This is a genomic window from Pectobacterium quasiaquaticum, from assembly GCF_014946775.2.
GTDB lineage: Bacteria > Pseudomonadota > Gammaproteobacteria > Enterobacterales > Enterobacteriaceae > Pectobacterium > Pectobacterium aquaticum.
Window position 1 is genome coordinate 288,358 of record NZ_CP065177.1, and the last position, 56,313, is coordinate 344,670.

Annotated in this window: 56 protein-coding genes (2 of these 56 cut by a window edge); 26 read left to right on the forward strand and 30 right to left on the reverse strand. The window is 56.0% G+C overall.

From position 1 onward, the window contains the following. The 3 genes in view from rng to tldD are tightly spaced (at most 56 nt apart) and all read left to right on the forward strand, a layout consistent with a single transcriptional unit that may run on beyond the window. Positions 1-570, forward strand: partial view of a ribonuclease G gene (gene rng, locus IG609_RS01340; RefSeq protein ID WP_102119538.1) — the 3' portion only. Its footprint begins 900 nt before the window's first position; the window shows 570 of its 1,470 coding nt (coding positions 901-1,470); the start codon falls outside the window, past its left edge; the stop codon is at positions 568-570. Positions 571-611: 41 nt separating this feature from the next. After that, positions 612-4,442, forward strand: coding sequence for an AsmA2 domain-containing protein YhdP (yhdP, locus tag IG609_RS01345; protein ID WP_193397203.1), 3,831 nt, complete (start codon positions 612-614; stop codon positions 4,440-4,442). A gap of 56 nt (positions 4,443-4,498) precedes the next feature. After that, positions 4,499-5,944: a metalloprotease TldD gene (tldD, locus tag IG609_RS01350; protein WP_193397202.1), complete on the forward strand. Its 1,446-nt coding sequence runs from the start codon at positions 4,499-4,501 to the stop codon at positions 5,942-5,944. Between the two features lie 73 nt (positions 5,945-6,017). Here tldD and IG609_RS01355 read toward each other — a convergent pair whose 3' ends face one another. From IG609_RS01355 to aaeR, 3 genes are all read right to left on the reverse strand, one after another. Continuing rightward, a complete protein-coding gene (locus tag IG609_RS01355; protein WP_193397201.1) occupies positions 6,018-6,611 on the reverse strand; it encodes a hypothetical protein in 594 nt (197 codons plus the stop codon). Between the two features lie 9 nt (positions 6,612-6,620). Continuing rightward, positions 6,621-6,917 carry a hypothetical protein gene (locus IG609_RS01360; RefSeq protein ID WP_193397200.1) on the reverse strand — a complete coding sequence of 99 codons (297 nt, stop codon included), beginning with the start codon at positions 6,915-6,917 and terminating at the stop codon, positions 6,621-6,623. Between the two features lie 151 nt (positions 6,918-7,068). After that, positions 7,069-8,004, reverse strand: coding sequence for an HTH-type transcriptional activator AaeR (gene aaeR, locus IG609_RS01365; protein WP_039462621.1), 936 nt, complete (start codon positions 8,002-8,004; stop codon positions 7,069-7,071). A gap of 334 nt (positions 8,005-8,338) precedes the next feature. On the opposite strand from aaeR, the gene aaeX reads away from it, so the two are divergent. From aaeX to aaeB, 3 genes are read left to right on the forward strand one after another with little or no spacing between them, the layout of a single operon-like run. Next, the gene (gene aaeX / locus IG609_RS01370) at positions 8,339-8,542 is read left to right on the forward strand and encodes a p-hydroxybenzoic acid efflux pump operon protein AaeX (RefSeq protein ID WP_005975424.1); all 204 of its coding nucleotides are present in this window, start codon (positions 8,339-8,341) and stop codon (positions 8,540-8,542) included. A gap of 7 nt (positions 8,543-8,549) precedes the next feature. Beyond that, entirely contained in the window at positions 8,550-9,515 is a 966-nt protein-coding gene (aaeA, locus tag IG609_RS01375) for a p-hydroxybenzoic acid efflux pump subunit AaeA (protein ID WP_193397199.1), read from the forward strand. A gap of 11 nt (positions 9,516-9,526) precedes the next feature. Further along, a complete protein-coding gene (gene aaeB, locus IG609_RS01380) occupies positions 9,527-11,515 on the forward strand; it encodes a p-hydroxybenzoic acid efflux pump subunit AaeB (protein WP_193397227.1) in 1,989 nt (662 codons plus the stop codon). Between the two features lie 187 nt (positions 11,516-11,702). Here the strand turns inward: aaeB and yjgA are convergent, their stop codons facing one another. Next, positions 11,703-12,254: a ribosome biogenesis factor YjgA gene (gene yjgA / locus IG609_RS01385; RefSeq protein WP_010681569.1), complete on the reverse strand. Its 552-nt coding sequence runs from the start codon at positions 12,252-12,254 to the stop codon at positions 11,703-11,705. A 366-nt stretch (positions 12,255-12,620) separates the two neighbouring features. Here yjgA and pmbA point away from each other — a divergent pair, with 366 nt between their 5' ends. Continuing rightward, the gene (pmbA, locus tag IG609_RS01390) at positions 12,621-13,961 is read left to right on the forward strand and encodes a metalloprotease PmbA (RefSeq protein ID WP_193397198.1); all 1,341 of its coding nucleotides are present in this window, start codon (positions 12,621-12,623) and stop codon (positions 13,959-13,961) included. A 101-nt stretch (positions 13,962-14,062) separates the two neighbouring features. Here pmbA and rnk read toward each other — a convergent pair whose 3' ends face one another. The 12 genes from rnk to IG609_RS01450 form a co-directional block, all read right to left on the reverse strand. Continuing rightward, a complete protein-coding gene (gene rnk / locus IG609_RS01395) occupies positions 14,063-14,473 on the reverse strand; it encodes a nucleoside diphosphate kinase regulator (RefSeq protein ID WP_014913850.1) in 411 nt (136 codons plus the stop codon). A 294-nt stretch (positions 14,474-14,767) separates the two neighbouring features. Then, positions 14,768-15,040: a PTS phosphocarrier protein NPr gene (gene npr, locus IG609_RS01400; RefSeq protein WP_102117079.1), complete on the reverse strand. Its 273-nt coding sequence runs from the start codon at positions 15,038-15,040 to the stop codon at positions 14,768-14,770. Positions 15,041-15,071: 31 nt separating this feature from the next. Continuing rightward, a complete protein-coding gene (gene rapZ / locus IG609_RS01405) occupies positions 15,072-15,929 on the reverse strand; it encodes an RNase adapter RapZ (protein ID WP_010296630.1) in 858 nt (285 codons plus the stop codon). 163 nt (positions 15,930-16,092) lie between these two features. Next, on the reverse strand, positions 16,093-16,566 hold the full coding sequence (ptsN, locus tag IG609_RS01410; protein ID WP_039279069.1) for a PTS IIA-like nitrogen regulatory protein PtsN: 474 nt from the start codon (positions 16,564-16,566) through the stop codon (positions 16,093-16,095). A gap of 95 nt (positions 16,567-16,661) precedes the next feature. After that, a complete protein-coding gene (gene hpf, locus IG609_RS01415; RefSeq protein WP_005975449.1) occupies positions 16,662-16,949 on the reverse strand; it encodes a ribosome hibernation promoting factor in 288 nt (95 codons plus the stop codon). Between the two features lie 23 nt (positions 16,950-16,972). Next, positions 16,973-18,406, reverse strand: a complete 1,434-nt coding sequence (rpoN, locus tag IG609_RS01420; protein WP_193397197.1) for an RNA polymerase factor sigma-54 — start codon at positions 18,404-18,406, stop codon at positions 16,973-16,975. 49 nt (positions 18,407-18,455) lie between these two features. Beyond that, on the reverse strand, positions 18,456-19,181 hold the full coding sequence (lptB, locus tag IG609_RS01425) for an LPS export ABC transporter ATP-binding protein (protein WP_102117081.1): 726 nt from the start codon (positions 19,179-19,181) through the stop codon (positions 18,456-18,458). Between the two features lie 3 nt (positions 19,182-19,184). Then, the gene (gene lptA / locus IG609_RS01430; RefSeq protein ID WP_193397196.1) at positions 19,185-19,757 is read right to left on the reverse strand and encodes a lipopolysaccharide ABC transporter substrate-binding protein LptA; all 573 of its coding nucleotides are present in this window, start codon (positions 19,755-19,757) and stop codon (positions 19,185-19,187) included. Beyond that, complete coding sequence (gene lptC, locus IG609_RS01435) at positions 19,738-20,304, reverse strand: LPS export ABC transporter periplasmic protein LptC (RefSeq protein ID WP_193397195.1); 567 nt, start codon at positions 20,302-20,304, stop codon at positions 19,738-19,740. Before lptC ends, lptA begins: the two co-directional genes overlap by 20 nt. Continuing rightward, positions 20,301-20,867: a 3-deoxy-manno-octulosonate-8-phosphatase KdsC gene (gene kdsC / locus IG609_RS01440; protein ID WP_193397194.1), complete on the reverse strand. Its 567-nt coding sequence runs from the start codon at positions 20,865-20,867 to the stop codon at positions 20,301-20,303. Before kdsC ends, lptC begins: the two co-directional genes overlap by 4 nt. 19 nt (positions 20,868-20,886) lie before the next feature. Further along, positions 20,887-21,957: an arabinose-5-phosphate isomerase KdsD gene (kdsD, locus tag IG609_RS01445; protein ID WP_193397193.1), complete on the reverse strand. Its 1,071-nt coding sequence runs from the start codon at positions 21,955-21,957 to the stop codon at positions 20,887-20,889. 74 nt (positions 21,958-22,031) lie between these two features. After that, entirely contained in the window at positions 22,032-22,988 is a 957-nt protein-coding gene (locus IG609_RS01450; protein WP_193397192.1) for a calcium/sodium antiporter, read from the reverse strand. A gap of 415 nt (positions 22,989-23,403) precedes the next feature. Between IG609_RS01450 and mlaF the strand changes: the two genes are divergently transcribed. The 7 genes from mlaF (at position 23,404) to murA (ending at position 28,258) form a co-directional block, all read left to right on the forward strand. Then, on the forward strand, positions 23,404-24,216 hold the full coding sequence (gene mlaF, locus IG609_RS01455; RefSeq protein ID WP_193397191.1) for a phospholipid ABC transporter ATP-binding protein MlaF: 813 nt from the start codon (positions 23,404-23,406) through the stop codon (positions 24,214-24,216). 7 nt (positions 24,217-24,223) lie between these two features. Further along, positions 24,224-25,006 carry a lipid asymmetry maintenance ABC transporter permease subunit MlaE gene (gene mlaE / locus IG609_RS01460; protein WP_193397190.1) on the forward strand — a complete coding sequence of 261 codons (783 nt, stop codon included), beginning with the start codon at positions 24,224-24,226 and terminating at the stop codon, positions 25,004-25,006. Positions 25,007-25,010: 4 nt separating this feature from the next. Next, complete coding sequence (gene mlaD / locus IG609_RS01465; RefSeq protein WP_193397189.1) at positions 25,011-25,577, forward strand: outer membrane lipid asymmetry maintenance protein MlaD; 567 nt, start codon at positions 25,011-25,013, stop codon at positions 25,575-25,577. Between the two features lie 12 nt (positions 25,578-25,589). Further along, positions 25,590-26,219, forward strand: a complete 630-nt coding sequence (gene mlaC, locus IG609_RS01470) for a phospholipid-binding protein MlaC (protein ID WP_193397188.1) — start codon at positions 25,590-25,592, stop codon at positions 26,217-26,219. Between the two features lie 13 nt (positions 26,220-26,232). Then, positions 26,233-26,523 (forward strand): lipid asymmetry maintenance protein MlaB, encoded by a 291-nt coding sequence (gene mlaB, locus IG609_RS01475; protein WP_193397187.1) that lies wholly within the window; start codon positions 26,233-26,235, stop codon positions 26,521-26,523. Positions 26,524-26,657: 134 nt separating this feature from the next. Next, a complete protein-coding gene (gene ibaG / locus IG609_RS01480; RefSeq protein WP_010280170.1) occupies positions 26,658-26,912 on the forward strand; it encodes a BolA family iron metabolism protein IbaG in 255 nt (84 codons plus the stop codon). Between the two features lie 83 nt (positions 26,913-26,995). Continuing rightward, a complete protein-coding gene (gene murA / locus IG609_RS01485) occupies positions 26,996-28,258 on the forward strand; it encodes a UDP-N-acetylglucosamine 1-carboxyvinyltransferase (RefSeq protein WP_180786425.1) in 1,263 nt (420 codons plus the stop codon). Positions 28,259-28,364: 106 nt separating this feature from the next. Here murA and degS read toward each other — a convergent pair whose 3' ends face one another. The 3 genes from degS to zapG form a co-directional block, all read right to left on the reverse strand. Then, on the reverse strand, positions 28,365-29,462 hold the full coding sequence (degS, locus tag IG609_RS01490; protein WP_180786424.1) for an outer membrane-stress sensor serine endopeptidase DegS: 1,098 nt from the start codon (positions 29,460-29,462) through the stop codon (positions 28,365-28,367). Between the two features lie 213 nt (positions 29,463-29,675). Next, positions 29,676-31,046: a serine endoprotease DegQ gene (degQ, locus tag IG609_RS01495; RefSeq protein WP_137740624.1), complete on the reverse strand. Its 1,371-nt coding sequence runs from the start codon at positions 31,044-31,046 to the stop codon at positions 29,676-29,678. Positions 31,047-31,306: 260 nt separating this feature from the next. Further along, positions 31,307-31,711, reverse strand: a complete 405-nt coding sequence (gene zapG / locus IG609_RS01500; protein ID WP_193397186.1) for a Z-ring associated protein ZapG — start codon at positions 31,709-31,711, stop codon at positions 31,307-31,309. 221 nt (positions 31,712-31,932) lie between these two features. Between zapG and zapE the strand changes: the two genes are divergently transcribed. The 5 genes from zapE (at position 31,933) to IG609_RS01525 (ending at position 36,666) form a co-directional block, all read left to right on the forward strand. Next, positions 31,933-33,084: a cell division protein ZapE gene (zapE, locus tag IG609_RS01505; protein ID WP_193397226.1), complete on the forward strand. Its 1,152-nt coding sequence runs from the start codon at positions 31,933-31,935 to the stop codon at positions 33,082-33,084. Positions 33,085-33,320: 236 nt separating this feature from the next. After that, the gene (rplM, locus tag IG609_RS01510; protein WP_005975488.1) at positions 33,321-33,749 is read left to right on the forward strand and encodes a 50S ribosomal protein L13; all 429 of its coding nucleotides are present in this window, start codon (positions 33,321-33,323) and stop codon (positions 33,747-33,749) included. 15 nt (positions 33,750-33,764) lie between these two features. Then, positions 33,765-34,157 (forward strand): 30S ribosomal protein S9, encoded by a 393-nt coding sequence (gene rpsI, locus IG609_RS01515; protein ID WP_010280182.1) that lies wholly within the window; start codon positions 33,765-33,767, stop codon positions 34,155-34,157. Positions 34,158-34,396: 239 nt separating this feature from the next. Next, a complete protein-coding gene (locus tag IG609_RS01520) occupies positions 34,397-35,599 on the forward strand; it encodes a tyrosine-type recombinase/integrase (RefSeq protein WP_193401086.1) in 1,203 nt (400 codons plus the stop codon). Next, positions 35,596-36,666: a PDDEXK nuclease domain-containing protein gene (locus IG609_RS01525; RefSeq protein WP_193401084.1), complete on the forward strand. Its 1,071-nt coding sequence runs from the start codon at positions 35,596-35,598 to the stop codon at positions 36,664-36,666. Before IG609_RS01520 ends, IG609_RS01525 begins: the two co-directional genes overlap by 4 nt. A gap of 108 nt (positions 36,667-36,774) precedes the next feature. On the opposite strand, the gene IG609_RS01530 is transcribed toward IG609_RS01525, so the two are convergent. Beyond that, complete coding sequence (locus IG609_RS01530; RefSeq protein ID WP_226374259.1) at positions 36,775-38,298, reverse strand: hypothetical protein; 1,524 nt, start codon at positions 38,296-38,298, stop codon at positions 36,775-36,777. Positions 38,299-38,643: 345 nt separating this feature from the next. Between IG609_RS01530 and IG609_RS01535 the strand changes: the two genes are divergently transcribed. From IG609_RS01535 to IG609_RS01545, 3 genes are all read left to right on the forward strand, one after another. Continuing rightward, positions 38,644-39,963 carry a DUF5623 domain-containing protein gene (locus tag IG609_RS01535; RefSeq protein ID WP_193401082.1) on the forward strand — a complete coding sequence of 440 codons (1,320 nt, stop codon included), beginning with the start codon at positions 38,644-38,646 and terminating at the stop codon, positions 39,961-39,963. Between the two features lie 81 nt (positions 39,964-40,044). Next, the gene (locus tag IG609_RS01540) at positions 40,045-42,360 is read left to right on the forward strand and encodes a type I restriction enzyme HsdR N-terminal domain-containing protein (protein ID WP_250127229.1); all 2,316 of its coding nucleotides are present in this window, start codon (positions 40,045-40,047) and stop codon (positions 42,358-42,360) included. A gap of 182 nt (positions 42,361-42,542) precedes the next feature. After that, entirely contained in the window at positions 42,543-43,400 is an 858-nt protein-coding gene (locus IG609_RS01545) for a DUF6685 family protein (protein ID WP_193401077.1), read from the forward strand. Between the two features lie 259 nt (positions 43,401-43,659). Here the strand turns inward: IG609_RS01545 and IG609_RS01550 are convergent, their stop codons facing one another. From IG609_RS01550 to IG609_RS01560, 3 genes are read right to left on the reverse strand one after another with little or no spacing between them, the layout of a single operon-like run. Then, entirely contained in the window at positions 43,660-44,469 is an 810-nt protein-coding gene (locus IG609_RS01550) for a carboxymuconolactone decarboxylase family protein (RefSeq protein ID WP_193401075.1), read from the reverse strand. Continuing rightward, on the reverse strand, positions 44,447-44,662 hold the full coding sequence (locus IG609_RS01555; RefSeq protein ID WP_431041407.1) for a cupin domain-containing protein: 216 nt from the start codon (positions 44,660-44,662) through the stop codon (positions 44,447-44,449). Before IG609_RS01555 ends, IG609_RS01550 begins: the two co-directional genes overlap by 23 nt. 40 nt (positions 44,663-44,702) lie before the next feature. Next, positions 44,703-45,707 (reverse strand): aldo/keto reductase, encoded by a 1,005-nt coding sequence (locus tag IG609_RS01560; protein WP_193401073.1) that lies wholly within the window; start codon positions 45,705-45,707, stop codon positions 44,703-44,705. Between the two features lie 156 nt (positions 45,708-45,863). On the opposite strand from IG609_RS01560, the gene IG609_RS01565 reads away from it, so the two are divergent. After that, positions 45,864-46,763 (forward strand): LysR family transcriptional regulator, encoded by a 900-nt coding sequence (locus IG609_RS01565; protein ID WP_193401071.1) that lies wholly within the window; start codon positions 45,864-45,866, stop codon positions 46,761-46,763. A 22-nt stretch (positions 46,764-46,785) separates the two neighbouring features. On the opposite strand, the gene IG609_RS01570 is transcribed toward IG609_RS01565, so the two are convergent. The 7 genes from IG609_RS01570 to IG609_RS01600 form a co-directional block, all read right to left on the reverse strand. Then, the gene (locus tag IG609_RS01570; protein ID WP_250127230.1) at positions 46,786-47,193 is read right to left on the reverse strand and encodes a putative quinol monooxygenase; all 408 of its coding nucleotides are present in this window, start codon (positions 47,191-47,193) and stop codon (positions 46,786-46,788) included. Positions 47,194-47,222: 29 nt separating this feature from the next. Beyond that, complete coding sequence (locus IG609_RS01575) at positions 47,223-47,624, reverse strand: DUF1330 domain-containing protein (protein ID WP_193401069.1); 402 nt, start codon at positions 47,622-47,624, stop codon at positions 47,223-47,225. 219 nt (positions 47,625-47,843) lie between these two features. Further along, positions 47,844-48,827, reverse strand: coding sequence for an aldo/keto reductase (locus tag IG609_RS01580; RefSeq protein ID WP_193401068.1), 984 nt, complete (start codon positions 48,825-48,827; stop codon positions 47,844-47,846). Between the two features lie 22 nt (positions 48,828-48,849). Further along, positions 48,850-49,395 (reverse strand): NAD(P)H-dependent oxidoreductase, encoded by a 546-nt coding sequence (locus tag IG609_RS01585; protein ID WP_193401066.1) that lies wholly within the window; start codon positions 49,393-49,395, stop codon positions 48,850-48,852. A gap of 29 nt (positions 49,396-49,424) precedes the next feature. Beyond that, positions 49,425-49,721, reverse strand: a complete 297-nt coding sequence (locus IG609_RS01590; protein WP_193401064.1) for a DUF1330 domain-containing protein — start codon at positions 49,719-49,721, stop codon at positions 49,425-49,427. Then, entirely contained in the window at positions 49,718-50,707 is a 990-nt protein-coding gene (locus tag IG609_RS01595; protein WP_193401062.1) for a quinone oxidoreductase family protein, read from the reverse strand. Before IG609_RS01595 ends, IG609_RS01590 begins: the two co-directional genes overlap by 4 nt. A gap of 59 nt (positions 50,708-50,766) precedes the next feature. Beyond that, positions 50,767-51,924, reverse strand: coding sequence for an iron-containing alcohol dehydrogenase (locus IG609_RS01600; protein ID WP_193401060.1), 1,158 nt, complete (start codon positions 51,922-51,924; stop codon positions 50,767-50,769). Between the two features lie 128 nt (positions 51,925-52,052). Here IG609_RS01600 and IG609_RS01605 point away from each other — a divergent pair, with 128 nt between their 5' ends. From IG609_RS01605 to IG609_RS01615, 3 genes are all read left to right on the forward strand, one after another. Beyond that, on the forward strand, positions 52,053-53,006 hold the full coding sequence (locus IG609_RS01605; protein ID WP_193401058.1) for a LysR family transcriptional regulator: 954 nt from the start codon (positions 52,053-52,055) through the stop codon (positions 53,004-53,006). Positions 53,007-53,747: 741 nt separating this feature from the next. Next, positions 53,748-54,575 (forward strand): DUF932 domain-containing protein, encoded by an 828-nt coding sequence (locus IG609_RS01610; protein ID WP_193401056.1) that lies wholly within the window; start codon positions 53,748-53,750, stop codon positions 54,573-54,575. Positions 54,576-54,641: 66 nt separating this feature from the next. Then, positions 54,642-56,313 carry the 5' portion of a ParB/RepB/Spo0J family partition protein gene (locus IG609_RS01615; protein WP_193401054.1) on the forward strand. It continues 359 nt past the right edge of the window, so the window shows 1,672 of its 2,031 coding nt (coding positions 1-1,672); its start codon is at positions 54,642-54,644; the stop codon falls past the right edge of the window.

Sequence of the window (56,313 nt, forward strand, 5' to 3'; positions counted from 1 at the left end):
ACGACTATCGACATCAACACAGGGGCGTTTGTCGGCCATCGCAATCTGGATGAAACCATTTTCAATACCAACACAGAAGCGACACAGGCGATTGCGCGACAGCTGCGTCTACGTAACCTTGGTGGCATCATCATTATCGATTTCATCGATATGAATAACGAAGATCACCGTCGGCGGGTGCTGCATTCACTGGAGCAGGCGCTCAGTAAAGATCGGGTCAAAACCAGTATTAACGGCTTCTCTCAACTAGGGTTAGTGGAGATGACGCGCAAACGCACGCGTGAGAGTATCGAACACGTGCTGTGTCATGAATGCCCGACGTGCCATGGTCGTGGCACGGTGAAGACGGTCGAAAGCGTCTGCTATGAAATCATGCGCGAAATCGTGCGAGTCCACCACGCTTATGACACCGATCGTTTCCTGGTCTATGCCTCACCGGCTGTCGGGGAAGCGCTGAGAAGCGAAGAGTCGCACGCGTTAGCTGAGGTTGAAATTTTCGTCGGCAAACAGGTCAAAGTACAAATCGAACCCCTGTATAGCCAGGAGCAGTTTGACGTTGTCATGATGTAAATTCGTGCGCTCGTCGTCGGCGACGAAAGAAGGAGAAATTAGTGAGGCGACTGCCCGGAATACTCATCATCACGGGTGCCACTCTTGTCGTGATGGTTGCGCTGTTAGTCAGCGGCTTAAGACTGGTGCTGCCACAGCTCGATCACTTCCGGCCACAGCTGGTGGCCTGGGCGCAGTCTGCTGCCGGTGTTCCGTTAGAAATCGGCTCGATGACGGGGCGTTGGGAGTCCTTTGGCCCCACGCTGGAAATTGAAAAGCTTCGCACGTCCCTGCCGGAATCGGACTGGCAGGTTGAACGCATTACGCTAGCGCTGGATGTGTGGCAGTCGCTGTTGCACGGGCGCTGGCAGTTTCGCGATCTCACATTTCACCAGTTAAAACTGGATATTAATAGCCAATTTACCGGGCAGCAGCAGGATAGCAAGCTGATGGCATCAGGGAAGGTCAGCGATCTTTTCCTGCGCCAGTTTGACCACTTTGACCTGCGTGACAGCCGCATTACCTTTCTTACCCCTTCTGGTTCCCGCGCGGAGCTGAGCATTCCTCAACTGACCTGGTTAAATTCCGAGAAGCGTCACCGGGCGGAAGGCTTGATCAGCCTGTCGAGTTTTAATGGTCAGCACGGCGTCGTGCAGATGCGTATGGACTTGCACGACGATCATGGGCTGCTCAGCAATGGCACGTTCTACCTGCAGGCTGACAATATCGATATGAAGCCCTGGCTTAGCCGCTGGATGAAAAACACAACCGGGCTGGAAAGTGCCGATTTTAGTCTCGCAGCGTGGCTCAACCTCCGTGATGGTGACATTCACAGCGGCGATGTGTTCCTCAATCACGGAACGGCAGGCTGGGGTGAAGGCAGCGATGCGCATCGCCTGAATGTGGATGATATGACGCTGCACGTCAGCCGTCAGGAAAATGGCTGGCAGGTAGATGTTCCCACGCTGAATTTGGCAACGGATGGCATCGTCTGGCCCAAAGGTCGGCTTTCTGCCCTGTGGTTGCCAAAAAATGAACACATGCTGGGGCCCGATCGGCAGGAAGAGCTTCGCGTTCGAGCCAGCAATGTGGCATTAGAGCGGATAAGTACGCTGCTTCCGCTGCTGTCCGGCACAACACCGGCCTTGAAGGATCGCTGGGAGGCACTGCAACCGACGGGCACATTGAATAGCGTTGCCGTCGATATCCCTTTGCAACAGCCGGAGAGAAGCCGTTTCCACGCCAACTGGCAGGATGTTAGCTGGAAGCAGTGGAAATTGCTGCCGGGCGTCGATCATTTCTCCGGCTCTGCCCGTGGTAGTGCCGAACGCGGTCAGGTCAGCATCGCGTTAAAGCAGAGCACGCTGCCCTATGCCGATATGTTCCGTGCGCCGCTGGAAATCAAGCAAGCCAGCGGCACGATTGACTGGCGTAATGATGCACAGGGTCTGGCGCTCTGGAGCCATGGGCTGGACGTGCAGGCGAAATCGATATGGGCTAACGGCGATTTCCGCTATGAACAGCCAGTTAAGCAGGAACCGAAACTGGATATTCTGGCGGGCATTCGGCTGACCGATGCGGCGGATGCCTGGCGCTATTATCCTGAACGGTTTATGGGCACCGAACTGGTGGATTATCTGAGCGGCGCACTGAAAGGCGGACATGTCGATAACGCCACCTTGATCTTTGCCGGTAATCCGCAGCATTTCCCCTATACGCATAACGAAGGACAGTTTGAAGTCTGGGTGCCAGTTAAAGAGGCTACCTTTGAATTTCAGCCGGGCTGGCCTGCGCTGACACCGCTGGATATTAATCTGGATTTTGCCAACAACGGCTTGTGGATGTTTGCGCCGCAAGCCTGGCTGGGCAAAGTGGAAGGCAAGAATATTAGCGCGGTCATTCCCGATTATGAAAAAGAGATGCTGCTCGTCGATGGCGAACTGGACGGTCCGGGGCCTGAGGTAGGGAACTATTTTCATCAGACGCCGCTGAAACCCTCGCTGGGTACGGCATTGGATGAGCTGAAAATTGGCGGACCGGTGAAAGGGACGCTGCATCTGGATATTCCGCTTGTTGGTGACGATGTCCGCGCCAGTGGCGACATTACGCTGAACAATAACAGTCTCTACATCAAGCCGCTGGATACCACGATTAAGAATCTCACGGGTAAGTTCCGCTATGAGAACGGCAACTTACGCAGTGAAACCCTTCAGGCGAATTGGCTGAATCAGCCGATGGCGGTCAATTTCACGACGGAAGAGCAAGCGAAGGCTTTTCTGGTGAATGTGGGCTTGCAGGGTGACTGGCAGCCTGCGCGCTTGCCCGGTTTACCTGCATCGGCCAGCAAAGCCCTGTCCGGCACGGCAGGCTGGAAAAGTACGATTGCCGTCAACCTGCCGCATTCTGGTAAGACAACTTATAATGTTGATGTACAAACTGATTTCAATAAAGTAAGTAGTCACTTACCTAACCCGCTAAGTAAACCCGCTGGCGAGAGCCTGCCGCTGGAGGTAAAAGCCAGCGGCGACCTGAATGGTTTTGCGATGAAGGGACGGCTGGGCAAGGATAACCACTTCAATAGCCAATGGCTGCTGAAAGGCGACACGGTGACACTGGCGCGGGCAAGCTGGCAGAAAGGGGCAGCGGTGGCGCCTGGATTGCCAGAAGATTCTTCGCTGGTGCTCGATCTTCCGCCGCTGGATGCTGAAAGCTGGCTGGGGCTTTTGCCTTCTCTGCGTGCTTCGACACCAGTGGAAGGGAAAAAGGCGCACAGTACGCTTCGTTTTCCAGAAGCCGTGACGTTGCGAACGCCTGAGCTACAGCTGCTGGGGCAGCAGTGGCACGATCTGGAAATCACGCGTAAAAATATGCTTGCTGGCAGTGAAGTGCAGGTAAAAGGGCGCGAAATTGACGGAACGGTTGAGATACCCAATCGTGGCATGTGGCGCAGCGACATCCATTATCTCTACTACAATCCTCAGTGGAAAGGGAATGAAGCGACCAACCCGGTGGCATTAGCAGAGAAAAAATCACCGCTAAACGACCCGAGTATCAGCTTTGAAGACTGGCCGTCGCTGGCAGTTAACTGTCGCCAGTGCTGGATTGTCGGGCAGAATATGGGACGTATTCAGGGGACGCTGCTGACAGAAAAGGAAAAATTAACGCTGACGGATGGCATCATTGATACGGGCAAAGCCCGTCTGACGGTAAACGGTTCCTGGCAGGAAAACGCGGAAGGCGTGCGGACGGCGCTAAAAGGCCGCCTGACAGGGGAGAATCTGGAGCAAAACGCTAACTGGTTTGGCGTTGATTCACCGCTGAAAGCCGGTTCTTTCGATGTGGACTACGATCTGTACTGGCGCGGTACGCCTTGGGCACCGGATATTGCCAGCCTGAGCGGAATATTGCACACGCGCATTGGTAAAGGTGAAATTGCCGAAGTGGGCGCGGGTCAGGCGGGTCAATTGCTACGTTTATTGAGCTTTGATGCGCTGATGCGTAAGCTGCGGTTCGATTTTAGCGATACGTTTGGTCGCGGATTTTACTTCGACTCGATTCGCAACACGGCATGGATTAAAGACGGCGTGTTGCATACTGATGATATGTTGGTCGACGGGCTGGAGGCCGATATCGCGATAAAAGGCGATCTCGATCTCGCTAAGCGACAGGTCAATATGGAAGCGGTTATCGCTCCGGAAATTTCCGCGACGGTGGGGGTGGCGACCGCATTTGCCGTTAACCCGGTTGTCGGGGCCGCAGTGTTTGCTGCCAGTAAAGTGCTGGCACCGCTATGGAACAAGATTTCGCTGATACGCTACCAGATTTCCGGTAGCCTCGATCAGCCAAAGATTCAGGAAGTGTTGCGTGAGCCGAACAAGAAGAAAGGCGAATAATGCCGTTAGGGCAGCGCAGCGTACTCAGCCGATTATCTGATAAAGAGTGAAAAACTATGAGCCTTTCGTTTGTCAGTGAGCAGTTACTCACCGCCAATAAATTGAATCTTGACGATCTTGCTGCTGTGCTGGGGTCGCTTAATGAGCGTCGACTGGACTATGCCGATCTCTATTTCCAGTCCAGCTACCATGAGTCCTGGGTACTGGAAGATCGCATCATTAAAGACGGTTCTTACAATATCGATCAGGGCGTGGGTATCCGTGCGATTGACGGTGAAAAGACCGGGTTTGCTTATGCCGATCAGATCACGTTGAACGCATTACATCAGAGCGCGCAGGCTGCGCGCAGCATTGTACGGGAACAGGGTTCAGGCACGGCGCACACGTTGGGTGCAGTATCGCATCATGCGCTTTATCCAACGTTGAACCCGCTGGATAGCCTGACGCGTGAGGACAAAATTGCGCTGTTGCAGCGTGCCGACACGGTCGCGCGTGCCGCCGATGCGCGTGTACAGGAAGTCTCAGCCAGCCTGACCGGCGTGTATGAGCTGGTGCTGGTGGCTGCGACGGACGGTACGCTGGCGGCGGATGTGCGCCCGCTGGTTCGTCTGTCGATCAGCGTGCTGGTTGAATCTGAGGGCAAACGTGAACGCGGTTCCAGCGGCGGCGGCCTGCGTGGCGGCTATGACTATTTCTGGGAAGTGGCTGACGGCGAAGCACGCGTCGACGCCTGGGCGAAGGAAGCCGTGCGAATGGCGCTGGTTAACCTGTCGGCGGTGGCCGCTCCTGCTGGGCCAATGCCCGTGGTGTTGGGTGCCGGCTGGCCGGGTGTACTGCTGCATGAAGCCGTTGGTCATGGTTTGGAAGGTGATTTTAACCGTCGCGGTACGTCAGTATTCAGCGGGCAGATGGGGAAACTCGTTGCGTCAGAGCTGTGCACGGTGGTTGATGACGGCACGCTGACCGGACGTCGCGGTTCAGTTTCGATGGATGATGAAGGGGTTCCGGGGCAATACAATGTCCTGATTGAAAACGGTATTCTGAAAGGCTACATGCAGGACAAGCTGAATGCGCGTCTGATGGGCGTTGCGCCAACGGGCAATGGGCGTCGCGAATCTTATGCGCATCTGCCGATGCCGCGTATGACTAACACCTATATGCTGGCCGGAAAATCCACGCCGGAAGAGATTATCTCCAGCGTCGAATACGGCTTGTATGCGCCAAACTTTGGTGGCGGTCAGGTCGATATTACCTCTGGTAAGTTCGTCTTCTCGACATCCGAAGCCTACCTGATCGAAAAAGGCCGTGTCACTACCCCAGTCAAAGGTGCGACGCTGATTGGCTCCGGCATTGAAGCGATGCAGCAGATCTCGATGGTCGGCAACGATCTGGCGCTGGATAAAGGCGTCGGCGTATGCGGCAAAGAGGGGCAAAGTCTGCCTGTCGGCGTGGGTCAGCCTACGCTGAAGCTGGAAAGCCTAACCGTCGGCGGCACCGCGTAATTTGCTCTGAGTCCTGAGTTCCCTTTAAGACCGCGCGTTATTAGCGCGGTTTTTTATGTAGCGGAACACACAATCAGGACACCGCGGCAATAATCGATTTGAGCTGCTTGATGTGTATTTCATCCCGCTGTACCAAAACGTCTTCCTTAATCTTGAGAACAATGCCTTTTAACAGATCTGTGGTGCTGGAGATATTTGTCGCGGTTTTGAGTACATCAATGTCTGTCGCGACATGCCTGCCTTTAAGCGAAAGACGTTTCTCGGATTTTCCTTTTGCCAAATCACTTTGTAGAAAACGCGGGATATCTTTTGCCGCTGCGTGGTCAGCTGCCAGCGTGTGCAGATAATATTTCATCAGCGTGGGAATAAAATCGGGCTCCCCACCTAATTCGCAACTTGCCAGATTCAGGATGTCTATCATGTGCGCGGGCACTCGACTTTCCAGCGCTTTACGCTGCACATCCAGTGCTTTCTTAATCATGGGGGTCGACTGATGGGGGATGATGGCAACATTTCCGCAGCGTTCGCAAACGCCAACCAAAACCTGCCTCACCACGCCGCTATTATCGCTGAACGGGACGTCTTTAAGTTGAAACGTCGCAGTTTCAAGTGACTGGCATGTGTCACAGAGAGCGACTTGTGTATCGCCGACTTTGAAAATTTTCATGTCATCGCCTCAATGATGGACGCTAATAAAGACACAATCTGGCTCGGTAAAATACCATTTGATATACCACAGTATTCCCCGATGGCGGCAACGGATGATATGAACATCAATATGCGCTGCAAAATGATGTGGTGAAGAGGAGTAAGATGGCTCGGCAGATTGATAAATAATATCAATGAGTTCTGTTATTGATGTTTGTCCGGTTGCCAGAAAATTCTTCGTGCTGATGTTCCCTCTGGCTTCATGCAGCACATTACCTGACTGCAAACAGACAATAAGCTGCTTTTTGGCATCCTTGAATCCCATTCCTCATCTATATTGTACGAATTTATTCGTACGTTATCCATGTGATTTTACTTTCCTGAACGAAGGGAAGAGATATAGCGCAAGAATGTTGGGAGCGGGATGTGTTTTGTATGAAAGAGGGAAACGCCTCGCATTTTCCTCTTTGCAAAACCTACTTTTTTTCCTCGCTATGATTCTGCCGATAGCCCTGATATGTCAGGGCGACGTTTTTGAAGTATTCCGTCATGTAGTTAATGCAGACCTGTACTTTCAGCGGCAGGTTGTCTTTGCGGGTGTAGAGCGCGTAGACCGGACGCGGGTCGGAGTGGTAGCGGTTAAACAGAATCTCGATTTCACCGCGGTTAATTTCATCCACGACCCACATGAGCGGCACGTACGCGATACCCGCGCCGGTCTTAAGCCAACGTACCAGCGTTTGTGGATCGTTAGTGACAAAGCGTCCTTGTGGTGTGACGCGGGTCGAAATGCCTTCTGGGGCGATCAGCTCGAATTCGCTGTCGGGTCGTACGCTGTATTCCAGCCAGGAAAAATTCACCATATCTGCCGGTTTATCCGGCGTGCCGTGCTGTGCCAGATAGCTTTTTGCGGCACAGACCACCATCGGCATCGAGCCTAATCGTTTCGAGAACAGGCTGGAATCCTGTAGCGCGCCGACGCGGATAACGATATCTAGCCCGTCGGCAATCAGGTCGGGAGCGGGAATCCCGGTGACCAAATTGACGGATAGACCGGGATATTCCTTCAGCATGGCGGCAGTCATGGTGGACAACACATTCTGCGCCATCGTGGAGGAACTACCGATGCGCAGCGTGCCGATCGGCGTGTTGTTGAAGGCGTAAAGCTGCTCATGGACCTCATGCGCCTCGTGCAGCATGCGGCGACAGCCGTGGTAGTAAATTTTCCCCGCTTCCGTCAAACCAATGCTGCGCGTACTGCGATTAAGCAGCTTAATCTGTAGCTCATCTTCAAGCTTGGTGACGGTCTGGCTGACGGCGGATACGCTCATCTGTAACTGACGGGCAGCGGCGGTAAAAGAACCAAATTCCACTACGCGGGCAAACACCGACATACTCTTTAGTCTTTCCATTATTCACTCTGGCTTAAAAGTGATTTAGATCACACTATGTAGATAAGGTGATAATAAGCATCCATAATATAGCCTATCCGGTGGTTCTGAGCAGAACAGAGCCATTCAATGATTGTGTTTATTTACCTAATTAGAGTAATACGCTGATTTCCCATCGTTAGTCAGCCCTTGCTGACATCGCTATTCATCAGTTTAACGCTATCCCATCCGTTGGCTACCCGCCTGCGGCATGAGGCTCTGTCGTCGGTGCTGAAAGGCCGCGCCAGACGACATAATTTACCACCCGGTAGCGCACCTGCTCGCTACCGCTCTCTAATAGAAAAAGGAAAAGAGGATGAGTTCACTCCCGGTTATGGTGCTGTTCGGGCTGTCATTTCCCCCCGTATTTTTTGTCTTGCTGGTATCGCTCACCCTGTTTTTTGTCGTGAATCGCTTGCTGCAACCGACGGGTATCTATGACTTCGTCTGGCATCCGGCGCTGTTTAACAGCGCGCTGTTCTGCTGTCTGTTTTATTTACTGTTCCGTTACGGTCTATGAGGTGTCTGTGAAAGCGTTCTTTTTACCCTTGTTTAGACAGCAGGCTGTGCTGATCAAAAAACTAAGCCGCGTAGTTATTACGCTGGTGATTGTGTTGTGTGCCATTGTGGCAATCTTCCGGGTGTGGGCGTTTTATACCGAATCGCCCTGGACGCGTGATGCCAAATTTACCGCAGATGTGGTGGCGATCGCACCAGATGTCAGCGGGTTATTGACCGATGTTCGCGTCACGGACAATCAGCTGGTAAACAAAGGTGATGTGCTGTTTGTCATCGACCAGCCTCGCTACCACCATGCCGTGGCGCAGGCGGAAGCCGATGTTGCCTACTATCAGGCGCTGGTGACGGAAAAACGCCGGGAATCAGGGCGTCGGGCGCGGCTGGGCATCAGTGCGATGTCACAGGAAAATATTGATCAGTCCAGTAATGCATTGGAAACCGTCACGCACCAGCTTGCTAAAGCGCAGGCGGTATTGTCATTGGCGAAACTGGAGCTGGAGCGCACCGTGGTTCATGCCCCTGCCGACGGCTGGGTCACCAACCTTCATGTGCAAAGTGGTGAATTTATCGAACGCGGTAATACGGCGGTGGCACTGGTGAAAAAGAATTCGTTTTACCTGCTGGCGTACATGGAAGAGACCAAACTTGAAGGCGTGCGTCGTGGCTATCGTGCGGAAATCACCCCGTTGGGTAGCGAAAAGATATTCTATGGCACGGTGGATAGCGTGGCGGCTGGTGTGAATAACAGCAGCAACAGTGCGAACACGAAAGGTCTGGCTAACGTGGATTCCAATCTGGAGTGGGTACGTTTGGCGCAGCGTGTGCCGGTAAAAATCCGTCTCGATCGACAAATGGGCGATCTCTATCCGGCTGGCACTACGGCGACCGTGGTGATTACCGGCGAGCAGGTTAACAACGACAAAAAACCGTCGCCGCTCATTCGCCTTCTTTATCGCCTGCGCGAGTTTGGCTAAGTGAGGCGATGATGAAAACTCCGTCGCTAACAGGCTCTATGTTCTTTACGACGCCACAGTTTGCGCGCTTGCGCTTCGCTTTCAAGCTGAGCTTCGCGATCGTGCTGTCCCTGTTTCTGGGGTTCCATCTCCAGTTGGAAACACCGCGCTGGTCGGTGCTGACGGCGGCGCTGGTCGCCGCTGGTCCGGCGTTTGCTGCGGGCGGTGAGCCATTTTCTGGCGCCATTCGCCATCGTGGTATGCTACGTGTTGTCGGCACTTTTATCGGCTGTATCGGCGCGCTTGTCATCATTATCGTGACCGTTCGCGCACCGGTTGTGATGTTGATGCTGTGCTGTATTTGGGCTGGCCTCTGCACCTGGGTTTCTTCACTGGTTAAAGTCGAAAACGCCTATGTGTTCGGGCTGGCAGGCTATACCGCACTGATTATTATTGTGTCGACGCAGGGGACACCGCTGCTGACGCCGCAGTTTGCCGTGGAGCGATGTAGCGAGATTGTACTGGGCATCGTCTGCGCCATTCTGGCGGATTTACTGTTCTCACCGCGCTCGATCAAGCAGGATGTTGACCGCAGTATCGGTGAACTGCTGGTGGATCAGTATCGATTACTGCAACTCAGCATGAGTGGAGCGGAGAGAGAAGTGATAGATACGGCATGGCATGCGTTGGTGCGTAAAACGACCGCGTTAAATGGCATGCGCAGTAGCCTGATGCTGGAGTCTTCACGCTGGCAGAACAGCAATCGCCGCTTAACATCGCTGCATACGCAATCGCTCACGATGATCACACAGGCGTGTGAAACCTATCTGATGTTGCAGGATGTCCCTACCCCTGTAAAAAGCAGCCTGAAATTGGTGTTGGATCAGCCTGTTGAATCGCTCCGCGATGTGCATTGCCGTGTGAAAGCATTACGTCACTTGATTGCGGCTGATAGCCGCGATGTGCCGCCTACGTTGGTCAGTTGGGTTGGAGCGGCAACGCGCTATCTGCTGCTGGCGAAGGGCGTGCAGACCAATGGACGCATTAGTACGATAGAAGCTGACGTGCTGAACAGCGAGGTGGAAATCAAAGCGCCTTCGGCTGAAACCCATCATGCCATGATCAACGGTTTACGCACCGGAGTGGCGACGGCGCTGGGCTGCCTGTTCTGGCTAAGTACTGGCTGGACTTCCGGCAGCGTGTGTATGGTGATGATTGCGGTGGTGACGTCGCTTGCCATGCGGTTACCGAACCCGCAGATGATGGCAAAGGATTTTCTTTTTGGGACGATCTACGCGCTGCCGCTGGGCGCATTGATGTTCATGTTTATTATGCCGTCAACGCAGCAAAGCATGCTGCTGCTGTGCCTGAGTCTGGGGGCGATGGCTTTCTTCCTCGGGCTTGAGGTACAAAAGCGTCGGTTGGGCTCGCTGGGCGCATTAGCCAGTACGATCAATATCCTAGTACTGGATAACCCGATGACATTCAACATTAGCCAGTTTCTGGACAGCGCGATCGGCCAGATCATCGGCTGTTTTCTGGCGTTGATGGTGATCTTGCTGATCCGAGATAACACCAAGGCACATACGGGGAGAACGCTGTTGAACCGCTTTGTGTATGGTGCAGTCTCGGCACTGACGACCAACACCGTGCGGCGAAAAGAAAATCACCTGCCAGCGCTGTATCAACAGCTGTTCCTGCTGCTGAGCCGCTTCCCTGACGATATTGCCAAGTATCGCCTTGCGCTGTGGCTGATCATCATGCACCAACGTTTGAGAACGCTGGATATTCCGCAAAACGCGGTGCTGTCTGCCTTCCATCGCCAGATTCGTGCAACCGCAGAGCAGGTGATTTCAGCTCGGCGCGATACTACGCGCAGCCGCTATTTCACGCAGCTGTTGGACGAGCTTGAACGTTATCAGCAGATGCTGACAGAACAGCAGCTTCCCCCGAGCGTGACGGCACCTGTAGGGCGACTAAGCGGGATTCTGCGTGATTATCAGCATGCGTTAAGCAGCTAATTTTGGTGGACGGTGCGGAGCCGAGCAGGAGATTGTTTACGTGGTGAATGGCTAACAGCTTCAGCAAGGCAAATGTTTCTTGCTGTTTTTCATATTCAGTGATGTCCATAACCACCATTTTGGCTTCACTATCTTGGGTGATAATACACGGGATGAGTGAGATAGACTCCTCACCCCGCTTTTGCCGTTAGTCTGTGGTTTCAGCCAGTTCGCGCAGATACTGGAAGATCTGGCGGGCGGATTTCGGCGGCTTATTCGTCGCTTTCTCTTTCTGCGCATTCCGCACCAGAGAACGCAACTGCTGACGGTCTGCGTGAGGATACAGCGCCAGAATATCAGGAACCACATCGTCACCCTCTTCAATCAGACGATCACGCAGCTGTTCCAGCTTGTGGAATAACGCCACCTGCTGATTATGGCGGTTGTTCAGCTTATCCAGCGCGGTTTGGATCGGCTCTGGATCGCGGGCGCGCAGCATTTTACCAATCAACTGTAGCTGACGGCGGCGACCTTCTTTCTTGATCCGCTGTGCCAGTTCCACCGCTGCACGCAGATCGTCGTCCAACGGGATCTTTTCCAGAGCGTTCTTGCCCAGATCGACCAGTTCCGCGCCGAGATCTTTCAGCGCTTCGGCATCGCGCTTTATTTCACTTTTGCTGACCCAGATAATTTCATCATCTTCGTCGTCTTCTTGGTTATCGGGGACGTCATTCAGCCAGTCTTCGTACTTTTGCTTCATGGTTGGCTCCTAAAAAGTGTCCAGGAGCAATTCGTAACGCTACGCGTAGCGGCTCCGGGATGGTGAACAGCGTGCCCACCAGAAAAAAGAGGCTGATACTAACAGGTTTGGGCTTTGTGCGAAATTGTCCGTAGATCCTGTTAGACTAGAAAGCATTATGCTACACCTTTTTATGCTCGTCATACTTCAAGTTGCATGTGCGTTGGCTGCGTTCACTCACCCGAATCACTTACTTGAGTAAGCTCATCGGGATTCCTTCGCTTGCCGCCTTCCTGAAACTTGAATTATTTAGAGCATATTTCTCTCTACTCATATTTTTCGAGTGGGGATGATGGTGAGCTTTCTTCCACTCATTATGGCAGAACAATGACGATAACTACTCAGGTTGCAGAGCAGCGTAAAGCGCTGGAGCTCGCGGTTGCTCAGGCGCTGGAACTGGCGCGTGCCGGTTCTGATGCAGCAGAAGTCGCGGTGTCAAAAACGACGGGCATTAGCGTCAGTACCCGTTATGGCGAGGTTGAAAATGTTGAATTCAACAGCGATGGCGCGTTGGGCATTACGGTTTATCACCAACAGCGTAAAGGCAGCGCATCGTCTACCGATCTCAGCCCGGATGCGATAGCCCGTACCGTACAGGCCGCGCTAGATATTGCGCGTTATACCTCTGTCGATCCTTTTGCTGGCCCGGCAGATCGAGATCTTCTGGCGTTCGACGCGCCGGATCTGGATCTGTTCCATCCAACTGAGCTGGATGCGGATCGCGGCATTGAATTAGCCGCTCGCGCAGAGCAGGCCGCATTACAGGCGGATAAGCGCATTACTAACACCGAAGGCGGCAGTTTTAACAGCCACTACGGCGTGAAGGTGTTCGGCAATAGCCACGGCCTGCTGAAAAGCTACTGCTCTAGCCGTCATTCCATGTCCAGCTGTGTGATTGCCGAAGTGAATGGCGATATGGAGCGGGATTATGCCTATACCGTTGGCCGTGCGCTGGATGACTTGCGCAGCCCGGAATGGGTGGGCGAAGAATGCGCGCGCCGCACGCTATCCCGCCTGTCACCGCGTAAGCTGCCTACCATGCAGGCACCGGTGATGTTCTCTGCCGAAGTAGCGACAGGCCTGTTTGGCCATTTGGTTGGCGCGATCAGCGGCGGTAGCGTTTACCGTAAATCGACCTTCCTGCTGGACAAACTGGGTCAACAGATTCTGCCAGAGTGGCTGACGATTGAGGAACAGCCGCATCTGCTGAGAGGGCTGGCCTCTACGCCGTTCGATAGCGAAGGCGTGCGGACGCAGGCGCGTGACATTGTGAAGGCGGGCGTGTTGCAGACCTGGCTCATGACAAGCTACTCCGCGCGTAAGCTGGGAATGCAGAGCACCGGCCATGCGGGTGGCATTCATAACTGGCGGATTGCCGGACAGGGGCTGGATTTTAACGGGATGTTGAAACAGATGGGCAAAGGCCTGCTGGTGACCGAACTGATGGGGCAGGGTGTGAGCGGTGTGACGGGGGATTATTCCCGTGGCGCATCCGGCTTCTGGGTCGAAAACGGCGAAATTCAGTATCCGGTCAGCGAGATTACTATCGCGGGTAACCTGAAAGACATGCTGCGCAATATTGTGACGGTGGGGAATGATATCGAAACCCGAAGCAATATCCAGTGTGGTTCCGTTCTGCTGCCAGATATGAAGATCGCAGGGGAATAAACCTGCTCTGTGTGAGTCACCGTCGCCGTCGGCAGTGTCCGACGGCTGTTACTCTATACCGATATTGGCATGTATTTATAGCAGAGTAGCACCTTGCTAATTTAGCGGTGGTACTCGCCTGCGGCTTCTGGCTGATAGAGTAGTTCTAGTACTTCAATTCGCGTTTCTTCACCGTTTGGCAACTGCCAGGTGATCGAATTTCCCACATGCATTCCCAATAGTGCTGCGCCCAGCGGAGCCATCACCGACAGCGGTTCTTGACTGTCCTTCACCGCGGCCGGATAAACCAGCGTGCGGATGTGCTCTTCGTTGGTATTCAGATCGCGGAAACGCACCCGACTATTCATGGTGACGACATGTGAGGGAATTGATGCCGAAGGCAGAATGTCCGCCCGATCCAGCTCCTCATTCAACGCCTGTGCGATATCGCTGTCCGCAAAGGCGGGCTGCTCCAATAACATATCCAGACGTTCTGCATCCAATTCACTGATTGTCAGGTTAGGTTTCGTCATACTCCTCTCCAGTTGGTATTTTCAGATGATATAAAAATAACCCCCCGCACCCAAAGGAGCAGGGGGTATAAGAAAATATTATGATTTATAGAGGTAGATAGTAGGAGGTTCGGAAGGGAAAGTGAAGCGCTCCTTGTCACGAAGGCTGGCAGATACCCGTCATACTTCAAGCTGCTTGTGCGTTGGCTTCCCTTACTCACCCCAGTCACTTACTTGTGTAAGCTCCTGAGGATTCGCGCGATTGCCGCCTTCACGCAACTCGAATTATTTAGGGTATAGCCTGCTAAGGAAATGCTAGTCCTCGTCGAACCCGGCTTCGAACAGCCCAATGACGGCGGCAAGCGCCTGTTCTTCATCTGGGCCTGTCGCTTCTACTTCGATGAGTCGCCCTTTGGCCGAGTCCAGCATTAGCATGGCAATCACGCTGCTGGCTTCGGCTTCGGTGCCGCTGTCATTACGCAGTATCACTTCGGCACCAAAGCTCTGCACCAGCTCGAACAGCTTCATGGCTGGGCGAGCGTGCATGCCTAGCTTGTTTTTGATTTCAACCGTTTGCCGGACTGTCATAGGTTACCTAGTTGTACTGGTTTGCCGAATATTATGAAGGTTTACGTTTTTCCAGCGTACGGTGTCGCGACTGCACGTTCTTACCGCGTGAGCGGAAGTAATCTGCCAACTGTTCGGCGACATAGACGGAACGGTGTTTACCGCCCGTACAGCCAATGGCGACAGTCAAATAGCTGCGGTTATTGGTTTCCAGCATCGGCAGCCACAGTTCCAGATAGCTGCGAGTCTGGTAGATGAAGTTGTGAACTTCGGTGTGCCTGTCGAGGAAGGACGCAACGGGCTTATCCAGACCGGTCATCGGGCGCAGTTTCGGATCCCAATGCGGGTTCGGCAGGAAGCGCACGTCAAAGACGTAATCCGCATCGATAGGGATACCGTGCTTGAAGCCGAACGATTCGAAGACCATCGTGAGCTCGCGTTCTCGCTTGCCGAGCAGCCGGGTACGCAGCATTTCGGCCAGTTCATGTACCGACATCTCTGAGGTATCGATAATCAGATCGGCACGTGAACGCAACGGCTCCAGCAGGTCGCTTTCTTCATCAATCGCGCTTTCCAGTGATAGATTCTTGCTGGAGAGCGGGTGAAGGCGACGGGTGTCGCTGTAGCGACGAATCAGCGTATTGCGATCGGCATCCAGAAACAGCAATTGAGGCGAGAAGCTGGGTGGCAGTTGCTCCATGGCATGCTCGAAGATCTCGGGTGATTCCGGCATATTGCGCACATCAATGCTGACTGCAGCGGAAATATTACGTGCCGCAAGCGTATTAGCCAGTTCTGGCAGTAGAACCACTGGTAGGTTATCTACGCAGTAGAACCCCATATCTTCCAGTGCGCGCAGGGCGACAGATTTCCCTGAACCTGAGCGACCACTGACAATCATCAGCACCATCTGACGACTCCCCTCTGGCAACGTGATAGCGAATTTTCATTGCCACTGTTTTTATAAAAAAGTGATGTATAGCTAAAAAAATGACGGCTTAGCGCAGGGATTGCAAGCATTCTCTGAATCCATGGCGAATCGCCCGTCATCGTGAACATGACAACCATCCGGCTTAACCAGCTTCCGTCATAATCTGGTACAGCTCTTCATCGCTTTGCGCCGCACGCAGGCGCCGACAAACCGTTTTATCCGCCAGCCGCTTGGCAACAAGCGACAGGGTATGCAAATGGGTTTTACATTGTTCCGCTGGAACCAGCAAGGCAAAAAGCAGATCAACGGCCTGATTATCAATAGCATCGAAAGCGATCGGTTGCTCTAACTGGATGAAAACACCGATGGCGCCCAGCGCATTATCGTCTTCCAACTTACCGTGAGGAATGGCAATGCCGCCGCCGATTCCCGTGCTGCCCATCCGCTCCCGGGTCAGGATGGCATCAAAGATAATCTGCGAAGGAATGTTAAGCTGCCTGGCGGCCAGCTCACTGATAATTTCCAATGCCCGTTTTTTACTCTGGCAGTGGACCGTGCTTCGGGTGCACTCAGGACGTAATACGGTGCTGAGCTGCAATACGGGATCGTGGTTCATTTTATTTTCACTTAACGACTCTTTCACTTCTGGTGATCCCGACCCATCAAATGGATGGGCCGAGTTTGTCCTTTGCCAAACGGCAAAGGAGAAAATTAGTGTTGCTTGAGTTTATCTTTATGCTTATTGAGCTGTCTCGCCAGCTTATCAATCAATAAATCTATCGCGGCGTACATATCTGCCGCCTCTGAGGTCGCATGCAGTTCGCCGCCATTAACGTGGAGCGTGGCCTCGGCAATTTGCTGAACTTTTTCCACTCTCAATACCACATTGACCTGATTAATCCGGTCAAAATACTGCTCTAATTTGGCAAACTTGCCATTGACAAAATCACGCAGTGGTTCAGTGATCTCGATGTGGTGGCCGGTAATGTTGAGCTGCATAGTGTCTTCCTTCTCTGTTGAGATCAAACCAGTTGTTTACGCTGATTCGATGGTGGGATAGATAAAGACTCTCGGTATTTTGCCACGGTTCGACGCGCCACGATGATGCCCTGATCGGAGAGCAGCGCCGTCAGCTTGCTATCGCTCAGTGGCTTCACGGGGTTTTCCGCTGCAATAAGCTTCTTCACCAACGCGCGGATTGCCGTTGACGAGGCTTCTCCGCCGCTATCGGTATTAACGTGGCTGGAGAAGAAATATTTTAGCTCAAAAATGCCGCGCGGGCTGTGCAGGAACTTCTGTGTCGTCACGCGTGAGATGGTCGATTCATGCATATCCACCGCTTGCGCGATGTCTGCTAGTACCATGGGCTTCATGAATTCTTCACCCTGATCGAAGAAATCCTGCTGCTGTTCGACGATGCAGCGGGTGACCTTCAGCAGCGTGTCATTGCGGCTTTCCAGGCTTTTAATGAGCCAGCGCGCTTCTTGCAGATTGCTGCGGATAAACTGCCCGTCGCTGTCGTTGCGCGCGCTGTTACCCAGCGCAGCGTATTGCTGGTTAATTTGCAACCGAGGAACGCTGTCGGTGTTCAGTTCGACGGTCCAGATCCCCTGAACTTTACGTACCAGCACGTCAGGAATCACGTATTCGGATTCACCGGTGTTGATCGATTGTCCCGGACGGGGATCGAGCGATTGGATCAGCGCCAGCGCTTCTTTCAGCACCTCTTCTTTCAGACGAGTAACGCGGATCAGGCTGCGGAAATCATGGTTGGCTAACAGATCGAGATGATCGCTGACGATCAGGCGCGCTTCGGTCAGGCGTGGCGTGTCGTCGGCGAATTGGGAAAGCTGCACCAGCAGACAATCACGTAGATCGCGAGCGGCGACGCCAACGGGATCGAAGCGCTGCACGCGTTTGAGTACGGCTTCAACCTCTTCCAGCGTCACGTCATCGTCACCGATGCTCTCAAGAATGTCCTGCAGCGGTACGGTCAGGTAACCGGTGTTGTCCACCGCATCGACGATAGAGGTCGCGATAGCCGCATCGGTGTCGGAAAACGGCGTCAGCTCAACTTGCCACATCAGGTAATCCTGAAGCGTTTGCGTGGTTTCACCTTGATAAATCGGCAGTTCTTCATCGCGATAGTCGGTGCCAGTGCCCGATGGTGTGCCTGCGGAGTAAATTTCATCCCAGGTGGCATCGAGCGGCAATTCTTCTGGCATGTCCCTTTGTTCAAGGGCTTCACCGGTATCCAGTGAATCGCTGTCTGCCTTTTCAAATGACTCGATTTCGTCGTGCTGATCCGTTTGTTCGAGCAACGGATTACTTTCTAACGCCAGTTGAATCTCCTGTTGCAATTCAAGCGTGGACAGTTGCAACAGGCGGATCGCCTGTTGGAGCTGTGGAGTCATGGCCAGTTGCTGGCTAAGCCTGAGTTGCAAACCTTGCTTCATAAATCGCGCTAACGTCCCATAAGTACTGCAAAGAGAAGATATTACCCTATCAGAGTCGGAAGCCTTCGCCCAGATAGACGCGTTTCACCTGTTCATCGGCCAGAATATCGGTCGGTGAACCGTGGGCGATCAGGTTACCCTGACTCACGATGTAGGCTCGTTCACAAACATCAAGCGTTTCGCGGACGTTATGATCGGTAATCAACACGCCAAGCCCGCTGTCACGCAGATGCTCAATGATTTTTTTAATATCCAGTACGGAGATCGGGTCTACGCCCGCAAACGGTTCATCCAGCAGGATGAACTTCGGATTCGCTGCCAGCGCACGCGCAATCTCTACGCGGCGTCTTTCTCCACCGGACAGCGATTGTCCCAGACTATCGCGCAAATGAATAATATGGAATTCTTCCATTAGCTCATTGGCACGATCTTCCTGCTGTTCGGTCGTCAGATCTTTACGGATCTGTAATACCGCCATCAGGTTGTCATAGACGCTTAAGCGCCGAAAAATAGAGGCTTCCTGCGGCAGATAGCCGATGCCGCGCAGGGCGCGTTCGTGCAGGGGAAGCAGGCTGATGTCATTGTCGTCAATGACGATGCGGCCTTCATCACGCGGAACGATGCCTACGACCATGTAGAACGTTGTCGTTTTGCCGGCACCATTCGGCCCTAGCAGGCCGACGATTTCACCAGAATTAACAGTGAGGCTGACGTTTTCCACGACTTTACGGCCTTTGTACGCCTTGGCTAGATTTTCTGCGGTTAGTGTTGCCATAACTTATTCAGTGACCCGTGGTTGCGATTGCTGAGAACGAGAAGGCTGGCTCTTGTTCTCTTTCTCCTGAAGCTGAGAAGGGACCAACACCGTCGTCACGCGTTTTCCTTTGTCGCTGGTCGCTTCCATCTGCTGCTGTTTTACCAGATAAGTGATGCGATCGCCTTTGACATTGCTGTCCTGCTGTTCCAGATAGGCATTGCCTGTCAGCACCAGAAAGTCGGTGGCCAGCTCGTAGCGGATTTTCTGCGCGCGCCCTTTTACCGGTTTGCCGTTGTCCTGCATCTGGTAGAACGTCACAGGGTTGCCGTAACCTTCGACCACTTCACTGCCTTGCGTGCCCTGTGGACGCGTCACGACGACCTTGTCGGCTTTTACTTCAATCGTGCCTTGCTTCACGACAACATTACCGGTGAACGTCACCGTGTTGCCCTGCATGTCCAGAGATTGCTGTGCTGAATCAATGTGAATAGGTTGATTGCTATCGCCGGTCACGGCAAAGGCGGAAACGCTGACGGCGAACAGCGAGCTGGCGATCAGGGTGTTACGCATCAGATTATTGGTTTTGGATTTCATAAGAGGTTTTTACCTTTTCGATCAACTCGGCCGTTTTGTTACGCAGATTTCCGCGCATTTTCATTCCGCTTGAGGTAAAGCTAGCACCGTACAGGGTCACTTCATCATCGGAAGCGATGTCCTGCGTGACCAGATTCACCTGGGCATTATTCGTTGTGATGCGCTGAAGCTGTGCGTCTTTCGCCAGGCTATTCACCTCGACGTTGCCGTACAGATAGAGCATCTTGTCTTTTGTCAGCTTGGCGCGATCGGCGCGGACTGACCAAGTTGCCGTGCCTTGCTCATTGAACAGCGTAGCAATAGGCGTGATAAACCAGCTCAACTGCTCGTCGTTGAAATACTCTGCTTTTTCCGAAACCAGTCTGTAGCTCAGCTTACCCGCAGGGCTGTATACCTGCGTGTTGGTCTTTTCGCTGGTATAAACCGGCACGGCGGGGTCGTTTGCATCCGGTGCTGCTACCGTGTCGCCATCTGCAATATTCCAGCCGATGAGGATAAGCACCAACAGGGCCAGAAAAGCGGTGAGCCAACGCTTGGTTTTGCTCATATTGACAGCCCTCTGGCATGCTCCAGTTTGTCCTGCGAAAACAGAATCAAATCACACAGCTCACGCACTGCGCCACGACCTCCCGCAATGCGGGTGACATAATCTGCGCGTGGTAACAGCAGCGGATGGGCGTCTGCCACGGCAACACTCAGCCCGACCTGCGCCATCACTGGCCAGTCGATCATATCGTCGCCGATATATGCCACCTGATTTGCTGTTATTGACAGTTTATCCAAGAGATCGTTGAAGGCCAAAACCTTATCCGATTGCCCTTGATAAAGATGGTTAATACCCAGTGTCTTACACCGATCTTCCAGCAGTTTTGCTGAACGACCGGTAATGATGGCAACCTCAATATCGGACGTCAGCAAACAGCGAATACCATAACCGTCGCGGACGTTAAAGGCTTTCAGCTCTTCGCCGTGATTGCCCATATAAATCAGACCATCGGACATCACGCCGTCAACGTCGCAAATTAACAGGCGAACCTCACGGGCTTTATCCAGTACCTGTTGATCGACAGGCCCATAGCAGGTATCGGTTTGCGCCCTGACTTCACTCATTCACTATTATCCTTTCTTTTTAAACCACGCCAGCCCGCAGCATATCGTGCATATGGACGATCCCGACCAGACGATCGTTTTCTGCCACCAGCACTGAGGTGATGTGGCGCGACTGCATCAGGTTAAGCGCATCCACCGCCAGCGTTTGCGGTGCGACACGGATGCCGCCCGCGGTCATCACATCAGCAATGCGCGCGCTGTTCAAGTCAATATTCATGTCGAAGATGCGGCGCAGGTCACCATCGGTAAAGATGCCCAGAATTTTCATATCCGCTTCGCAGATTACCGTCATACCCAGATTTTTGCGCGTAATTTCCACCAGGGCATCACGTAATGAGGCATCGTGTGGGACATGGGGAATCTCGTCGCCCGAATGCATGATATCGCTGACGCGCAGTAAAAGTTTGCGGCCGAGTGCGCCACCGGGGTGAGAAAGGGCGAAATCTTCTGCGGTAAAGCCGCGCGCCTGTAACAAGGCTACTGCCAGCGCATCTCCCATGACCAGCGTCGCAGTCGTGCTGGTGGTGGGGGCCAGACCGAGCGGGCAGGCTTCCTGCGGGACGTGAACGCACAGGTGAATATCCGCCGCTTTACCCATCGTACTTTCCGGTGCGCTGGTCATGCAAATCAGGAACACGTTTTGGCGTTTCAGAACGGGAATCAACGACAGAATTTCATGGGACTCGCCCGAGTTGGAAATCGCGATCACGATATCGTGCGGCGTCACCATGCCGAGATCACCGTGGCTGGCTTCGCCCGGATGAACAAAAAAGGCAGGTGTACCGGTGCTGGCGAAGGTCGCAGCAATCTTGCAGCCGATGTGGCCGGATTTGCCCATTCCCATCACGACCACTTTGCCCTGGCAATCGAATATCTTTTTGCAGGCGAGGGTAAAATTGTCATCAATGTACTGGTCTAATTGCGCAAGCCCATCGCGTTCGATACTCAGTACCTGCTTGCCCGCCTGCTGGAAGTCGAAATCTGCTAGTTCATGAGCCTTTTGTCGCGTGTGATCGGCTTGTGGCGCATGATCGGATAGTGCACGGTCAGACTGCTGTTTTAGATGAGCATCTTGTTCAAACTGTGACATACCAATAGTCCTGATTATGATGGAAAACAAAACTTCTTATGAAAAGCAAAACTTCTTATGAAAAGCAAAACTTCTTATGAAAAGCAAAATAGGGCCGCCAGATAGGCGATAAACGCACCGCATAATAATGCGCCTGCGCCCTGTCCTATACGGCGTTTTTTGCTGAGGCACAGTGCGGTTAACAGTACGCTTGCCGCCAGCATGACCCAATAGTCGCGCTGAAAAGCCTGAGGATTCAGTGCGCCCGGCGAGAGCAAAGCAGGTACGCCCAGAACAATCGCGATATTAAAAATGTTCGAGCCAATCAGGTTGCCCAGCGCAATATCATCTTCTTTCTTCAACGTCCCGACGATGGCGGTAGCAAGCTCAGGTAGGCTAGTGCCAATCGCCAATATGGTCAGCCCGATAGTCAACTCGCTGACATCGAAGTAGCGTGCAATGACGGTAGCGTTATCCACCACCATACGGGCGGCCATGGGTAAAATAATCATGCCGAGAATCAACCACAGCACGGCGACCATCTGGCTGCTGTCATCCTGCGGGAGTTCTGCTAGCTGTTCACGTGTCAGGATATCGCCGCCTTCCCGCTGCGCCATGCGGAGTATCAACACCAGACACAGCATGGCGGCTACGAGCAGCATTGTGCCGTCGGTGCGGCTCAGGTAGCTATCATGCAGTAACACGCCACACAATAAAGTGACGAATAACATGAGCGGCAATTCCCCGCGCAGGATGGTTGAATGTACCGTTAGCGGGCGAATGAGCGCCGCGCTGCCGAGAATGAGTAAAATATTGGTGATATTGGAACCCAGAACATTACCGACGGCCATGTCGCTCTGATCGTTCAAAGCCGCAGTAACCGAAACGATGAGCTCGGGTAGCGAGGTGCCAAAGCCGACAATGGTGATGCCAATGACGAAAGGCGGTAAGCCAAGAGAACGCGCGAGCACGGCAGCGCCATAGACAAGACGATCTGCACCGTAAACCAGTAATAGCAAACCAACGAACAAGAGTAGTGTTGCAAAAAGCATGCAGCGTCCTTTAATAGGATATATACCCGTCATACTTCAAGCTGCATGAGCGTTGGCTATACTCGCTCACCTCAGTCACTTACTGGTGTAAGCTCCTGAGGATTCACTGCGCCGCAGCCTTCCTGCAACTCGAATTATTTAGTGTATAATCACCGGCCTGTTGTCGAATAAGTCAGTATTTCTGGACGATTTTCGCACAAAAAGCATTTTCTGTGATGAGTGCTAATTCTGACGGTGCTTGGCGGAAAAGTAAAACCTGTCGCGATAAGTAAAACCCAGTAACGGTTTGTGCCGCCATTTTGGACAAGAACTTACGGTAAGTTTTTGTAAAACTCGCACCTTGATGAATGCCAGCCGTTAGGCTGGAGTGAAAAGACCTCTTTGTGAGCGTACTGATGGGTAAGGAATGGAAATAATGAACCATGAGGCAACTAATCTGGTCGAGATCCGTGGTCTTAGCTTTCGGCGCGGAGAGCGAGAGATTTTTACGGACATCACGCTGAATGTTCCTAAAGGCAAGGTCACCGCGATCATGGGGCCTTCCGGTATCGGCAAAACCACATTGTTGCGCCTGATTGGCGGACAGCTACCGCCAGACAGCGGCGAAATCTGGTTTGATGGCGAGAATATCCCGACGTTGTCGCGCGGTGAGTTGTACAACGCGCGCAAGAAAATGAGCATGTTGTTTCAGTCCGGTGCGTTATTCACCGATTTGAACGTGTTTGATAATGTCGCCTGGCCGCTACGTGAACATACCAAACTGCCGGAAGAACTGTTGCGTAGCATCGTCATGATGAAGTTGGAGGCGGTGGGGCTACGCGGCGCGGCGAAACTGATGCCAGCGGAGCTTTCCGGCGGCATGGCGCGGCGCGCGGCGTTGGCGAGATCCATCGCGCTCGACCCGCAACTGATTATGTTTGATGAGCCTTTTGTCGGGCAAGACCCGATTACGCTCGGGACACTGGTGAAGCTCATCGACGAGTTGAATCATGCATTGGGCGTGACCTGCATTGTGGTTTCTCACGATGTGCCGGAGGTGATGAGCATTGCCGATTACGCGTACATCGTGGCCGATAAGCGGGTGGTGGCTGAAGGAACGGCGGATGAACTGAGGGCGAACAAGGACCCGCAGGTTCGTCAGTTCCTGGATGGTATCGCCGACGGGCCAGTGCCTTTCCGTTTTCCGGCGGGCGACTATAAAACGTCGCTGCTAGGTTCAGGGGGTTAACGCAGTCATGTTATTACGGACGTTGGCGTCGTTGGGGCGTCAGGGAATTTCCACCTGTGCCTCATTTGGACGCGCTGGGCTGATGCTATTTAATGCGCTGGTGGGTAAACCCGAATTCGGAAAACAGTGGCCGCTGTTGGTGAAACAGCTGTATAGCGTTGGCGTACAGTCGCTGCTGATCATCATGGTTTCCGGTCTGTTTATCGGCATGGTGCTGGGGTTACAAGGCTATCTCATCCTGACGACTTACAGCGCCGAGGCCAGCCTGGGCATGATGGTGGCGCTGTCGCTGCTGCGTGAACTTGGTCCGGTGGTGACGGCGCTACTGTTCGCCGGACGTGCAGGTTCCGCGCTGACGGCGGAAATTGGCCTGATGAAGGCGACAGAACAGCTCTCCAGCATGGAAATGATGGCGGTCGATCCGCTGCGCCGCGTTGTCGCGCCGCGCTTCTGGGCGGGGGTAATCAGCATGCCGCTGCTGGCGGTGATTTTTGTCGCGGTGGGCATTTGGGGCGGCGGGCTGGTTGGTGTGGACTGGAAAGGCATCGACAGTGGGTTCTTCTGGTCTGCCATGCAGGGCGCGGTTGACTGGCGTCAGGATGTCTTGAACTGCGTGATTAAAAGTATCGTATTTGCGATTACCGTGACCTGGATTGCACTGTTTAACGGCTATGACGCGATCCCGACGTCTGAAGGGATCAGCCGTGCAACGACCCGAACCGTCGTGCACTCGTCGTTAGCGGTACTGGGATTGGATTTTGTGCTGACAGCACTGATGTTTGGGAACTGAGTCGATGCAAACAAAGAAAACTGAAGTCTGGGTTGGTGTGTTTATGTTGATCGCGCTGGCTGCCATCCTCTTTTTATGCCTGAAAGTCGCCGATCTTAAATCGATTGGTAGCGAGCCGACGTACCGCTTGTATGCGACGTTTGACAACATTGGCGGGCTGAAAGCGCGTTCTCCGATCCGCATTGGCGGTGTAGTGGTTGGCCGCGTAGCGGATATTTCACTGGACGAGAAAACGTACCTGCCACGCGTGGCGATGGATATTCAGCAGCGCTACGATCATATTCCTGATACCAGCTCTCTGGCCATTCGTACCTCCGGCTTGCTGGGCGAACAGTATCTGGCGCTGAACATTGGGTTTGAAGATGAAGAAATGGGCACCGCGATCCTGAAAGACGGGGGTGTGATTCAGGACACCAAGTCAGCGATGGTGCTTGAAGATCTCATCGGTCAATTCCTATATAAGAGCGGCAGCAATAGCGAAGATAATGCCGATCAATCAGGTACGGAGCCGGGTGCCAATCCTGCGGCAACCCCTGAACACAACAACGAACCTGTTCCTTCACATCCATAAGAGGATATTTGCATGTTTAAACGTTTACTGATGGTGGCTTTACTGGTGGTCGCGCCATTAGCCAACGCGACGGATCAAACGAATCCCTATCGTTTAATGAATGAAGCGGCGGAAAAAACGTTTGATCGTTTAAAGAACGAACAGCCAAAGATCAAACAAAACCCTGATTATTTGCGCAATGTTGTACGTGAAGAACTGCTGCCGTATGTTCAGGTGAGATACGCTGGTGCGCTGGTGCTGGGTCGTTACTACAAAGATGCGACACCGGCACAGCGTGATGCCTATTTCAAAGCGTTTGAAGCCTATTTGGAGCAGGCTTACGGCCAAGCGCTAGCGATGTATAACGGGCAGACCTATGATATTGCCCCTGAGAAACCGCTGGGCGATGCCGATATCGTTTCTATTCGCGTCACCATCATTGATAACGGCGGCCGTCCTCCGGTACGTCTGGATTTCCAATGGCGTAAGAACAGTAAAACCGGTAACTGGCAGGCGTACGACATGATTGCCGAAGGTGTCAGTATGATCACCACCAAGCAGAACGAGTGGGCGGCAATATTGCGTCAGAATGGCGTGGATGGCCTGACTAAACAGCTGGAATCCTCGGCGAAGCAGACCATCACGTTGGATCAGAAAAAGTAATTTGGGTACGAACATGGCGAACGCATTGAACTGGCAGGCACAGGAATCAACGCTGGCGTTAACGGGCGATCTGGATCGTGAAACGCTGTTACCGTTCTGGCAGCAGCGTGAATCGTTGCTGGCGGGTAAAAAGACGCTGGATGTGTCTGGATTAAACCGTGTTGATTCTGCCGGGTTAGCATTGCTGATGCACGTTTATCAGCAGCCGTCTTCAGGCGGAGAGATAACGATTGTCGGTGCCAGCGATCGGCTAAAAACGCTCATTGCGCTCTATAACCTGAATGAAATCATTCCTGTGTCTTAAACGGTAACGCGGGTTACCGGATTCGCCCCTTTAGGCATCGTCTGAAGGGGCGTATTCTTTGTTTAAGATAGCGTCATATTCATCTAAGATACCTCCCTGTAAATCATCTCCCCCTGACATAGAAATCGAGAGCGATGGAAAATAACGAAATTAAAGACGTGCTGATGAACGCATTGGCACTGGAAGAAGCCCATGTTTCTGGTGATGGCAGCCATTTTCAGGTCATCGTGGTGGGCGGACTTTTTGCTGGAATGAGCCGAGTCAAAAAACAGCAGGCCGTTTATGCGCCGCTGATGGAGTACATCGCGGATAACCGTATTCATGCGTTGTCGATCAAGGCTTATACGCCGGAAGAGTGGCAACGCGACCGTAAACTGAACGGCTTCTAAGTATTGTTCCCCGTGCGAGTGGGAATAAACTGCCAGTATCAGTGTGACGACATATTGAATTAAGACATTGAGATACAAAGACTATGGATAAATTTCGTGTTCAGGGCCCAACCCGCTTAGCGGGGGAAGTGACCATTTCTGGCGCCAAGAATGCTGCGTTGCCCATCCTGTTCGCTGCGCTACTCGCAGAAGAGCCGGTAGAAATTCAGAACGTACCGAAACTGCGCGACATTGATACCACCATGAAGCTGCTGGGTCAGTTGGGTGCGCGCGTTGAGCGTAACGGTTCCGTCCATGTGGATGCCAGCGAGGTAAACGTGTTCTGCGCGCCGTACGATCTGGTGAAAACCATGCGCGCCTCTATTTGGGCTTTAGGGCCGCTGGTGGCGCGTTTTGGTCAAGGTCAGGTCTCGCTGCCCGGCGGCTGTGCGATTGGCGCGCGTCCGGTAGATTTGCACATTTACGGCCTTGAGCAGCTTGGTGCGCAGATCGTATTGGAAGAAGGCTATGTCAAAGCAACGGTTGATGGCCGCCTGAAAGGTGCGCACATCGTGATGGATAAAGTGAGCGTGGGTGCCACGGTCACCATCATGAGTGCGGCGACGCTGGCGGAAGGCACCACGATTATTGAGAATGCCGCGCGTGAACCAGAGATTGTCGATACGGCAAACTTCCTGAATACGCTGGGTGCGAAAATCAGCGGTGCAGGCACGGATAAAATTACCATTGAAGGCGTTGCGCGTCTGGGCGGCGGTGTCTACCGCGTGGTGCCTGACCGTATTGAGACTGGGACATTCTTGGTCGCGGCTGCAGTATCTCGTGGTCAGATTATGTGTCGCAATACCCGTCCTGATACGCTGGATGCGGTGTTGGCTAAGCTGCGCGAAGCGGGCGCGGAGATCGAAATTGGCGAAGACTGGATCAGCCTGAATATGCACGGTAAGCGTCCAAAAGCCGTTACCGTTCGCACGTCGCCGCATCCGGGGTTCCCGACCGATATGCAGGCGCAGTTCAGCCTGCTGAATCTTGTTGCGGAAGGGACGGGCGTGATTACCGAAACCATCTTCGAAAACCGCTTCATGCACGTGCCTGAGCTTATCCGTATGGGCGCACAGGCGGAAATTGAGAGCAACACGGTGATTTGCCACGGCGTTGATAAGCTGTCTGGGGCGCAGGTGATGGCGACCGACTTACGTGCGTCAGCCAGTCTGGTATTAGCCGGTTGTATCGCGGAAGGTGTGACGATAGTCGATCGTATTTATCACATCGATCGTGGCTATGACCGCATCGAAGATAAGCTGCGTGCGTTAGGTGCGAATATCGAGCGCGTTAAAGAGCACGAGTAAGCGTTTTAGCTGGTTTATCTTCACAATTAGGTTTGTCAGCCGGGTGGGTTCCCACCCGGTTTCTTGTTTACCTGCCGATGTGACTTTATCACCGACCTGACTGCCGTTATTGGGTAGGGAATTCCTGAATCGTCATTTGTAGTGTGATTTGATTTTTATCACGCACAATCGTGACCGGAATGACAGTGCCGGGACGTATTTCCGAAACCTGTTCCATCGTTTCAATAATCGAGCGCGCAGGCTTATTGTTCACGCTAACGATGACGTCTTCGACACGAATACCCGCTTTATCCGCCGGTCCACCGGGGTCGATAGTCTGAACGAGAATCCCGCTTAACCGATCCTGCGCATCACGATTGTTGGTCAGCGTGCTGTTCTCAATATTCTCGATCTGTACGCCGTTGACGCCAATATAGCCACGGACCACGCGGCCATCGCGGATGAGCTTGCCCATCACCTTGGTTGCCAGCGCCACGGGAATGGCGAAGCTAATGCCTTCCGGCGTTTCGCCGTTGCTACTTTTATCAAACGAGAGGGTGTTAATACCGACCAACTCACCGAGCGTATTGACGAGCGCACCACCGGAATTCCCGTGGTTAATTGACGCATCGGTTTGCAGTAAGTTTTGGCGTCCTACCTGGCTTCTTTGCTGACCATAAGTGCTAAGGCTGACGCGGCCAGTGGCGCTGATGACGCCCTGCGTGACGGTTTGCCCCAGATTATAAGGGTTGCCGATTGCCATCACGACATCGCCGACGTGCGGTATGCGGTCTGGATTTATCGGAATAACGGGCAGATTGATGCCGTCAATTTGCAACACGGCCAGATCAGTCAGGCTATCGGAACCGATCACGCGGGCTTCGTACAGCCTGCCGTCTGATAGCTCTATCTGGATTTGTTGCACGTTATTAATCACATGCTTGTTGGTTAAAATGTACCCTTTTTCATTCATGATGACGCCGGATCCGAGAGGATGAATGGCGACTTCATTGGGTTTCCCCTCTTTTGCAACGCGGTTATAAACGTTCACCACAGCAGGCGCTGCATGGCTGACTCCCTGATGGTAACTTATGGGCAAACCATCACTATTTTTGTCATTGCCTTTCAGAAACGACGTGCCAGACCCGACAAAGGGCAGTACGGCCAGAATAATACCGGCGACGAGGGCACCAAAGAGCGCTGAACGTAATAACTTAGCAAGCATGACCGTGATTTACTGTGGAAAAGGGAGGTAAGGGGAGGATATCACGAGAAGTTCGGACACCGCATGACTCGGTGTCCGATTTTTTATGGCGTGCCACCCCTGGCCGCCCCCCTTACGGGCCGTTGCTGATGCAACGTTAAAAATTTCTCCAAGAAATTTTTTAACATCAGCGATGTTTTGGCCAGTTAAGCTGCCGAAAAAGACGGCAAGCGATTAACGCAGCAGCAGATAAATCGTTTCTTCGCCCCGAACGATATTCAAGGCCAGAACGGAAGGCTTCGCTTCCAGCAGTTTGCGCAGTTGCGTGATGTTTTCGATACGCTCGCGGTTCACGCCGATGATGATATCGCCTTTTTGCAGACCGACCTGCGCAGCAGGAGTGTCCTTAGCGACGTTATCAATCTGCACGCCTTTGCTGCCGTCTTTCAATTGGCCATTGGTCAGAGAAGCCCCCTGCAATGACGGTGAAAGCGTTTCAGCGCTGGTTGATGCCGATGAGCTGTTATCCAACACGACGGAAACTTCCTGCGGTTTGCCATCACGCAGCAGACCGATTTTCACGGTCTTGCCCGGTGCGGTGGTGCCGACTTTGGCCCGTAGTTCTGCAAAGCTGCTGATCGGTTTACCATCCAGCGTCGTCAATACGTCGCCTGCCTTGATACCGGCTTTGGCTGCGGCCGATTTCGGTAAGACTTCGCTGACGAAGGCGCCGCGCTGTGCGTCGACGTTGAAGGCTTTCGCCATTTCCGACGTCATCTCGCTGCCTTTAATACCCAGCAGCCCACGTTTCACTTCGCCAAATTCAACCAACTGCTGCGCCAGATTCTGGGCCATATTGCTAGGGATAGCGAAACCGATACCGATGTTTCCGCCGCCCGGTGCCAGGATCGCGGTGTTGATACCGATCAGTTCGCCGTTAAGGTTAACCAGCGCACCGCCGGAGTTACCGCGGTTGATGGATGCATCGGTCTGGATGAAGTTTTCTAACCCTTCAAGATTCAGGCCGCTACGTCCCAGCGCGGAGATAATACCGGACGTCGCAGTCTGACCAAGGCCGAACGGGTTGCCCACAGCAACGGCGAAATCACCGACGCGCAGTTGATCGGAATCGGCCATTTTTACAGAGACCAGATTCTTGGCGTCATTCAGCTGTAGGAGGGCGATATCGGTCTGCTCATCACGCCCAATCAATTTCGCCTCATACTCACGTCCGTCATTAAGCTGGACGCGGATCTTGTCGGCGTTATTGATCACATGATTGTTGGTGAGCACGTAACCTTTTGCAGCATCAATAATGACGCCAGAGCCCAATCCCTCAAACGGGCGAGAATTTTGTTTGTCCGTCGGGAAGTTAGGTCCAAAGAAGAACTTGAATTCTTCCGGTACGCGCTGACGCTGAACCTGTGTACCTTCAACATGCACGCTGACGACGGCTGGCAAGACTTTCTCCAGCATCGGGGCCAGACTTGGCGTCTGTTGACCTTGAACCACGGCAGGCAGCGCAGCATTTGCAGCGGGAAGCGTGGACAGGGTCAAACCTATACTCATTGCCAGTGCACTAAATAGTAATGATGTTTTTTTCATTGTTATTAACTCTCTCACGGCCTGCGGATGAATAAAACGATGATATATAAACTTAAAGACACGGTGAAGAGTCAGACTGGCGATCAATGTGTAAAGTTCACTGCTGTTTCGTCAGCAGATTGTAACTATCGCTTTTTTAGTGCGTGATCGGGCGATGACAGCCTGCGGTACACATCTTAAACGTACAAGCGTTTTAAGCGTAGAACAAGAGAGGAGAAAGCGTGAGACAGAAAGCCCCACGCTTAAGGTAATTGAATGAATTACTTGCGAATCGGGCGTTCGCCCCGCAGCAGGCCTGATGCACCGTCTGAATAATCGCGCGGCGGCATGTTCACCGGGGCCTGATCGTTATCCGCTTCTGATTCGGTCAGACGATATTTAAACGGATTATCCTGACCGGGAACGTGAGGTAACAGGTTATTGGAGCTTTTCGCCATGTGTTGATAAAGCTGACGATAATCATCCGCCATGTTATCCAACAGCTCCGCACTGCGGGCGAAGTGACCCACCAATTCCTGACGATAATCTTCCAGTTCGGTTTTGCTTTTCTCCAGCTCATTTTGCAAGACCCGCTGTTGCCGCAGCTTACGGTTACCAAAGCGCATTGCGACAGCACCAATAATAATACCGACAACTAAACCTATCAGCGCATACTCCCAAGTCATAATAGCTCCTATTTTGACGTCGTTGTCCCGTAGGGTTTTTCACTTAATAATAGTCACTATAACCGTTAACCTTGCCTGAGTGGAATCCTGATACTCGATGACAGAAAGGAATGTTGACCTACCGCAGACATCAAGGTTGTTAACTGCGACGATTACGGCTTAAATCGACGACAACACACAGCAAAACACGACTAACTTTTTTCTCAGGGATTGCGATGGCAATGGTTATTCCACAGACAACACAACAGCAAGCAACACCCTTGGCGCTTTATCAGCAGGCGCTTTCCGCTGGTGAATATCAGCCGGACGAGGTGCAGCGGCAAACCGTTGTGCACCTGGAGGCGATACATCAGGCGTTATGTGAACGCGCTGCTGATGGCGATGCGGGCGCATCCGAGCGCGTGGGGAAATGGCGTAGCTGGCTGGGGCGGCGTAATAAACGGGAATCCGCGCCGGTTCAAGGGCTGTACATGTGGGGCGGCGTCGGGCGCGGTAAAACGTGGCTGATGGATATGTTTTTCCACAGCTTGCCCGCTGAGCGCAAGATGCGCCTGCACTTTCATCGTTTTATGCTGCGTGTGCATGAAGAGCTGAATCAGTTTCAGGGGCAGGAAAATCCGCTGGAGAAAGTGGCCGACGGTTTTAAAGCCGAAACGGATGTGCTGTGCTTCGATGAGTTTTTCGTCTCTGACATTACCGATGCGATGCTGCTGGCTGAACTGTTGCGAGCGCTGTTTGCTCGTGGTATTGCGCTGGTGGCGACGTCGAATATTCCGCCAGACGATCTCTACCGTAATGGACTGCAACGCGCGCGTTTTTTGCCTGCGATTGAGCTGATTAAGCAGTATTGCGAAGTGCGTAATGTTGATGCGGGTATCGATTATCGTCTGCGTACGCTGACGCAGGCACACCTTTATCTCTCGCCGCTGAATGAAGAGACGGATGCTGCGATGCAGCAGATGTTTACCCGCCTGACCGGGAAACCGTGGCAGACGCCGGGGCCAGTGCTGGAGATCAATCATCGTCCGTTATCGACACTTGGCGCGAGTGACGGCGTGCTGGCGGTTGATTTCCACACGCTGTGCACCGAAGCGCGTAGCCAGAATGATTACATCGCACTGTCACGCCTCTACCACACGATGCTGTTGCACAATGTGACGGTGATGGAAACGAAGGAAGAGAACACCGCCCGCCGTTTTCTGGCGCTGGTGGACGAGTGCTACGATCGCCGTATCAAATTGATTATTTCTGCGCAGGCATCGATGTTTGAAATCTATCAGGGAGAACACCTGAAATTTGAATATCAGCGCTGTTTATCCCGTTTGCAGGAAATGCAAAGCGAAGAGTACTTGCGTCAACCCCATTTGGCGTAACGCAGACTATGGCTTTTCGCCATTTTCGAGTGAAAAAGGGTCGATTTTTAAGAATGACTTCTCTATAATCTTGCGACCCCACGTTACAACAAAGTTTTTTTCCCAAAAACTTTATAGTGCCGGCAATGGCTATTCGAAGGGGTAGGTTTGCTGGACTTGATGGTCGTGTGAGCCTCAACTGTTTTCGAGCGTTCGGGTGTTCACCAACGTGTAACTAATTATTGGGTAAGCTTTTAATGAAAACTTTTACAGCTAAACCAGAGACCGTAAAACGTGACTGGTACGTTGTTGATGCGAACGGTAAAACTTTAGGCCGTCTCGCTACTGAACTGGCTCGTCGTCTGCGCGGCAAGCATAAAGCGGAATATACCCCGCACGTTGATACGGGTGATTATATCATCGTTCTGAACGCTGACAAAGTTGCTGTCACTGGCAACAAGCGTACTGACAAGATTTATTATCATCACACCGGTCACATCGGTGGTATTAAACAAGCGACCTTTGAAGAGATGATTGCCCGCCGTCCTGAGCGTGTGATTGAAATCGCGGTTAAAGGCATGCTGCCGAAGGGCCCGTTGGGTCGTGCTATGTTCCGTAAACTGAAAGTTTACGCGGGCACCGAGCACAATCACGCGGCACAGCAACCGCAAGTTCTGGACATTTAATCGGGATTATAGGCAATGGCTGAAAATCAATACTACGGCACTGGTCGCCGCAAAAGCTCCGCCGCTCGCGTGTTCATCAAACCGGGCAACGGTAACATCGTTATCAACCAGCGTAGTCTGGAACAGTACTTCGGTCGCGAAACTGCCCGCATGGTAGTTCGTCAACCGCTGGAACTGGTCGACATGGTTGGTAAATTTGATCTGTACATCACCGTTAAAGGTGGTGGTATCTCTGGTCAGGCTGGTGCGATCCGTCACGGTATCACCCGCGCTCTGATGGAGTATGATGAGTCTCTGCGTAGCGAACTGCGTAAAGCTGGTTTCGTTACTCGTGATGCTCGTCAGGTTGAACGTAAGAAAGTCGGTCTGCGTAAAGCACGTCGTCGTCCTCAGTTCTCCAAGCGTTAATTTCTGGCTGCTTTGCAGCGAAATCAATGCAAAAAACCCGGTGCTGGTCACCGGGTTTTTTTATTTCACCATGACTCCAGCCCGGTACTTCGCTGGACTACGCCAAGACTAGATACAACAGGTTTATCAGTAACTTAGGCGGGTTCATCATATGCCGGTGCTTTCTGAAACTTGACCCGACTTCCTCTCTGCTGGCCCCTAGAAGGCTCCTGGGAACCGGGTCTTTCTGAGGAGTCATCATGGCAAAAATCAAGCTCACCAAGTCCGCTGTCGATGCGGCACAACCACAGGCGCAGGCCGTCGAACTCCGGGATACGCTGGTGCCCGGTTTCTTGTGCAAGATTACCCCGTCGGGCCGCAAGGTGTTCATGCTCCAGTACCGGACGAACGCCGGCGAGCGCCGCAAGCCTGCCTTGGGCCAGTATGGGGAACTGACCGTCGAACAGGCCCGCTCGCTCGCGCAAGAATGGCTGGCCCAAGTACGCCGGGGTGGTGATCCCGGCGCAGCCAAGGCGGAAGCCCGCAAAGCCCCCAACGTCGAGGAGTTGTGCAAGAAGTTCATGGAGGACCACTCCAAAAAGCGCAACAAGCCCAGCACCCGCGTCGGCTATCAAGGTGTCATTGACCGGTGCATCATCCCGTTGCTGGGCCGCAAGAAGGTCCACGATGTGAAACGCCCTGACATTGCCGGACTGATGGAAAAGCTTTCGTACAAGCAGACCGAGGCGAACAAGGCGTTCAGCATCCTGCGCAAGATGTTCAACTTGGCCGAGGTGTGGGGCTATAGGCCTGACGGCACCAATCCTTGCCGCCATGTCCCGATGTTCCCGGCCGGCAAGTCCACCCACCTTATCAGCGACGAAGACATGGGCAAGCTGTTCCGGCAGCTCGACAAGATTGAGGCCGAGGGGCTGGAGAACTACGTCATCCCGTTGGCGATCCGCCTGCAATTTGAGTTTGCCGGCCGCCGTGGAGAAATCGTTTCGCTCGAATGGGAATGGATCGATCTGGAAAACCGCCGTGTCGTCTGGCCCGACAGCAAGACCGGCGGTATGTCCAAGCCCATCAGCGAGGAAGCCTACCGGCTGCTTTCGACGGCACCGAAGCAGGAAGGCAATCCTTACATACTGCCGTCGCCGCGCCATCCAGGGCAACACCTGACCACAGGCGAGTATTACGGTGGCTGGAGTCGTGCACTCAAAGCGGCGGGTGCGACGCACGTTGGAACGCACGGCATCCGCCATCGCTCAGCGACCGATATTGCCAATTCGGGTATCCCGGTCAAGGTCGGCATGGCCCTGACGGCGCACAAGACCGTGGTGATGTTCATGCGCTACGTCCACACCGAGGACAAGCCCGTGCGGGAAGCCGCCGAACTGGTGGCGAATCGGCGCAAGGCAATCACCGGCACCAAGCCGCAGCCTGCGGAGGCGACGGCATGAGCAAGCGCGAAGTCGCCGTTCCTTCGCCCGCAGCGCCTTCGGCGCTGTTGGGCGACATCCGGGCACTGATCGAGGCGGCGCGCAAGCGTGCCGCCTCGACGGTGAATAGCGAACTGACGATGCTCTACTGGCGCATCGGCCAGCGCATCCGCACGCAGGTCTTGGACGGGCGCCGAGGCGCCTACGGCAAGGAAGTCCTGCCCACCTTGGCGACACAGTTGGTGAAGGAGTACGGCGGCAGCTTTGCCGAGCAGAACCTGCGCCGCATGGTGCAGTTTGCGGCCACCTTCCCCGACGAGCAGATTCTCGTATCACTGATACGAGAATTGAGCTGGACGCACTTCATCGCGCTGATCCCGCTGAAAGACCCGCTCCAGCGGGACTACTACGCGCAGATGGCAAGCACCGAACGCTGGAGCGTGCGGACGCTGCGTGAACGGATCGACTCGATGCTGTACGAGCGCACGGCGCTTTCCAAGAAGCCGGGCGAGACGATCGCACAGGAACTAGCGACGATGCGCGATGCGCAGCGCATGTCGCCCGCCCTGGTCATGCGCGACCCGTACATCCTCGACTTCCTGGGGCTGCGCGACACCTGGCAGGAAGGCGACTTGGAGGCGGCGATCATCCGTGAAATGGAATCCTTCCTGCTGGAACTGGGCGCGGGTTTCAGCTTCGTGGCCAGGCAAAAGCGCATCCCGATTGACGACGAGGATTTTCACCTCGATCTGCTGTTCTACAACCGTAAGCTGCGGCGGCTGGTGGCAGTGGAGTTGAAGGTCGGCGAGTTCAAGGCCGCGTACAAGGGGCAGATGGAGCTTTACCTGCGCTGGCTCGACAGGCATGAGCGCGAGCCGGAGGAAGCCTCGCCGTTGGGGATCATCCTTTGCACGGGCAAGAAGCGCGAGCAGATCGAATTGCTGGAACTGGACAAGTCGGGCATCCACGTCGCCGAGTACCTGACCGCCTTGCCGCCGAGGGGCATGCTGGTAGAGCGGCTTCATCAAGCGACCCAACGAGCACAGTCACAGATCGAGCAACGCAGCAATCGAGAGACGGGGGTATGAACATTGCCAGCGTTCAACCGTTTTCTGTTACTACATGCGGACAGGGAAAATTCTGTCGCGTTCGGATGTGCGCCCTGCTGAATCAGCAGGGCGTTGTCATATATTGACTCAAAGCCACGCGCGCTCTTCTGTCGCGACCAATTGCTGCATGGCATCTACGGTGATGGATCGTGCGGCTGTTCGACGCGCCGCTATTTTCTCAGGGCTGCTTTCACCTAAAAGGCTGTCGCCTGAGCATTCGTGAAGCGCCTGCTGAAAATCGAGTTCGTTGGCGCGACCAAACAGAGCACTTTTTTTTGTGTCGTCCACCACCATGAAGCGCACGGGATTCAAACGCAACAGATCACGCCAACGCTCGTCGAAGGATACGAAGTGAGGGATGAAAAATGAACCGTACTGTGTGAGATGAGCGGTTTGTTCCATGAGTCGAAGGTGAGTCATATCCCAGGCCATTCCACGCACTGCTTTGAGTAGCTTGGGCGAAGGGTTGATAAGCGGCCCAAAGAATGGTGCAACGACCTTGCCACGTATGCCGCTCCAGATTAGGCTTAATTCCGTCGCGGGAAGGAACCCCAATTCCGATATGCAGAACTGTACAAGCTGACTAAGAATGCGCGCAGCCTCTCTTTTTCCTTCTTTACGCCACAGTGTAGAAAATCGAAGCAATAGCGCCTGAATACCGAGGCTTTTGGCTTCGTGATGCACAATGGCGGGTGCGCTATACAAGCTTGATAAAAAGGTATCAGCTTCACGCTGAAGTGATGCCTTTAGTTTTTCGATGGGGGCATCGAAATCGAACCGGCCAGGATCACTCTTGAAAGCGTCCCAGTTCAAGTGATCGAGCATGCGAAAGGCGATCACTGTATTTAACGGCCGCATGTTGCTTTCGTTTTCCCGTGCTAGACGGACGTTCTCGTAGAGAAACGGCATTAAATCAAACTGTACTCTCGGGTTCTTGGCCTTAAGCATCAGAACTTCGATTACACGGTTGCGATCGACTGGTTGGATATTTTCGCCGCTCAGTGTGGCTCGCATTTTCTCGGCGAAGTTGGAATCGAAACTCAAAGAGTAATCAAGTGGCACGGTTGTTTGCCCGCCAGTGAGTCGCGCCTGCACGCTGATGTGACGCGATATGAAAAATGCGTTGGGGCCCTCGAAAATAGGCGTGACGTAGATGTTGGACGTAGCGCCAAGTCCAAGATCAAGTTTCACGGCACCCGCTTGCTCAGTGCTAACAAGGGCTCTGAGGTCCGCGCATTCCGCTGCTCGATGAGTGGAAAGGTCATCTAGTGCGGCTTGATCGCCTGTAAGAAGAGCGCGGAACAAAATATCAATGACAGGGGGCTGGGGTAGCCTACTGGCGGATTCTGGTTCTAGTGCTAGGCACAATTCATCAATCGGCAGGCTCAGGCCATGCAGTTTCGTGATGCGTTGAGCGAGCCGGTCAGCCGAGTGGTCATCCCACTGCGCAGTAGCGACGCGGACAGGAAAGGCATTGACTTCGGGCCAATTGCGCAGGCCAGGAATGGCGGCGATCAGATCGAGTGCCTGGCCATGCTTGAGGATAAGGTTGTGGCGTTCGAGGTATGCGCGTAAGCGCTCCGCAAACACCTTGAGCTTCTGGGTGTCCATAGATTGATCTCCATCGGGCGTCGAGCCGGTGCACGCTTTGCGGGCCGCCCAAGGAATCAAACATGGAATGGGTAGGCACTGAAATACTCCGTCTTCGTCGTACCCCAAAGGGCGCGTGCGGCTGGTGACGGCAACCAAGCTTGACAATACCATGATATTCAGTTATCGCCAATTACCCCGGGTTTGTGGGATACTGATGGCAAGGCTTCGGGCAGGAGCCTGCCACCCGTCATAGCAAAGCTGTTGACAGCACTGCCGGTACATCCCTCTCTTCCTGTACATGCCATGTTCAGGTTCGAGAAGCGGCAGACGGGTGACGTTTCGTCATGAACCGGGAGAACTGTCATGTCGAGTGAAGCTATTCGACCGTCCACCTTGGACGGCATCAAACGCCTTGCCAAATCGCTTAAGGTCGAGCGAGGCATCCAACACGTCCGCGCATTGGACGACGCGGCGCAGGCGGCGGGATTCCAGAACTTTCGCCATGCGAGCAATGTGCTGCGTGCAGCAGCACCTAAAGCGGAGCGCCCACGCGCCGGCTATTGCACCTTCCTGACCGCTTACTGGAAGGACCGTGAGGGGGGTGGAAGCGGACGCGAAACGTTGACCGTCTGGCTGTCCGCGCCCTGGGCTGAGTTGATTTCATCCTCTCAGCTCCAGAATCATCGCGCATTGGTGAATTTCCGAGTCGAGGGGCCCGACCACCTCGCACGCGAGCATCTGCTACGTACTCAATCTGAGGCCCGGCGCACAGTTTGCGCTGCTGCACGTGCCTTGCATTTCATGGACGCAACGAAGCTGCGTCCATCCAAGAGCCACAGCCGCGCCTTTCCTGGTGGCCGTTCGAGCAACGCCATCCCCGGGCGCGATCACTACAGCATCTGGTACGACCGTGAGACAAAGCGTTATTTGTTTGCGGATGAGCCTTATGAGAAGGCGGTCGAAAGCAAGGTTCAGGAGCGCGAAGATTGGGTGCAGCAGCATGGCTTCGCCATCGTCAAGCCTGAATGGGCCGGTATGTACGCACCAGATGTCGGCTCACGCCTCTACTTGATTGCCGAGGAGACGAAGGGCATCCCGCTGCAGCCCATCGCCGCTGCGCTGGACAAATTGCCAGCGCCCATCGTGGAAGCAGCATGGGAAGGCGAGTCCGCACCAACGCTGCCGTACTTCGTGAGTCCCGGCACCATCGCCAAGGCGGCAGCCGAGAAGGACAAGCAGAAAACACCGCCTAAGTCGAACGGTCAGCGCAATTCGGTCGGCTATGTGCAGACTTTTGTCGGTCCGCAGCGTCGTCCAAAGGGGCAGATGCCGATTGAGGCGCATGCGGAAGTCGGTCGACTTCTGAAATCAGTGCTGGTAGCCACCTACCATCGTAAGGGTGTCTACAACCGCGTTGATGCGATCCGCAGCGAACTCGACGAATGGGTGCAGCGCGAATACAACGGCGCCGAACTGTCGAATGAGCAATTTTTTGAGTTGTACTACCACGAGTCCGGGTCGACGTTCTCCCGATCACTTCCTGAAGCCGAGAGGAAACGACACGCTGAAAGTCTGATGAAAGCAAGGAAGCTGCTGGACCAGCATTATCCCGACTGCCCGCCGCTGCGTTCACTGTTGAAAAAAATGGAGGCTGCAGTCAAGTCGCTGCGGGATTGGGTTTAAGGAGCCGTCGCAATGCCTCGTACAAAACAAGATCAGCAAGTGTCGCCATCCGTTCGTCCCGAGGCCGAGTTGGAGAGCCGAATGGCAGCGGCTCTGTCCGCAGCCTTTCCCAATATTCCCCGTGAGCAACTGGTGGAACAACGGCGCTTCACCGTGCGCCTCGGTCACGAGACACATGAGTTCGACAGCGCTGCCCAGTGGGAGAAGACTGGGCGAGCGGATGTACTCATCTTTCATGGTGGACGGCCGCTGGCTGTGGTGGAACTCAAGCGAGAGGATCTTGCGCTGACTCATGCTGACTATGAGCAAGCGCAAAGCTACGCGAATCAGTTGACGCCACGACCTCCTCTTGTCGTTGTCACGAATGGGCGCGATACCCGCATCTACGACGCCAATACAGGGCAACTTTGGTCCGGCGAGCAAGACTCCGCCAGTGCGGTGCTCCGTCTGCTTGCCAATGCCGCCAAGTTGGCGGCGGCGGATATGCGGTGGGCGACTGAAGCTTTGATGGGGCGGGAAACCGGGGTCTGGGTTCCCATCGTGCGATCTGCAACGGCGAGGCTCCTGACCGAAATGACTAATCCACCCGGCCAGTCCGATCGCGCCTTCGCCGAGCTTCTGCTGTTTCCTCGTCTCAGTACCTTCGCCGCAATCACATCAGCTCAAGCTGGGACGACCTTCACGATCGTCGAGGGTGCAGCACAGAGCGGCAAGAGCAGTTGTCTACGCGAACTCGCCTTGCGCACGCTGGACAGTGAAGACTTGGCCGTCCTGATGTTGCGAGGCTCAGGGCCTGGGCTGTTTCAGTCGCTGGCCAACTTGTTCGCCATCGAGCTTGAATGGAACCTCACCGCGAACGATGCTCGCCAGTGGCTGCGGCGGATGTCCGCCGGGCCAGCGGGGCCGGCCCTTTTGCTTGCTATTGACGATGTAGAGCCAGGTACGCCAATGGCTGCCGACCTGGAGGAACTGGCGAGCCTGCGGCCTGGCAACAAGCTCAATGTCATTTTGACCACTGATCGCGCGGAACGGCTGGTCAAGGCTCCAAACGGTCGCACGCAGACGGCGGTGGGAGATCGAGCAAAGGTCATCGAAATCGGACCCTTGAGTTTGGAAGAGTTTCAAAGTGCGCAGCGCGCTCTCGCCAATCAAAAAGTTCTCTTCCAGAAGGGGGCGGAGTACGCAGAGGACTACCGTGCGCCATGGGTACTTCGCACGATTTACGATGATGCCGCCCGTAACCCACGATACCAAGACCCGGACAGCGCCTTGCTTCTTCCTCCAGCGCTTGGCTTGGAACTTGTGCAAGCTGCGCGCCGGAGCTACGCCCATCAGGCGGACCTGCTTCGCGGCTATCGGGTGCTCGCGCGTTGCACTCTTGCCGATGAGGGTGCCCGTTCGGCCGAACTGGCCTTGGCAGCATCGAATGGGTTCGTCGTGCGACAAGATGCTCTTTCCGACGAAGCCCGCCATGCGGTGGCCGAACTCAAATCCAAAGGTGCGGTGCGCACCTATCGTCACGCAGGCAGCGAGGATGTCGTGGTGCCGACCATCCCTGCCGCCTTCCTCTCAGAGCTTGCAGATGCCGCAGGCGACGAACTTGCACGCCGCGCTGCAGTAGACCCGCAGGAAGCTGGCACTTGGCTTGGCAATCGCTTGTCCACTGTCTATCTCGGGGACATGGTCGGTGCGCAGGCGATTCGTTGCATGGCGGAGAAAACAGGCGGATTCAGTTCTGGAGTCATCGACGGCCTTCTTTCTATCGAGCCCATGGAGGAACCCATCGAAAACGCGCTGGTCGCGATGGCTGCACCAGACGGTCGGTTGATTCATCTGAAGATAGAAGGCGAAAAAGCCTGGCCGTCCAATCGTCACGGCGACGTCATCGGCGAATCTATTGATCTCGGAGAGGAGCGCCCGCACATGCTTGGCAACGCGGTGGCTTGGATGATCCTTGGACAACTTGCCAGGCTTCCCGCAGCGGCGGTTGGCGATGACAGCCAACGCATGGACGCGTTTGTTTTGCTGAACATCGGCCAGTGCCCATTCCCATTGTTACGCGCAAACGAAGAGGGACTGGGCCATCTTGTGCACGATCTCGGCGACCACGGTCGCGTCCTTTGCCACGATCAAGGCCCCATCGAGGCAGCAACGCAAGCGATGGCCGATCTATTTTCACGTCCATGGTCACACGCAGACGAGTGGGTGGATGCCGCGATCGAAACCGGGTCTCTGCCACTTTTGCATCGTTTGACTATTGCGCTGCGCACCGTGCAAATACGCACCATACCTGATCTTTCCGAATGGGCCGATGTGACGCTCAAAGAGCGCGTTCTCCCCACGCTCACCGCCGCCCTTCGAGCATCAGTCGGCGGCGAAGACGTAGGCGCACATTGACCACAAGCAGGTACTTGTAATCTATGCATGCGATGTCGCTCTCTGAGTTTCCAATTTCTGTGCTTGAACTCCACACATGGTCGTGGTGGCGACGGTTTTGGAAGCGACCGCCAGCGCTGGTACGGAAGCGGTGCGAAGCTTGGTGTGAGCTATTGGGGCTCAGGGAGGCGGTCGGAAAAGGCGTGCGCCTCAACACCCCAAAATCGAAGATTTTTGATGACTCACGCCGTCGATGGGACATCCTGGACAATCTTGACCGCGGCAATTTTACTTTGCGGAGCCGCTTTTCGGGCTTAGCCTGGGGCGCTAAGGAGGCTTTCCAAAGTCCTCATGGATCGCTAGTGCAAGTGACGATGGTGCCTCACTTTGAATGCGACGCAAGCGATATAGAGGGAATCTCCTCAAGTAAGTCGGCTGATATGCCGCACGAAAGTGTGAACGTTTTTGGTGCCTATTATATTGATGAGCAGAATCGCTATGCCAGAAAAGGAAAGCCCCCGCTCGGGCTGGATGATGCGAGCTTAAAAGAGCTTTGTTCACATGGCGAAATCCGGCTACTGCACGGACGTGGCTCCGACACGTTTAGCGTGCGAGCTTGGGATGGCCGTTTGTTCCTTGATAACAGTGGCGGATCTCATCATCTTGCGGGCGCCGTGCATGTCGCTAAGCGCATTGGCGCGCGCATTCCCCTTGCCTCGAAACTCTATCTCTACCAGCTCAACCATTTGACTGTGCAATGGCTGCTTGATGGATTTCATTTGGTATTGCTCCCCAAGGAATTGGCCGGACAGATGCTGTGGATTGTGAAGAACTTGGTAGGTTCTGGTTCGAGCATGGAGTTCCCATCTGTACTGGCCGAAGGCGCGCTTTTGGCGTTCCCTCGGGGTTCGCAAATCGCCGAGTGCGTGATGGCAGAACTATTGAGTCAGGGGCACCACGATTTAGGCAATGATTTGAGGGAGGCGCTGACTGCGCAACAGCGATTCTTGACCGAATCGACGACTCCATGGACAAAACAATTCTCATCTCCAACCTGCTGACGATGCGCTAAATGCGTGTGGTCAGGTCGTAACCTATGGATTGAGTGTTTTGAAGTTTCAGATGAACGTAGCGACAGAAGAGCGTCCCGGCATGCCGCCGTCGGGCTCGCAGGCGTTGCCCCATGCCTCGTGCCGAGTCATGGCCATGCGGCGTTGATCCCTGACGCCACTGACCAAGGACAGCAGCGTTCGATCGCATCGGCAAAGCCGATGCTGGAGAAATGACTTCGGACATTCTATTTTCGTGAGGCGTGTTGAGTCACACTGTGTCGTGCTTACTGCTAGGCTGCGTGGCCAGATGACGCGCCAGCGCCTCACGGGCGCGACGGGCCGTTTCGGCGTCCACGCGCTCTTCCAGTACCTCGGTAAGCTGCTGCAACTGACCCGCCGTGAGCCCGATGTTCATGCTGATGCGCAGGTGTGCCTGGAGTTGCGGCTCTGTGCCAGATAATGCGGAAAGCATTCCAACCGTAGCCAGTTCACGGCTAGACCAGTCGAGGTTGTCGCGCTCGAAGATGTCGCCGAAAAGATGACTGCGCAGATATTCGTTTGCCACCGGAGCGAATTCGAAGAGAGCGCCTTCGACCGGCGCACCGGAGAGCTGGGTCTGGTTTGCCTTGCCGGCGGCGAGCAGCGCGTCGCCCTTGGGGATGGTACGCGAAGGCTCCCGGCCAGGGACATCCCGAATGCCGTGCTGTTTGCGGGCATGCAACACCTTCATCAGTTCGCCCAGCGCGTTGAGACTACGCGGAAAGCCGGCGTAGGCGTAGAGCTGCACCAGAATCTCGCGGGCATCACTGATCGTAAGGCCTGCGTCCAGCCCATGTTCAAGAGCCGCGTTCAAGCCGGACATGTTGCCGGCTGCAGCAAAGGCGGCAACCGGCACGATGGCCTGCTGGCGCATGTCGAGGCTTGCTGCGGCCTGCGTGGTGCTGATTCCGACATTCACGGCACTTCCCCCAGTTTCGTTCGATGCGTCCGCCGATGCGCAGACGAGATTGAGCGCCATGACCATCGCGCCGGCGTAAACGGCCGAGCGGCCGCGTTCAGTGTCCCTGGTATTGCTCATCGCTGACTTTCTCCATCCATGCCACATTCTTTCCATTCACCATACTGATCACCGCCAGGCGCTGGCCTGCCGGATGGGTATGCCAGACCGAGCACGCACCGGGCTCGAAGGTAATGAGTCCATCGGAGGCCCTGATGTACTCGTCCGCCAGTGCTCCGCTGGCATGAGCAGCGAAAAGGAAGATTGCGGCCATTAACGACAAAAGCATTGACATCGCTTTTCTGGGGACGACTTTAGACAAGCGGACGACCTTCTACCGGATAGCCGGGATCGGTATAGCCATGTGTGGAGGTATGGCCCGGTGGAACGAGGCTGTCGACTAGCTTCTCGTCCTCATCGGTGAGTGCGAGCGACAGTGCAGGCAGATAGCTCTGCCATTGCGCTTCGGTGCGGGGGCCCGTGATCGTTGAAGCCACCGCAGCGTTGTTCAGTACCCAGGCGAGAGCAAAGGCCACGGACGTGGTGCCACGCTCGGCCGCATGAGCCGCGATGGTCTGTGCGATATGGATCGACTCAGCTCGCCACTCAGTCTGCTGGATGCGGCGGTCTCCGCGGGCCACGCGCGAATCGACAGGCGGCGGTGCATCGAGTGCGTACTTGCCGGTGAGTACGCCACGCGCCAGCGGGCTGTAGGAAACCACACCCAGTCCATAGTGGCGTGCGGCCGGCAGGTGCTCCACTTCGGCGGTGCGGTCGACGATGTTGTAGAGCGGCTCGCTCGCCACCGGGCGCTCGATGCCGAGCTGATCGCACAGGCGGACCACCTCGGCAATACGCCATCCCTTGAAGTTGGAGAGGCCGAAGTAGCGCAGTTTGCCCTGACGGGCCAAATCGCCGACGGCACGCACTGATTCTTCCAGTTGCAGACCAGGAATTGCACGGTGGAAGTAGAGGATGTCGAGGTAGTCGGTGCCCAGACGCTTCAGACTGGCCTCGACCGACTGATAGATCCACTTACGCGACTGGCCCTGTTCGTTGGGCCCTTGCGCAAAGGGAAAGCCAAACTTGGTGGCTAGCACCCAGTGGTCACGGTGCGCAGTAATCGCGCGGCCGACGATCTCTTCCGAGCGACCTGCATGATACACGTCAGCGGTGTCGATGAAATTCACGCCAACCTCGAAGGCCTGGCCGATGATGCGGGCCGAAGTGACCTCGTCGGTTTCTCCGCCGAACATCATACTGCCCAGACAGAGCGGTGAAACCTTTAGGGCGCTGCGCCCGAGATAGCGGTAATCCATGCTTGATCCTTCAGGCCGGGAGGAGTCATGTGCCGCCGACATCAAAGGAGCCGGCGAACGGCGCCACTCTCGCACGCCACAGGAAGAATTCTAGAAGACTGGTCATTCGTTGGTAAGACTGTAAAATCTGGATGCACCTGTGAACAGGATTCACCAATGGCAAAAGAAAGCCTCGACGATCTGCAAGCCTTCTTGGTCGTTGCGCGCGAGCGCAGCTTCACGCGGGCCGCTGCTCAACTGGGTCTTTCCCGCTCGGCACTGAGTCACGCGATGCTGGCGCTGGAAGCGCGTCTTGGCGTGCGGCTGCTCACGCGCACCACCCGCAGCGTGTCTACCACCGAAGCCGGCGCGCGACTCTTCGACGCCCTCGCGCCGAGGCTGGACGAGATTACGCTGGAGCTTGTCGCGTTGGGCGCGCTGCGCGAGAAGCCAGCCGGCACCGTGCGTATCACCGCACATGACCATGCCATCACCACCGTGCTCTGGCCGCGCCTGCAGCCGCTGCTGGCTGAGTATCCCGACATCAAGGTCGAATTCAACGTCGACTACGCCTTTGTCGACATCGCCGCCCAGCGCTTCGATGCCGGTGTGCGCGTGGGAAATCGGGTAGACCGCGACATGATCGCGGTGCGGATTGCACCCGATCTGCGTATGGCGGTGGCGGCTTCTCCCTCCTATCTCGCAGGCAAGACCGCACCGCATACACCGCAGGAACTCACCGGCCACCGCTGCGTCAACCTGCGCCTGCCCACCCACGGTGGGCTCTATGCCTGGGATTTCGAAAAGGACGGTCAAGCCATCAACGTTCGCGTGGACGGCCAGACTACGTTCAACAACACCTTCCTGATGCTGCAGGCAGCCCTCGATGGCTTTGGTTTCGCCTTTGTCCCGCATGACCTGATGCAGCCGCATATCGACTCTGGCCAACTGTTGCCGGTGCTCGAAGACTGGTGGCCCACCTTTCCGGGCTACCACCTCTACTACGCAAATCGCAAACAGATCGCGCCGGCGCTGGCGCTAGTGATCGAAACATTGCGCTTCGACTCGGATCGATAGCGCGGAAGCGGGTTAGGCGATACTACCTTGCAGCAGGAAGAGTTGCCTTGTCGGCAAGCAGTACAGTATCGGTCTCGATCAATTTCCGAGACCGGATCATCTTCTGCGTGGTCTCGAAATACTTCCTGAAGTGAGGCGTATCACGATGCCGAAGGTAGGCCTCCTCATTTGCATAGATCTCGATGAAGCGTAGCTGCGACGGGTTGTCTTTCACGGCCACCGAATAGAGCGCAATCACGCCGGGTTCGGTACGCACCGCCGCGTGCATACCTTCGGTTACCGCCGCCTTGAACGCGTCAAGCTGCGCCGAATCAATCTCAAGCTCGGCAATCCGCAAAATCGTTCCAGCGGGCTGCTCGGCCAGACTCGTTCCCGCCGAGAAAATCATGACAAGCGCGGCCACAAGATTTCGGATACTGGATTTCTTCACACATATCTCCTTACAGACTGGTTGTGGATTTACTTCGACACCGGCGGAGCCACCGAGGCTTCCATGATATAAGCGTTCGTTTCGCCTGCGGCATGCCGGATGGGTTTTAGTTCGGCATAGGTCAGCGAGTCATACCAAGCCTTCGCCTGCTCCAAACTATCGAACTCGATGACAATCATGCGTCCCATGGGAGCCACACCTTCGAGGGGCAGGACGGATCCACCACGCACCACATACCGGCCGCTGTACGGCGCAAAAGTCGACTCGACTCGGGTACTGTAGGGTCGGATCGCAGCCGAATCCCGTGGTATGAAATCCGCCACGTAGAAGGCATGTGGCTTGACCTGTGCCGGATCCGCCGCCCACGAGGCCGGATGGACGAAAGAAACACACAGTGTCGCGATAAGGACTGCACCCGACTTGATACTCATAGTTTTTTGCTTCTCTCATACAGGGGAGCGTTCAGTATTGCAAGGGAGTCCGCTTCACTGGAAGAACACCCTGGTTCAGCGACCACTGAAACTCGACTCATCAATCTGGTCTGGCGAAAAAGACCTCAGGTACTCTTCTCCGGAAACCCCGTCTTTAGCGATGCCCAAGGAACATCCGGGCCGCCGGTCGCTTACCTCAGCATGGTCAGCCGTGGCAGTTCAACGCCCTGAGAGGCGCAACATAGCTTCCGGATAGCGCGCGCCCTGAATGACGATGTCGGCTTCGGCGATGGCGCTCAGGTCGGACGTATCCAGCGTGAGCTGTAGTGCGCCAATGTTCTCTTCGAAGCGTTCGAGTTTGCGGGTGCCAAATAGCGGCACGATCCAGGGCTTCTGCGCCATCAGCCAGGCCAGTGACACCTGCGCCGGCGTAGCACCGTGGCGCTCGCCAATATGGCGGATCAAATCAACCAGTTCCTGGTTGGCCCGCCGGGCCGACTCGGCAAAGCGCGGCGTTTGGGCACGGATATCGGAACTGTCGAACTGAGTCGCGGTGTCAATCTTGCCGGTGAGGAACCCCTTGCCCAGCGGGCTGTAAGGCACCAGACCGATGCCCAGTTCCTCTAGTGTGGGGATCACTTCAACTTCCGGCTCACGGGTCCACAGCGAGTATTCGCTCTGCAGCGCGGCGAGTGGCTGCACGGCATGCGCGCGGCGAATCGATGCCGCGTTGGCTTCTGACATGCCGAACCAGCGCACCTTGCCTTCGGCGATCAGGTCCTGCACCGTGCCGGCCACCTCTTCCATCGGCACCTCGGGATCCACGCGGTGCTGGTAATAGAGGTCGATGTAATCGGTGCGCAGGCGGCGCAGGCTGCCTTCAACGGAGCGGCGGATTTGCGCGGGCCTGCTGTTGACGCCGCCGCGATGCACACCGGTGTCCTGATCCACGTCCCAGCCGAACTTGGTCGCGATCTTGATCCTATCGCGCACCGGTGCCAGGGCTTCGCCGACCATTTCTTCGTTGGTCCAAGGGCCGTAGACCTCGGCGGTGTCGAAGAAATCCATGCCGTGATCCACAGCCGCGCGGATGAGCGCGATCATCTCGGCGCGGTCCGGCAGTTCGCGCGCCTTGCCATAGCCCATGCAGCCCAAAGACAAGGCCGAAACCTCCAGCCCCTGACCAAGTTTGCGTTTGATCATGATGCTCCTCGCTCTGTTGCGTTCAGGAAATTGTGGCGGCCACCGGCTGCGCCAGACGCGCGGCAAGTACCTTACTGAAGCCGGCGAGTTTGCCTTCATCCGCGCCCATGGCTTCGAAGAAGGCCAATGGCTTCGCGAAGCGCATGCCCACATACAGGGCGCTGGCTCTCAGCGGCGTGAGCACCTCGTCCATGGAACTCTGCACCAGCCCTTCGGCCGAATAGGTGAATTCGGATGCGCCTGCAGTGACCACCGCCAGCAGTTCCTTGCCCTTGAGCGCCTTGCCATCAGGGCCAAAGGCCCAGCCGTAGGACCAAACCTGATTCATGTAGGCCTTGAGCATCGGCGTGAGGTTAAACCAGTGGATCGGGAAGAGATGAACGATGCGGTCGGCACGCTCGCATGCTTTCTGTTCGGCGGCCACATCGAAGGCGGCGAGGTCGCTGCCGTAGAGGGCTTCGAGATTGCGCACCTCGACTTCCGCTATGCTGCCGACAGCCTTCTGCAGCGCTTTGATGACAAGGGACTGCTCGGGATAGGGATGGGAAGCAATGACGAGGGTTTTCATTGGAAATGTCCTTGGAATATGGAGGATGTTCAGGCGATGCCTTCGACGAAATAGGCGTGGCTCTCGGCCGCCGCGAGGCGATAGCCGAGGATGGCCTGGTAGACCGGCGAGTCGTGCCAAGCGTGGGCCAGTTCCATACTGGGAAAACGCAGGATCACGATGCGCCCGAGCGGCGGCTCGCCTTCAATGGTTTGCGGCAGGCCCCCGGCGACGATGCGCTCGCCGCCGAAGGGCTTGTAGGTTTCGGCCACCTTCGCCTGATAGGGCTTGATGGCTTCGGGGTCGTGAATCTTCACGTTGATGACGAAATAGGCGGGTTGGTTCAAAGCTTGTTTCCTTGCTGTTCAGGAGCGAGATAGAGCTTGCCGTGGGTAAGGCGGCCTTCCAGCGCGCGGTGCGCGTCTGCCGCCTGATTCAGCGGATGCGCGGTGGCTTCAGGCGAGCGCAACCAGCCGGCCTGCAGTCCGTCAAAGATGCTCGCGGCACGGTGCTGGAATTCGCCGGGCTCGGCGATGTAGCTGAACACCGAGCCGGCGGCGATGCGCGTGCAGGGCACGATCAGCTCGCCCGGATTGATCGCCGGCGCCGGGCCGGATGACACGCCGAAGCTCACCGCCATGCCGCCGCGCGAGAGCCCCTTCACCGTGCTGGCAAAGGTCGCCGCGCCAATCGAATCGAAAGCAAGATCCACGCCACGGCCCTCGGTGAGTGACATCAGCTCATCGAAGAAGCGGTAGTCGCGGCCGTAGTTGATCACCGCGTCCGCGCCAGCCGCGCGCGCCACGGCAGCCTTTTCCTCGCTGGAAACGGTGCCGACCACCCAGGCGCCCAGATGCTTGAGCCATTGCACCAGGAGCTGCCCGACGCCCCCGGCGGCGGCATGCACCAGCACGCGGTCGCCGGGCTGGATGGCGCGGTATTCGTTCGCAAGGTATTGCGCCGTCATGGCCTGGAAGATCAGCGCCTGCGGCACGGCGAGCGCTTCCGGCACCGCCACCAACAGCTCGGCGCGCAGCACAAGCTGGCTGGCGTAGGAGCCGCGGGCATTCATCCACGCCACGCGCTGCCCGGGCTGCAGGGCCACGTCCTCGCCCACCGCGCGCACCCGCCCCACGCCTTCGAGGCCGGGGGTGAAAGGCGCCGGCATGGCATGCACGCCCGCGCCCTTGCGCAGATTGATGTCGAGAAAATTGACGCCGGCTGCTTCCACATCGACCAGCACTTCGCCCGCTGCGGGGGCAGTCAGGTCGGGAAACGGCTCGACTACCATGTACTCGGGTCCACCGAGCGCCTTGACGATGACGCGCTGCATGGCACGCTCCTGTGTGTTGAGACCCGCCGGCTCGCAGGCCGGCAGGCGAGATGAAGGGTTCAGAGGCTGGCTGCGTAGACCTTGCGGCTCAGCGCCGGGGTCACGTCGCCGTGCTCGCCCAGGCTCACCATGCCGTGGGTTTCGACGGCGGCGACCAGCGCATCGATCGCGTCCGCGCCAACACCGTAGGCGGAAAGCCGCGTGGCTACACTTAGGCTTTCGAAGAATTCGCGTGTCTTGTGGATGGCCAGATCAATGCGAGCATCTTCGCTGCCCTCAGTGAGCTGCCAGACACGCTCGGCGTACTGCAGTAGCTTGGCGCGCTTGGCCTCCCGGCGCAGCTCCAGCATCGAGGGCAGCAGCACGGCCAGCGTCTGCCCGTGGTCCATGCCGTGCAGCGCGGTCAGCTCATGGCCGATGATGTGCGTGGCCCAGTCTTGCGGCACGCCGGTGGCGATCAGGCCATTGAGCGCCATGGTCGCGGCCCACATCAGATTGGCGCGCGAGTCATAGTCCGCCGGCTCGTGTACTACCTTCGGCCCGATCTCGATCAGCGTCTGCAGCAGGCCTTCGGCAAAGCGATCCTGCACGCGGGCGTCGACCGGGTAGGTCAGGTACTGCTCGACCACATGCACGAAGGCATCGACCACACCGTTGCCCAACTGGCGCGCCGGCAGGGTGTAGGTCTTAATCGGATCGAGGATGGAGAACTGCGGCGCGACGAATGGGGAGGCAAAGAAAGCCTTGGTGTGCGTGGCCTTGCGGGTGACCACCGAAGTGTGATTCATCTCCGAACCTGTGGCCGGCAGGGTCAGCACCACGCCCAGCGGCAGGGCGCTCTGCACCACGCCACCGAAGCTCTCCAGAATTTGCCACGGATCTCCTGCGAGCGGCACGGCAGCCGCTACGAACTTGCTGCCATCGATCACCGAACCACCGCCCACGGCGAGCAGGAAGTCGATATGCTCGGCACGCACCAGCTCCACCGCACGCAGCAGCGTTTCAAACGCCGGATTTGGTTCGATGCCACCGAACTCGAACACCGTGCGTGCGCCCAACGCGGCACGCACTTCAGCCAACGTACCGGTGCGCTCTGCACTCTGGCCACCATAGAGGATCAGCACGCGGGCGGAGGCCGGCACCAGCTCGCTGAGCCGGGCCACCGTGTCCTTACCGAACACGATGCGGGTGGGGTTCTGGAAATCAAAGTTGAGCATGGCGAAGGGCTCCGGAAGAAACTGCGATGCGTGTATTCTGGGTGCTCGCATTGATTACCGGAATGCCACGTGTGGTTTATTATTAATAAACCAAAGGTTACGAATCCACACTCCTTACTAGGCTCACCATGGACTCTTCCCAGCGCGTACGCGCCATCCTGTCTTTCATCCAGGTCGCCGATGCCGGCAGTTTTGCCGGTGGCGCGCGGACGCTGGGCATTTCTCCGGCAGCCGTGAGCAAGAATATTGCCGGGCTGGAAAAGGCGCTCGGCGTGCGCCTCATGAACCGCACGACGCGCACCCTGAATCTGACCGAAGAAGGCAGCGCCTTTCTGCGACAGGCGCGCATCGCGCTGGATGCATTGGACGCCGCGACCGATGCGGTAATCGCCCATCGGGCCACCCCTTCCGGCAAGGTCCGCATTTCCACCAGCGTCGGCTTCGGGCGCGAACAGCTGGCGCCGACCTTGCCAGGGCTGCTGGAAAAATATCCGGGGCTGGCGGTGGAAGTGGATTTCGATGATCGCGTGATCGACCTTGTGCATGACGGCTACGACCTCGCCTTGCGCGGTGGGCGCATTACGGATTCGTCCCTTATTTCCCGCCCTGTCTGCCAGCTCAATATGCTGCTGGTGGCTTCTCCCGCGTACCTTGAACGCTACGGGGTGCCGCGCAGCCCGGCCGAGCTGGCACAGCACCGTCTGCTGGTGCGGCGCTTTCTGGGTGGGCGGGTTTCGCCCTGGCATTTCAAGGCGCCGGACGGCAGCATCACCACGCTCGACACCGAGCACGCCGTGATGACAATGTCCTCTCCTGAGACGCTCGCCCAGTCAGCGCTGGCTGGCGCCGGTATCGCGCAGGTGGGGGTACACCACGCCTGGCAGCATTTGCGCTGCGGTGAGTTGAGGGCGGTGCTGCTGGATTCGCATGACCCGGGCAGTTATGAAATGACGCTTCAATACCCGCATCGAGCGCTGGTCGCTCCACGGGTGCGAGTGACCGTAGAGTATCTGCTGGATGTGTTTGCGAAGCTGGAGGAACTGAACGTCCCGCTCGGATCACTGCGCCAATACGCGGACTGAGCGATTTCCCGGGGAGCGCCTGGAACAGGCGCCTCCTACTCCATCTCTCTTCAGTCCTAGACATCGGCGTATCCGCGCGAGATGGTCAAGGGATCGCCGGCGTTCAACACCGCAGCGGCGATTTTTTCCATAACCATCCCTCGGGCCTCGCCGCGCCATCGCGGGCTGACGTGACGAGTTTTGCAGAACGCGGGTTACTGCAGCCCGAGGGGGCATCGCCCCTTTTTGCTTCGTCCGAAATGCCGCTGCGCGCTGCGCTTGCCCTCCAGGGGATCGGCTGGGCAGCCCATCCCCGCCGCACTTTGTTTGGCGCCCCTGCAATGCAGCCGAACAGGCTGCTCCTGATCGGCCACCCCCCCTCCAGCTAGGCGTGCCTGCGGCACGCAGGGACGCTCGCCGCGCGGCGTTGGTTTCAGCGCATCTCCTGGCCCATCGGCCGCTGTTCGTCTTTCCCCAAGTTCATCGCTTTTTCCCGCGACCGTAGCCTGCGGCGCCTGGCCGTCAAGGCGCGCAGGGCCGAGTCCTCGCTGCGCTGCGGGCCGCACCAACCCTGCGCTTGCTTCCTTGACAGCCCGTCCCTCGCTGGCCCGGTTTTTCGCGGGCGATGAACTCAGGAAAGACGGCGGCAAACAGGGACTGGCCCAGGTCTCTGCGCCGAACCAACCGAGGCCACAACGGGCTCCGAATCTTGGAATCCGGTCAGCTTTGAAACCACAGCAGCAACTTTTTTGGAGAAAGATCATGCAACTCGCATCCCGTTTCGCTTCCCGATCCCCATCGCTGCGTAGCGATTCCCCACTGTCCGATGACCAAATCCGCCGCGTGGCCCCGTCCATCTTCGCGGACGCCCCGCATGAGAGCCGTTCCGAGCGGTATAGCTACATCCCCACCGCCGCCGTGCTGACCGAACTGCGCAAAGAAGGCTTTCAGCCCTTCATGGTGACGCAGACCCGAGTCCGCGACGAAGGCAAGCGCGAGCACACGAAACACATGCTGCGCCTGCGTCATGCCAGCCAGATCAACGGTGCAGAAGCCAATGAAGTCGTGCTGCTGAACTCGCACGACGGCACCAGCAGCTATCAGATGCTGGCCGGGATGTTCCGCTTCGTTTGCAGCAATGGCCTTGTCTGTGGCGACACCGTGGCAGATGTGCGCGTACCCCACAAAGGCGACGTGGCCGGACTTGTCATCGAAGGCGCTTATCAAGTGTTGGGTGGCTTTGAGCAGGTGAAGGAATCGCGCGACCTGATGCGCGGTATCACGCTGGACGATGGCGAATCCGAAGTGTTCGCCCGTGCAGCGCTGGCCCTCAAGTACGACGACCCGGACAAGCCCGCACCCGTCACCGAATCGCAAATCCTGATGCCGCGCCGCTTCGACGACCGCCGCCCCGACCTGTGGAGCGTGTTCAACCGCACGCAGGAGAACTTGACCAAGGGCGGCTTGCATGGCCGCACCGCGAATGGCCGTAGGCAGAGCACGCGCCCGGTACAGGGCATTGACCAAAACATCCGTCTGAACCGCGCTCTGTGGCTGCTGGCCGATGGCATGCGCGCCCTCAAAGCTTGAAGCGTCCCTCCCGCCGGAGGGGCGGTTTCCCCTCCATTCCTTGTTTCATTCGATTGGAGATACACGATGAACGCCACTACCCAAACCGAAGCCCGCACCATCAACACCGCCGCCGCTATCCCGCTGGAAGCTGCCGACCCGAGCAAGAACCTGATTCTGGTTCCCCTGTCGCGGCTGGTGCTGCGTCCCACGGGCCGCAACGTGCGCAAGACCCCGTGCATGTCCATCCCCGAACTAGCCGCGTCCATTCAGCGCGTGGGCCTGCTGCAAAACCTCATCGTGATTGCCGCCGCCGATGGCGAGCATTACGAAGTCGTGGCCGGTGGCCGTCGCCTTGCTGCCCTCAAGCTGCTGGCGAAGAAGCACCGCATCCCGAAGGAATGGGAGGTGCCTTGCCTGTTGGTGGCCGATGGCACGGCTCGCACCGCCAGCCTCACCGAGAACGTGCAGCGCGAAGTCATGCACCCCGCCGACCAGTTCGAGGCGTTCGCCGCACTGGTGGCCGAAGGTCGGCCCATTGAGGACATTGCGGCGGATTTCAGCGTGACGCCGCTGGTAGTGCAGCGCCGCTTGAAGTTGGCGAATGTCTCGCCGCGCCTGATGGTCGACTATCGCGCCGATGCCGTCACACTCGATCAGTTGATGGCGCTTGCCATCACCGACAACCACGCCGCGCAGGAAAGCGCGTTCTACGATGCGCCAACGTGGCAGCGCCATCCGTCCAACTTGCGCGAACGTCTCACCGAACGCGAAATCGACGCCTACCGGCATCCGCTGGTGCGCTTCGTTGGGCTGGATACCTACGAGCAGGCTGGCGGCGGTGTTCGCCGCGACTTGTTCGCGGAAGGCGATGCAGGCGTATATCTGGCCGATGCTGCATTGCTGGAAAGGCTGGCGCACGACAAGCTGGCGGGCATCGCCGCCGGGGTGCGCAGCGAAGGATGGGCATGGGTGGATGCCACGCCCGGCGTGACCCATGCCGATCTGCACGCCTTCCAACGTGCCCCGAGGGAGCGCCGCGAACCGACCAAACGTGAGGCCCAGCGCATCGAGAAGCTGCAAACCAAGATGCAGGAGGTGGGCGAAGCCCTCAATGCCGCGCTGGACGCGGAGGACGAAGAAAAGGCCGACGCGCTGCAAGAGGAAGGCGAAGCCTTGGGCGAACAATTGCAGGCGCTGGAAGATGGTTTGCAGGACTACAGCCCGAACGTGAAGGCCGCCGCCGGTGCCATCGTCACCATCGACCGCAACGGCGAGACCGTCATTCATCGCGGGCTGCTGCGCGAGGCCGAGGCCAAGGCGTTGCGCACGCTGGAACGGCTGCGGCAGGGTTTCGGCAGTGATGAAGCCGAGAACGACGACGAAGGCGAAACGGCAGATGAAGCGAACGCACCCGCCATGTCCGACCGGCTGGCGCAGCGCTTGAGCGCACATCGCACCGCCGCGCTGCAAATCGAAGTTGCCCGGCATCCACGAGTGGCGCTGGCTGCGCTGGTGCATGGCATGGTGCAGGCCGTCTTGCAGGGCAGCAACTACGGCCACGACTTGCCGTTAGGTGTGCACCTCACCGTGCAAGACAGGCTGGAAGGCATGGCCCCGGACTGGCCGGAATCGTCCGCCGCTCTCGCACTGCGCGAACTGCAACAGGCATGGGGTGGCAAGCTGCCCGAGGACAGCGCCGAACTGTTCGCCGCACTGCTGGCGATGGAGCAAGACGAACTGGTCACGCTGCTGGCCC

Excerpts from the sequence above, each read along its gene's own strand:
- tldD (WP_193397202.1), top strand. The coding sequence starts at position 4,499 with ATGAGCCTTTCGTTTGTCAGTGAGCAGTTACTCACCGCCAATAAATTG.
- IG609_RS01355 (WP_193397201.1), bottom strand. The coding sequence starts at position 6,611 with ATGAAAATTTTCAAAGTCGGCGATACACAAGTCGCTCTCTGTGACACA.
- IG609_RS01360 (WP_193397200.1), bottom strand. The coding sequence starts at position 6,917 with ATGGGATTCAAGGATGCCAAAAAGCAGCTTATTGTCTGTTTGCAGTCA.
- aaeR (WP_039462621.1), bottom strand. The coding sequence starts at position 8,004 with ATGGAAAGACTAAAGAGTATGTCGGTGTTTGCCCGCGTAGTGGAATTT.
- aaeX (WP_005975424.1), top strand. The coding sequence starts at position 8,339 with ATGAGTTCACTCCCGGTTATGGTGCTGTTCGGGCTGTCATTTCCCCCC.
- aaeB (WP_193397227.1), top strand. The coding sequence starts at position 9,527 with ATGAAAACTCCGTCGCTAACAGGCTCTATGTTCTTTACGACGCCACAG.
- yjgA (WP_010681569.1), bottom strand. The coding sequence starts at position 12,254 with ATGAAGCAAAAGTACGAAGACTGGCTGAATGACGTCCCCGATAACCAA.
- pmbA (WP_193397198.1), top strand. The coding sequence starts at position 12,621 with ATGACGATAACTACTCAGGTTGCAGAGCAGCGTAAAGCGCTGGAGCTC.
- rnk (WP_014913850.1), bottom strand. The coding sequence starts at position 14,473 with ATGACGAAACCTAACCTGACAATCAGTGAATTGGATGCAGAACGTCTG.
- npr (WP_102117079.1), bottom strand. The coding sequence starts at position 15,040 with ATGACAGTCCGGCAAACGGTTGAAATCAAAAACAAGCTAGGCATGCAC.
- rapZ (WP_010296630.1), bottom strand. The coding sequence starts at position 15,929 with ATGGTGCTGATGATTGTCAGTGGTCGCTCAGGTTCAGGGAAATCTGTC.
- ptsN (WP_039279069.1), bottom strand. The coding sequence starts at position 16,566 with ATGAACCACGATCCCGTATTGCAGCTCAGCACCGTATTACGTCCTGAG.
- hpf (WP_005975449.1), bottom strand. The coding sequence starts at position 16,949 with ATGCAGCTCAACATTACCGGCCACCACATCGAGATCACTGAACCACTG.
- rpoN (WP_193397197.1), bottom strand. The coding sequence starts at position 18,406 with ATGAAGCAAGGTTTGCAACTCAGGCTTAGCCAGCAACTGGCCATGACT.
- lptB (WP_102117081.1), bottom strand. The coding sequence starts at position 19,181 with ATGGCAACACTAACCGCAGAAAATCTAGCCAAGGCGTACAAAGGCCGT.
- lptA (WP_193397196.1), bottom strand. The coding sequence starts at position 19,757 with ATGAAATCCAAAACCAATAATCTGATGCGTAACACCCTGATCGCCAGC.
- lptC (WP_193397195.1), bottom strand. The coding sequence starts at position 20,304 with ATGAGCAAAACCAAGCGTTGGCTCACCGCTTTTCTGGCCCTGTTGGTG.
- kdsC (WP_193397194.1), bottom strand. The coding sequence starts at position 20,867 with ATGAGTGAAGTCAGGGCGCAAACCGATACCTGCTATGGGCCTGTCGAT.
- kdsD (WP_193397193.1), bottom strand. The coding sequence starts at position 21,957 with ATGTCACAGTTTGAACAAGATGCTCATCTAAAACAGCAGTCTGACCGT.
- IG609_RS01450 (WP_193397192.1), bottom strand. The coding sequence starts at position 22,988 with ATGCTTTTTGCAACACTACTCTTGTTCGTTGGTTTGCTATTACTGGTT.
- mlaF (WP_193397191.1), top strand. The coding sequence starts at position 23,404 with ATGAACCATGAGGCAACTAATCTGGTCGAGATCCGTGGTCTTAGCTTT.
- mlaE (WP_193397190.1), top strand. The coding sequence starts at position 24,224 with ATGTTATTACGGACGTTGGCGTCGTTGGGGCGTCAGGGAATTTCCACC.
- mlaD (WP_193397189.1), top strand. The coding sequence starts at position 25,011 with ATGCAAACAAAGAAAACTGAAGTCTGGGTTGGTGTGTTTATGTTGATC.
- mlaC (WP_193397188.1), top strand. The coding sequence starts at position 25,590 with ATGTTTAAACGTTTACTGATGGTGGCTTTACTGGTGGTCGCGCCATTA.
- mlaB (WP_193397187.1), top strand. The coding sequence starts at position 26,233 with ATGGCGAACGCATTGAACTGGCAGGCACAGGAATCAACGCTGGCGTTA.
- ibaG (WP_010280170.1), top strand. The coding sequence starts at position 26,658 with ATGGAAAATAACGAAATTAAAGACGTGCTGATGAACGCATTGGCACTG.
- murA (WP_180786425.1), top strand. The coding sequence starts at position 26,996 with ATGGATAAATTTCGTGTTCAGGGCCCAACCCGCTTAGCGGGGGAAGTG.
- degS (WP_180786424.1), bottom strand. The coding sequence starts at position 29,462 with ATGCTTGCTAAGTTATTACGTTCAGCGCTCTTTGGTGCCCTCGTCGCC.
- degQ (WP_137740624.1), bottom strand. The coding sequence starts at position 31,046 with ATGAAAAAAACATCATTACTATTTAGTGCACTGGCAATGAGTATAGGT.
- zapG (WP_193397186.1), bottom strand. The coding sequence starts at position 31,711 with ATGACTTGGGAGTATGCGCTGATAGGTTTAGTTGTCGGTATTATTATT.
- zapE (WP_193397226.1), top strand. The coding sequence starts at position 31,933 with ATGGTTATTCCACAGACAACACAACAGCAAGCAACACCCTTGGCGCTT.
- rplM (WP_005975488.1), top strand. The coding sequence starts at position 33,321 with ATGAAAACTTTTACAGCTAAACCAGAGACCGTAAAACGTGACTGGTAC.
- rpsI (WP_010280182.1), top strand. The coding sequence starts at position 33,765 with ATGGCTGAAAATCAATACTACGGCACTGGTCGCCGCAAAAGCTCCGCC.
- IG609_RS01520 (WP_193401086.1), top strand. The coding sequence starts at position 34,397 with ATGGCAAAAATCAAGCTCACCAAGTCCGCTGTCGATGCGGCACAACCA.
- IG609_RS01525 (WP_193401084.1), top strand. The coding sequence starts at position 35,596 with ATGAGCAAGCGCGAAGTCGCCGTTCCTTCGCCCGCAGCGCCTTCGGCG.
- IG609_RS01530 (WP_226374259.1), bottom strand. The coding sequence starts at position 38,298 with ATGGACACCCAGAAGCTCAAGGTGTTTGCGGAGCGCTTACGCGCATAC.
- IG609_RS01535 (WP_193401082.1), top strand. The coding sequence starts at position 38,644 with ATGTCGAGTGAAGCTATTCGACCGTCCACCTTGGACGGCATCAAACGC.
- IG609_RS01540 (WP_250127229.1), top strand. The coding sequence starts at position 40,045 with ATGGCAGCGGCTCTGTCCGCAGCCTTTCCCAATATTCCCCGTGAGCAA.
- IG609_RS01550 (WP_193401075.1), bottom strand. The coding sequence starts at position 44,469 with ATGAGCAATACCAGGGACACTGAACGCGGCCGCTCGGCCGTTTACGCC.
- IG609_RS01555 (WP_431041407.1), bottom strand. The coding sequence starts at position 44,662 with ATGGCCGCAATCTTCCTTTTCGCTGCTCATGCCAGCGGAGCACTGGCG.
- IG609_RS01560 (WP_193401073.1), bottom strand. The coding sequence starts at position 45,707 with ATGGATTACCGCTATCTCGGGCGCAGCGCCCTAAAGGTTTCACCGCTC.
- IG609_RS01565 (WP_193401071.1), top strand. The coding sequence starts at position 45,864 with ATGGCAAAAGAAAGCCTCGACGATCTGCAAGCCTTCTTGGTCGTTGCG.
- IG609_RS01575 (WP_193401069.1), bottom strand. The coding sequence starts at position 47,624 with ATGAGTATCAAGTCGGGTGCAGTCCTTATCGCGACACTGTGTGTTTCT.
- IG609_RS01580 (WP_193401068.1), bottom strand. The coding sequence starts at position 48,827 with ATGATCAAACGCAAACTTGGTCAGGGGCTGGAGGTTTCGGCCTTGTCT.
- IG609_RS01585 (WP_193401066.1), bottom strand. The coding sequence starts at position 49,395 with ATGAAAACCCTCGTCATTGCTTCCCATCCCTATCCCGAGCAGTCCCTT.
- IG609_RS01595 (WP_193401062.1), bottom strand. The coding sequence starts at position 50,707 with ATGCAGCGCGTCATCGTCAAGGCGCTCGGTGGACCCGAGTACATGGTA.
- IG609_RS01600 (WP_193401060.1), bottom strand. The coding sequence starts at position 51,924 with ATGCTCAACTTTGATTTCCAGAACCCCACCCGCATCGTGTTCGGTAAG.
- IG609_RS01605 (WP_193401058.1), top strand. The coding sequence starts at position 52,053 with ATGGACTCTTCCCAGCGCGTACGCGCCATCCTGTCTTTCATCCAGGTC.
- IG609_RS01610 (WP_193401056.1), top strand. The coding sequence starts at position 53,748 with ATGCAACTCGCATCCCGTTTCGCTTCCCGATCCCCATCGCTGCGTAGC.